Source organism: Rummeliibacillus sp. TYF005 (assembly GCF_003844195.1).
Classification (GTDB): Bacteria; Bacillota; Bacilli; order Bacillales_A; family Planococcaceae; genus Rummeliibacillus.
The window spans coordinates 230,686-288,356 of record NZ_ML122542.1 but is presented as its reverse complement, the minus strand read 5'-3'; the positions used below and the strand labels follow the sequence as shown (position 1 = coordinate 288,356).

The 57,671-nt window shown below is 34.4% G+C and carries 52 protein-coding genes and 1 pseudogene (2 of these 53 only partly in view); 17 read left to right on the top strand and 36 right to left on the bottom strand.

Annotation, left to right across the window (positions count from 1 at the left end):
- From CW357_RS03295 to CW357_RS03205, 19 genes and pseudogenes are all read right to left on the bottom strand, one after another.
- Window positions 1–552 carry the 5' portion of an NAD-dependent 4,6-dehydratase LegB gene (locus CW357_RS03295; RefSeq protein WP_124217325.1) on the bottom strand. The gene continues 447 nt to the left of window position 1, outside the view, so 552 of the gene's 999 nt are visible here — the first part of the coding sequence; it begins with the start codon at window positions 550–552; the stop codon falls past the left edge of the window.
- 43 nt (window positions 553–595) lie between these two features.
- Window positions 596–2,428, bottom strand: coding sequence for a motility associated factor glycosyltransferase family protein (locus CW357_RS03290; RefSeq protein ID WP_124217324.1), 1,833 nt, complete (start codon window positions 2,426–2,428; stop codon window positions 596–598).
- A gap of 119 nt (window positions 2,429–2,547) precedes the next feature.
- Window positions 2,548–3,804: a flagellin N-terminal helical domain-containing protein gene (locus CW357_RS03285; RefSeq protein ID WP_124217323.1), complete on the bottom strand. Its 1,257-nt coding sequence runs from the start codon at window positions 3,802–3,804 to the stop codon at window positions 2,548–2,550.
- Between the two features lie 142 nt (window positions 3,805–3,946).
- On the bottom strand, window positions 3,947–5,404 hold the full coding sequence (locus tag CW357_RS18155; protein ID WP_241155042.1) for a flagellinolysin: 1,458 nt from the start codon (window positions 5,402–5,404) through the stop codon (window positions 3,947–3,949).
- Window positions 5,390–5,743: pseudogene (locus CW357_RS18840) on the bottom strand (flagellin); the annotation flags it as partial. The gene CW357_RS18155 and the pseudogene CW357_RS18840, both read right to left, overlap by 15 nt.
- A 292-nt stretch (window positions 5,744–6,035) precedes the next feature.
- Window positions 6,036–6,254 carry a carbon storage regulator CsrA gene (gene csrA / locus CW357_RS03270; RefSeq protein ID WP_119415620.1) on the bottom strand — a complete coding sequence of 73 codons (219 nt, stop codon included), beginning with the start codon at window positions 6,252–6,254 and terminating at the stop codon, window positions 6,036–6,038.
- Window positions 6,254–6,697: a flagellar assembly protein FliW gene (fliW, locus tag CW357_RS03265; RefSeq protein ID WP_124217322.1), complete on the bottom strand. Its 444-nt coding sequence runs from the start codon at window positions 6,695–6,697 to the stop codon at window positions 6,254–6,256. The genes csrA and fliW overlap by 1 nt, the downstream gene beginning before the upstream one ends.
- A gap of 126 nt (window positions 6,698–6,823) precedes the next feature.
- The gene (locus CW357_RS03260; protein WP_124217321.1) at window positions 6,824–7,387 is read right to left on the bottom strand and encodes a DUF6470 family protein; all 564 of its coding nucleotides are present in this window, start codon (window positions 7,385–7,387) and stop codon (window positions 6,824–6,826) included.
- 60 nt (window positions 7,388–7,447) lie between these two features.
- Window positions 7,448–8,599 carry a flagellar hook-associated protein FlgL gene (gene flgL, locus CW357_RS03255; protein ID WP_124217320.1) on the bottom strand — a complete coding sequence of 384 codons (1,152 nt, stop codon included), beginning with the start codon at window positions 8,597–8,599 and terminating at the stop codon, window positions 7,448–7,450.
- A gap of 13 nt (window positions 8,600–8,612) precedes the next feature.
- Window positions 8,613–10,283, bottom strand: a complete 1,671-nt coding sequence (flgK, locus tag CW357_RS03250; RefSeq protein ID WP_124217319.1) for a flagellar hook-associated protein FlgK — start codon at window positions 10,281–10,283, stop codon at window positions 8,613–8,615.
- Window positions 10,284–10,438: 155 nt separating this feature from the next.
- The gene (locus CW357_RS03245) at window positions 10,439–10,933 is read right to left on the bottom strand and encodes a flagellar protein FlgN (RefSeq protein WP_124217318.1); all 495 of its coding nucleotides are present in this window, start codon (window positions 10,931–10,933) and stop codon (window positions 10,439–10,441) included.
- 16 nt (window positions 10,934–10,949) lie between these two features.
- On the bottom strand, window positions 10,950–11,213 hold the full coding sequence (gene flgM / locus CW357_RS03240; RefSeq protein ID WP_124217317.1) for a flagellar biosynthesis anti-sigma factor FlgM: 264 nt from the start codon (window positions 11,211–11,213) through the stop codon (window positions 10,950–10,952).
- Window positions 11,214–11,500: 287 nt separating this feature from the next.
- Window positions 11,501–11,917, bottom strand: coding sequence for a TIGR03826 family flagellar region protein (locus CW357_RS03235; RefSeq protein ID WP_124217316.1), 417 nt, complete (start codon window positions 11,915–11,917; stop codon window positions 11,501–11,503).
- 164 nt (window positions 11,918–12,081) lie between these two features.
- Window positions 12,082–12,708, bottom strand: coding sequence for a ComF family protein (locus CW357_RS03230; protein ID WP_124217315.1), 627 nt, complete (start codon window positions 12,706–12,708; stop codon window positions 12,082–12,084).
- On the bottom strand, window positions 12,708–14,111 hold the full coding sequence (locus CW357_RS03225; protein WP_241155041.1) for an ATP-dependent helicase ComFA: 1,404 nt from the start codon (window positions 14,109–14,111) through the stop codon (window positions 12,708–12,710). The genes CW357_RS03230 and CW357_RS03225 overlap by 1 nt, the downstream gene beginning before the upstream one ends.
- A 541-nt stretch (window positions 14,112–14,652) precedes the next feature.
- On the bottom strand, window positions 14,653–15,495 hold the full coding sequence (locus CW357_RS03220) for a DegV family protein (protein WP_124217314.1): 843 nt from the start codon (window positions 15,493–15,495) through the stop codon (window positions 14,653–14,655).
- Between the two features lie 202 nt (window positions 15,496–15,697).
- Window positions 15,698–16,378, bottom strand: a complete 681-nt coding sequence (locus CW357_RS03215) for a nuclear transport factor 2 family protein (RefSeq protein WP_124217313.1) — start codon at window positions 16,376–16,378, stop codon at window positions 15,698–15,700.
- A 335-nt stretch (window positions 16,379–16,713) separates the two neighbouring features.
- The gene (locus CW357_RS03210; RefSeq protein ID WP_119415609.1) at window positions 16,714–17,388 is read right to left on the bottom strand and encodes a response regulator transcription factor; all 675 of its coding nucleotides are present in this window, start codon (window positions 17,386–17,388) and stop codon (window positions 16,714–16,716) included.
- Window positions 17,389–17,405: 17 nt separating this feature from the next.
- Window positions 17,406–18,572, bottom strand: coding sequence for a sensor histidine kinase (locus CW357_RS03205; RefSeq protein WP_119415608.1), 1,167 nt, complete (start codon window positions 18,570–18,572; stop codon window positions 17,406–17,408).
- A gap of 191 nt (window positions 18,573–18,763) precedes the next feature.
- On the opposite strand from CW357_RS03205, the gene CW357_RS03200 reads away from it, so the two are divergent.
- Entirely contained in the window at window positions 18,764–19,399 is a 636-nt protein-coding gene (locus tag CW357_RS03200; RefSeq protein ID WP_124217312.1) for a YigZ family protein, read from the top strand.
- 148 nt (window positions 19,400–19,547) lie between these two features.
- Window positions 19,548–20,732: an LCP family protein gene (locus CW357_RS03195; RefSeq protein WP_124217311.1), complete on the top strand. Its 1,185-nt coding sequence runs from the start codon at window positions 19,548–19,550 to the stop codon at window positions 20,730–20,732.
- Between the two features lie 581 nt (window positions 20,733–21,313).
- Here the strand turns inward: CW357_RS03195 and CW357_RS03190 are convergent.
- Window positions 21,314–22,351, bottom strand: coding sequence for a glycosyltransferase family 4 protein (locus CW357_RS03190; protein WP_119415605.1), 1,038 nt, complete (start codon window positions 22,349–22,351; stop codon window positions 21,314–21,316).
- A gap of 901 nt (window positions 22,352–23,252) precedes the next feature.
- Between CW357_RS03190 and brnQ the strand changes: the two genes are divergently transcribed.
- From brnQ to CW357_RS03155, 7 genes are all read left to right on the top strand, one after another.
- Window positions 23,253–24,572 (top strand): branched-chain amino acid transport system II carrier protein, encoded by a 1,320-nt coding sequence (gene brnQ / locus CW357_RS03185; protein WP_124217310.1) that lies wholly within the window; start codon window positions 23,253–23,255, stop codon window positions 24,570–24,572.
- Window positions 24,573–24,963: 391 nt separating this feature from the next.
- On the top strand, window positions 24,964–26,532 hold the full coding sequence (locus CW357_RS03180) for an FMN-binding glutamate synthase family protein (RefSeq protein WP_119415602.1): 1,569 nt from the start codon (window positions 24,964–24,966) through the stop codon (window positions 26,530–26,532).
- Between the two features lie 744 nt (window positions 26,533–27,276).
- Window positions 27,277–27,984, top strand: a complete 708-nt coding sequence (locus tag CW357_RS03175) for a DUF2225 domain-containing protein (RefSeq protein ID WP_119415601.1) — start codon at window positions 27,277–27,279, stop codon at window positions 27,982–27,984.
- Window positions 27,977–28,333 carry a hypothetical protein gene (locus CW357_RS03170; protein WP_124217309.1) on the top strand — a complete coding sequence of 119 codons (357 nt, stop codon included), beginning with the start codon at window positions 27,977–27,979 and terminating at the stop codon, window positions 28,331–28,333. Before CW357_RS03175 ends, CW357_RS03170 begins: the two co-directional genes overlap by 8 nt.
- A 30-nt stretch (window positions 28,334–28,363) precedes the next feature.
- On the top strand, window positions 28,364–30,055 hold the full coding sequence (locus CW357_RS03165) for a methyl-accepting chemotaxis protein (protein ID WP_124217308.1): 1,692 nt from the start codon (window positions 28,364–28,366) through the stop codon (window positions 30,053–30,055).
- Window positions 30,056–30,328: 273 nt separating this feature from the next.
- A complete protein-coding gene (locus tag CW357_RS03160; protein WP_164489531.1) occupies window positions 30,329–31,609 on the top strand; it encodes a C40 family peptidase in 1,281 nt (426 codons plus the stop codon).
- A 474-nt stretch (window positions 31,610–32,083) separates the two neighbouring features.
- Window positions 32,084–32,845: a C40 family peptidase gene (locus tag CW357_RS03155; protein ID WP_124217306.1), complete on the top strand. Its 762-nt coding sequence runs from the start codon at window positions 32,084–32,086 to the stop codon at window positions 32,843–32,845.
- 335 nt (window positions 32,846–33,180) lie between these two features.
- Here CW357_RS03155 and CW357_RS03150 read toward each other — a convergent pair whose 3' ends face one another.
- Together CW357_RS03150 and CW357_RS03145 are read right to left on the bottom strand one after the other, a co-directional pair.
- Window positions 33,181–33,831 (bottom strand): methyl-accepting chemotaxis protein, encoded by a 651-nt coding sequence (locus tag CW357_RS03150; RefSeq protein ID WP_158582343.1) that lies wholly within the window; start codon window positions 33,829–33,831, stop codon window positions 33,181–33,183.
- Window positions 33,832–34,017: 186 nt separating this feature from the next.
- On the bottom strand, window positions 34,018–35,562 hold the full coding sequence (locus CW357_RS03145) for a S1C family serine protease (protein WP_164489530.1): 1,545 nt from the start codon (window positions 35,560–35,562) through the stop codon (window positions 34,018–34,020).
- Window positions 35,563–35,948: 386 nt separating this feature from the next.
- Between CW357_RS03145 and CW357_RS03140 the strand changes: the two genes are divergently transcribed.
- Entirely contained in the window at window positions 35,949–36,677 is a 729-nt protein-coding gene (locus CW357_RS03140) for a WecB/TagA/CpsF family glycosyltransferase (protein ID WP_124217304.1), read from the top strand.
- 208 nt (window positions 36,678–36,885) lie between these two features.
- Here CW357_RS03140 and CW357_RS03135 read toward each other — a convergent pair whose 3' ends face one another.
- The 7 genes from CW357_RS03135 to CW357_RS03110 form a co-directional block, all read right to left on the bottom strand.
- Complete coding sequence (locus CW357_RS03135) at window positions 36,886–37,809, bottom strand: nuclease-related domain-containing protein (RefSeq protein ID WP_124217303.1); 924 nt, start codon at window positions 37,807–37,809, stop codon at window positions 36,886–36,888.
- An 89-nt stretch (window positions 37,810–37,898) separates the two neighbouring features.
- On the bottom strand, window positions 37,899–38,123 hold the full coding sequence (locus CW357_RS03130; protein WP_124217302.1) for a hypothetical protein: 225 nt from the start codon (window positions 38,121–38,123) through the stop codon (window positions 37,899–37,901).
- A 317-nt stretch (window positions 38,124–38,440) separates the two neighbouring features.
- On the bottom strand, window positions 38,441–38,650 hold the full coding sequence (locus CW357_RS03125) for a hypothetical protein (RefSeq protein WP_124217301.1): 210 nt from the start codon (window positions 38,648–38,650) through the stop codon (window positions 38,441–38,443).
- The gene (locus CW357_RS03120; RefSeq protein ID WP_124217300.1) at window positions 38,631–39,002 is read right to left on the bottom strand and encodes a hypothetical protein; all 372 of its coding nucleotides are present in this window, start codon (window positions 39,000–39,002) and stop codon (window positions 38,631–38,633) included. The genes CW357_RS03125 and CW357_RS03120 overlap by 20 nt, the downstream gene beginning before the upstream one ends.
- 15 nt (window positions 39,003–39,017) lie before the next feature.
- Entirely contained in the window at window positions 39,018–39,272 is a 255-nt protein-coding gene (locus CW357_RS03115) for a hypothetical protein (protein WP_241155035.1), read from the bottom strand.
- Window positions 39,250–39,507, bottom strand: a complete 258-nt coding sequence (locus CW357_RS18525; protein ID WP_241155034.1) for a hypothetical protein — start codon at window positions 39,505–39,507, stop codon at window positions 39,250–39,252. The genes CW357_RS03115 and CW357_RS18525 overlap by 23 nt, the downstream gene beginning before the upstream one ends.
- Window positions 39,508–39,745: 238 nt before the next feature.
- Window positions 39,746–42,403: an immunoglobulin-like domain-containing protein gene (locus tag CW357_RS03110; protein ID WP_124217299.1), complete on the bottom strand. Its 2,658-nt coding sequence runs from the start codon at window positions 42,401–42,403 to the stop codon at window positions 39,746–39,748.
- Between the two features lie 622 nt (window positions 42,404–43,025).
- Here CW357_RS03110 and CW357_RS03105 point away from each other — a divergent pair.
- Complete coding sequence (locus CW357_RS03105; protein ID WP_119417435.1) at window positions 43,026–44,264, top strand: IS110 family RNA-guided transposase; 1,239 nt, start codon at window positions 43,026–43,028, stop codon at window positions 44,262–44,264.
- 251 nt (window positions 44,265–44,515) lie between these two features.
- Here CW357_RS03105 and prsW read toward each other — a convergent pair whose 3' ends face one another.
- Window positions 44,516–45,190 (bottom strand): glutamic-type intramembrane protease PrsW, encoded by a 675-nt coding sequence (gene prsW / locus CW357_RS03100; protein ID WP_119417237.1) that lies wholly within the window; start codon window positions 45,188–45,190, stop codon window positions 44,516–44,518.
- 78 nt (window positions 45,191–45,268) lie between these two features.
- On the opposite strand from prsW, the gene CW357_RS03095 reads away from it, so the two are divergent.
- Window positions 45,269–46,240 carry an asparaginase gene (locus CW357_RS03095; protein WP_119417238.1) on the top strand — a complete coding sequence of 324 codons (972 nt, stop codon included), beginning with the start codon at window positions 45,269–45,271 and terminating at the stop codon, window positions 46,238–46,240.
- 111 nt (window positions 46,241–46,351) lie between these two features.
- Here CW357_RS03095 and CW357_RS03090 read toward each other — a convergent pair whose 3' ends face one another.
- From CW357_RS03090 to CW357_RS03075, 4 genes are all read right to left on the bottom strand, one after another.
- A complete protein-coding gene (locus CW357_RS03090) occupies window positions 46,352–47,320 on the bottom strand; it encodes a YpdA family putative bacillithiol disulfide reductase (protein ID WP_124217298.1) in 969 nt (322 codons plus the stop codon).
- A 131-nt stretch (window positions 47,321–47,451) separates the two neighbouring features.
- A complete protein-coding gene (locus tag CW357_RS03085) occupies window positions 47,452–48,105 on the bottom strand; it encodes a LysM peptidoglycan-binding domain-containing protein (RefSeq protein ID WP_164489529.1) in 654 nt (217 codons plus the stop codon).
- A gap of 76 nt (window positions 48,106–48,181) precedes the next feature.
- Window positions 48,182–49,627, bottom strand: coding sequence for a RecQ family ATP-dependent DNA helicase (locus CW357_RS03080; RefSeq protein ID WP_124217296.1), 1,446 nt, complete (start codon window positions 49,625–49,627; stop codon window positions 48,182–48,184).
- Window positions 49,620–50,666, bottom strand: coding sequence for a YpbB family protein (locus tag CW357_RS03075; RefSeq protein ID WP_124217295.1), 1,047 nt, complete (start codon window positions 50,664–50,666; stop codon window positions 49,620–49,622). The genes CW357_RS03080 and CW357_RS03075 overlap by 8 nt, the downstream gene beginning before the upstream one ends.
- 103 nt (window positions 50,667–50,769) lie before the next feature.
- Between CW357_RS03075 and CW357_RS03070 the strand changes: the two genes are divergently transcribed.
- Window positions 50,770–51,018 (top strand): ferredoxin, encoded by a 249-nt coding sequence (locus CW357_RS03070; RefSeq protein WP_119417243.1) that lies wholly within the window; start codon window positions 50,770–50,772, stop codon window positions 51,016–51,018.
- Between the two features lie 187 nt (window positions 51,019–51,205).
- Entirely contained in the window at window positions 51,206–51,988 is a 783-nt protein-coding gene (locus tag CW357_RS03065; protein ID WP_119417244.1) for an enoyl-ACP reductase FabI, read from the top strand.
- Window positions 51,989–52,064: 76 nt separating this feature from the next.
- Here the strand turns inward: CW357_RS03065 and CW357_RS03060 are convergent, their stop codons facing one another.
- Entirely contained in the window at window positions 52,065–53,075 is a 1,011-nt protein-coding gene (locus tag CW357_RS03060) for an NAD(P)H-dependent flavin oxidoreductase (RefSeq protein ID WP_124217294.1), read from the bottom strand.
- A 532-nt stretch (window positions 53,076–53,607) separates the two neighbouring features.
- Between CW357_RS03060 and CW357_RS03055 the strand changes: the two genes are divergently transcribed.
- The 3 genes from CW357_RS03055 to CW357_RS03045 are packed head-to-tail and all read left to right on the top strand — an operon-like array spanning window position 53,608 to window position 56,902.
- Window positions 53,608–55,062 (top strand): circularly permuted type 2 ATP-grasp protein, encoded by a 1,455-nt coding sequence (locus CW357_RS03055; protein ID WP_124217293.1) that lies wholly within the window; start codon window positions 53,608–53,610, stop codon window positions 55,060–55,062.
- Entirely contained in the window at window positions 55,052–56,020 is a 969-nt protein-coding gene (locus tag CW357_RS03050; protein WP_119417247.1) for an alpha-E domain-containing protein, read from the top strand. The genes CW357_RS03055 and CW357_RS03050 overlap by 11 nt, the downstream gene beginning before the upstream one ends.
- Window positions 56,021–56,047: 27 nt before the next feature.
- The gene (locus tag CW357_RS03045) at window positions 56,048–56,902 is read left to right on the top strand and encodes a transglutaminase family protein (RefSeq protein ID WP_119417457.1); all 855 of its coding nucleotides are present in this window, start codon (window positions 56,048–56,050) and stop codon (window positions 56,900–56,902) included.
- A gap of 165 nt (window positions 56,903–57,067) precedes the next feature.
- On the opposite strand, the gene CW357_RS03040 is transcribed toward CW357_RS03045, so the two are convergent.
- Window positions 57,068–57,671, bottom strand: the end of a protein-coding gene (locus tag CW357_RS03040; protein ID WP_119416450.1) for a C40 family peptidase. 617 nt of this gene lie beyond the right edge of the window; 604 of the gene's 1,221 nt are visible here — the last part of the coding sequence; its start codon lies beyond the right edge, outside the window — the gene reads right to left on this strand; it ends in the stop codon at window positions 57,068–57,070.

Genomic DNA, 57,671 nt, shown 5'->3' with positions numbered 1-57,671 from the left:
TGATTGGCGGGGACCATACGTATTAAATGGTCGAATAATTGATACTGGTGTATCAAATGAGCGGTAGAAAGACATCGCTATTTGATCCGCTCCTATTTTAGATGCTGAATATGGCGATTGACCCTGTAATGGATGATCTTCATCAATCGGCACATATAAAGCTGTACCATAAACTTCACTTGTTGACGTTTGGACCACTTTTTCCACACCTAATTCACGAGCAGCTTGCACAACATTTAATGCACCATTAATATTCGTACCAATGTAAGTCGCTGGTGAATGATATGAATAAGGAATTGCAATCAGTGCCGCTAAATTCAGCACATGTGTACATCCTTTCATTGCTTCTTTCACACCAAATGGATCACGAATGTCACCAGAAAAGACTTCTAAACTTGATTTGATCTCTTTTGGTGAAGAATCTAGCCATCCCCATGAGTTAAAAGAGTTATATTCTACAAATGCACGTACGTCATAACCTTGACGTACAAGCTCTTCTGTTAAATGGGAACCGATGAAACCATTGGCTCCGGTTACTAGGATTTTTTTCATTCTTTTCATTCCTTATATAAGTCTAAATAATTATACATTATCCCTAATCCAGCTCAAGTTCTTCTAAATTCAAATTAAACTCTTTTTCTAAAACTTGTCCTAAATACTCTTCAAGTTTAGTAACAGTAACAATTACTGATCCTATAAAGCGGATGCGAATATCACGTTGACGGCGATAATTTCCCACACTTAAAATATCTTCAATTGAACTGTAATTTGCTAAAAATCTTAATAATATTGCCTGTATATTATGGTATAAGAGTTGATTCATTTGAATTTCTCTTGTTAATTCAAAAACCTTATCCAATTCAACTTTTAAACTACCTTGTTTTTTCATAAAGGACAGATTATCTATCTCCATATTGTCTAAATTATTATAGTAGTATAAACATTTTTCACGGAATATCCCCATATACTTATACTGATCAATAAAATTCTCTTTCATTACATTATCATTAATTTCATAATAAGGTATTCTCGTAATACGTTCATATATATTATCAATATCATTTTGACAATATTGATTGATAGTTTCTTGCAAACTCAATTGTTCAGTATGATAAATTTTTGCTCCCCCTTCTGTGGCATTAATTACCTTTAAGTCATACTCAATAATTTGACTTTCAAACCAATTTTTAAAAGTAGTCCAAATATGTGTAGTCTTTACTTTCCCACCATAATACCCCTCTACAAAATCATCCTGTGTTTCATCCTTCTTACTTTCCTTGTTATCATATGTAGTACCAGAAGCATGTGTCTCAGTATCACTTTGACCATACGCTAAATCTTGTCCAGTCATAATAATAGGAGAACAGCCTAAATGCATTGCCAAACCGAATGCCACATTCGCACAAGATAACCCCATTTGCATTCCTATGTCTCCCGGAATTGCCAGTGCTCTTTGTAACCAACGATATTCGTTAACTTCTGTACGGAAAGGTAACATAAGTGGGCCTTTGTAGTCTCTGAAAATACGGGGATCCAACAGAGGTGGTCCTACAAGAGTTACAGTATCCGGAATATTTTTATCCTTATAAAAATATTCATATACTAAATCAACACGCTCTATAGAACATACAAAATCTGGGGTTATCCCTTCATCAATTAATCTTGTTAGGATTGTATCTACAGCAATAATTACAGCTTTTCCTTGCGCTCTTTTTATTTCTTGAATATTTTTATTTAAAGAAGGACCTGCAGCTACTAATATAGCAGGAATACTCTCATATGCGTTTTTTACAAATTCAGGATTTTTAGATTTTCTAATATAAGGTATATTAATTAAATTTTGTTCAAGTCCTTGTAAACTATCTAGAGTATCGTTCCCCAATGTTATAACGATACTTCTAGTTGTTTGTTTAATAATTTGTACACATTCTTTTGCTTTTTGAATACCATATTTTCTATAATAATCTGTCACATAAAATGATATATTTTTAATTAAGGCTAAAATATCAATATCATGTAAAAGTGGTTGTAAAAACTCTGCTAAATTCACACTATCATCGGCAAAAAGAATTACATCTTTATTCTTAAACAAATTTAAATTTTTTGTTACAAATACATGTTCAAAAAAAGATAAATTTGGTTCTACTACTATTAATATACTATGTTTATTCTTTTTTTTATATAATTCTCTTAGTTCATGTACTGAATTCAAGCCAATTGCAAAAATCAATTCTCGTTTATGACGATTTAACTCATAATGTTCATCAAATTGATCCTCTAATAAAAAAATTTTGCCATCATAATCTTCAAAGTATTCTTGCCTTGCATTTTCTTTTGCTCTATATTGAGGAAACAAATCAGCTTGGTGTTCTCCAATCCAATGTAACTCACTTTGTGAAAGAGCTTCTATGTTCATATCAATTAACATTATTAAAACGCTCACTTTCTTACTTTCTAGTAATTTTATCGACTGTTTTAATAATTTTTACATACTAAAAAAGCATGTTCTTTAAAAGAACATGCTTTTTTATTTAAATAATTATAAAATTATTGTAATAATTGAAGAACGCCTTGTGGTTGTTGGTTAGCTTGAGCTAACATAGATTGTGCTGCTTGAGTTAAGATATTATTTTTAGTGAATGCCATCATTTCAGCAGCCATATCTGTATCACGGATACGAGATTCTGCAGCTGTTAAGTTTTCAGATGTTGCACCTAAGTTATTAATTGTGTGTTCTAAACGGTTTTGTACAGCACCTAAGTTAGAACGTGTATTTGATACTGATTTGATTGCTTCATCAATTTTTGTAATAGCAGAATCTGCACCTTTTTGTGTTAATAAGCTAATACCTTTAACATCAGCTTTAGCACCGTTATCTAATGCTTCATCAGCTGCAAAGGTTAATGTGCCTGATGAAGTATAGTAACCTGCATCTTTAGTAACTTTACCATTTGCATCTTTAACTGCATCTTTGAATGTAGAAGTTACAGAGTTATTTGCACCTGTTTTCATTTCTGAATATTTTCCTTCTTTGCTTGATGCACCTGTTGCTACTGAAAGACCTGTACCTGTTGACAAACCTGTACCTGCACTATGTTTAACTGTAATTGCAGCACCTACAGTTAAACGACCGTCTGCTGATGAACCTTTAGCAACTACTAATTTACCATTTGCATAATAACCTGAATCTGCAATTCCTGCAGCTGTATTTTTCTCTGTAAATTTAGCAGTAACTGAACCAATTTTAATTTCATCTACTACTTTTGTATTTGTTACAGAACCTACTTCATCGCCTTGAATACCAAGAGCTTTTGAACTTACATCACCAATTGAAATTTGGATTGCTTGTTTAGAGTTAGCACCAATGTGGAATGTACGATCTTGGAAGTCAGAGTTTAATAATTTTTGAGTATTGAACTCTGTGTCAGTAGAAATACGAGTGATTTCTGCTTTTAATTGAGTGATTTCTTTGTCCAATGCTGAACGGTCTTCTGCAACGTTTGTATCATTTGCAGATTGTACTGCTAATTCACGCATACGTTGTAGAATAGAGTGTGTTTCGTTAAGAGCACCTTCAGCAGTTTGGATTAAAGAGATAGAATCATTAGCGTTTTTAGAAGCCATGTCTAAACCAGAGATTTGGCCACGCATTTTTTCTGAAATTGCTAAACCTGCAGCATCATCGCCAGCACGGTTAATTTTGAAACCTGAAGATAATTTTTCTAAGTTTTTAGAAGCTGCTGTAGTGTTAGCTGCTAAGTTGCGGTGTGTGTTTAAAGCCGCGATGTTGTGTTGAATTCTCATTGTGAGATTCCTCCTTGAATTTGTTTTAGTCTTCCACGTCCCTGTGGAGTTGTTCGGCTATTGCCTTACACTACATATATCGTAAGTAGCTCATTTTTGTTTAGTCTATTTCGAAAAAATTTCAAATGTTTTTTCAGGCTTGCTATTGTAATAATTGAAGTACGCCTTGTGGTTGTTGGTTAGCTTGTGCCAACATAGATTGTGCAGCTTGAGTTAAGATGTTATTTTTCGTGAACGCCATCATTTCTGCTGCCATATCTGTATCACGGATACGTGATTCTGCTGCTGTTAAGTTTTCAGATGTTGTTCCTAGGCTATTAATGGTATGTTCAAGTCTATTTTGGATTGCCCCTAGATTTGATCGCTCACTTGAAACGATTTTAATGGCATTATCAAATTTAGAGATTGCCTTATCAGAACTATCTTGTGAGCCTATCGTTACCCCTTCTAGTCCTAAGTTTGTTGTAGATATATCTGGGAGTTTAATATCCAATGCTTGCCCCTGATTTGCTCCTATGTGGAAATAGAAGTGTTCTGGTTTTGTCGCTGTTGTCAGATCTATACCTTCACCTGTAGATTCATCCCAAGTATAGTTAAACAAGCTGCTAGATGATGGGGTATCCTTAATAATACCAGTATCAGTATCACTATAGCCTTTTGAAGTTAAAATACTTCCTGTACCACTCAAAGAGAGTCCTGCTAAGAATGAAGTTCCATCTGTTCCTTTAAATTTTGCTTCGAATGCAGCTCCATCTGCTAATCCTGTAAATGTGTTAATAGCTGCATCAAAACTAGTACCGCCTTGTAGTGTTTGCATAAAAGTAGATATATCATTACTTGCATTGTTATCTTTAATCAATTTATCTAGATATTTTGTAGCAAGATAACCGGCTGAATAAGCATCACTTGTATAGGATTCATCTAACGTTAACTCTGATGATGGAATAACATATGAACCACTATCAATTTCTCCTAATTTGCTGACTAAAGCTGAATAGATATCATTTTTATCTGCTCCAGATAAGTTTGAGAAATTTGCATTTTTGGTTTTCACTGCTAGATTTTGAAGCGAAGTAGAGACTCGTTCGTTGGCTCCTGCTACATATTCAGCAGCCCCTTCTGTAAACCATCCTGGAAGAGATGAGAAGTCTTTGATTGCTCCCCCCATAACTGCATGTGTCATTTCATGAGCAATAATACGGTCTGGTTCTATCCATGGGGCATTATCCCCAAAAAAGTCCAATTTGTCCAATGTCAATGATGTAGGAAAAGACTTTCTGGAACCAGCAATTTCCGAGCCATCAGGATTTGTATTCCAAGTACTAACCACACTTACCCAAGCAACACGTCCACCTTCTTTTTCACTTATGTAGTTTACTTCAATATCATATTTATCTGTAGTTAAACCATAGGCGTCTGTTACAGCTTTCTCTGCATTTCCAAGTGTAGAATTAATCAATTGCTCCGTTAATTGCTTGGCTTGTGGTGATATTTTGTCAGCTGCTGGATTAGAGTTCAAAGAACCGCCTTTTAAAACTTTCAATGTGTTAAATTCAGTGCGATGAGCAGTATCATTAATCTCGTCGAATATTTGACTCACTTCTTTTTGTAGCGCTGCCCGATCGTCATCTGTGTTTGTATCATTTGCAGATTGTACAGCAAGTTCCCGACCACGTTGTAACATTAAGTGTACTTCGTTTAATGCTCCTTCTGCTGTTTGAATAAGAGAAATACCATCCTGTGCATTTTTTGCAGCCATATTAAGTCCACTAATTTGCCCACGCATTTTCTCTGAAATTGCAAGGCCTGCTGCATCATCCCCTGCACGATTGATCTTAAAGCCTGATGATAACTTTTCTAAGCTTTTTGATGCTTTATCATTATTAATCCCTAGCTGACGCTTTGTATTTAAAGCAGCTATATTATGTTGTATCCTCAAAAATTATTCCTCCTTAAAGATTCACTACATCCTTGTAGATTTATAACTCAAATCAAATTCAAATAGGTCCTTTAGAACTGATACTATTTTATCGGTATTAAGTCCATAAAAATAACATGGTTTTTACTTTTATGGTTAGTGTGGCCATAAGATACATGGAATTGTCCAACAACCGATTTGATTTTTCTCAATCTTGATGTAAACATCTTACTGCCCATTAATAAGAGAAAGATAAATCCACTTCAAAAATTGAACAATAAAAAAGGACTATCCACCTAAGATAGCCTCTTTCTTAATCTATTCCCCACTCTTTTAACAAATCAATAGAAGAATCCAAAGCAGCTTTATTCTCCTCTTGAATCGATTTATAGATTTCTGAACGATACACTTTCACTGAACGAGGTGCATCGATTCCTATCTTAACTTGATCACCTTCAACAGAAATGATCTTCAGTTCAATCTCATCACCAATCATGATTGATTCGCCCGTTTTTCGTGTTAGAACAAGCATTATTTCACACCTTCCTTAACTGGTTTCAAAGGATAGTGCAATAGTTCTTGCTTATTTTCATTTAACACGATTTGTCGTCCTTGTCGAGTTTTTGTGTTGATAATGATTGGAGCTAGTAAATTGACTGTTGAGTTTGGTAATGTGTCTTTTAAGGTAACAATTGCGTATGTAATAATATCTTCTTGTTTTTCAATATTTAGTGCTTCTACATCTTGTTTTGATATTTCGAATGTATAATCTGCTTTAAATGTATATGGGAATGCTAGAACAAAGCCAATTTGTACATTTGATGTTGATTGTAAAATCATAAATGGTGTGTTTTTACCGAATGGGATTAATGCGAATTGTTTTTCTTCTAGAAAGCCCGGGATGCCTTCTTCAAAAGAATATAGTTGTTCTTGCACCACTTCTATTTGCCCTAAAAATTTTGTATCGATTTTCATGTTTTTCCCTCTTTTCGTTTTTTCTTGCTCAAATTATTTTATCATGTTCATGATTAATAATAGCGATACGTTTTCTTATTTTGTGACATAAAAAAGAAGTGTACGCTTGATTAGCATACACCATTATTATTTCGCTTTGATCACTGTTGTTTCTACTGAAGGTCTTTGTACTAAATCACCAGTAACATCACCTGGCGTATAGTCATGAACAACCTTTCCTAATTGAACATCAATCTTCGGCTTATGTTGTTGAATATTGATATCTAAACTACCTGCTTGATAATGTATTTTAACTGCTCCAACAGAAGGTTTCCATGTAATGGCCATTTGAGGTGGGGAAGGAATTGCTTTACTTGCAGCTATTTGTTGAATAGCATTTCCAGAGTTTTTGGATATGTTCATCATCTGGTCACCTTCGCTTGCACGGCGAGCGATGCCTTCCATCACCTTTTGTTTCCCTTTTTGTGCATATTGCTCTGATGATTCTTTTGGTGTCAGTAGTCCTAAATCACGGTATGCTTGTGAGGAATCGACAAAAAGCTTGGCAGCTTCTGAATGGATTTCAAGTGTTGCCGCTGGTTGTTCGATATGCTGTTGTGCTCTTGGTTGTTCGATATGTTGTACAGGGTCACTGATATGCAAGTCTACTTTTGCATCTGTTGTATGAATTTGAATTTGATCTAGTTTCATAATTGTCACATCCTTATGAAAAAGGCTCCCTATAAATATGAGAGCCCTCCAAACTATTCATTAATTGATGAAATCTACTAATGTTGGTTGAATAATTCGTCCGCCTACTGAAAGAGCTGCACGGTGGATGGATTCTTCAGTAATTAGGTTTGTGATAGATTCTTCATAATCGACATCTTCGTTATCAGACATTTGTTTTGTGACACTGATTTTTTGAGAACTTAATCGATCTGCCATCATTTCAGCTCGGTTTTGTTTTGCCCCGACTGTTGCACGAGCTTCTAGAACAAGATCGATTGCCCCTTGAATCGTTGTGCCTGATTTATCTTTAGTAGATCCTGTACCACCTAGCAAATCACCGACTAATTCTTTCACATCATCACCAGATTGCAATTTACTTTCTACTTTTGCCATCATGTTGTCAATTTTTTGGAATAACTCATATCCTTCTGAATTGACATCTAATGTAATGCCACTATAAAGTTCAATCGAAACATTAGAGCTAAAACCAGATTGAGCTTGGATTACTGGATAACCATTGTCATCTATTGTAAATTGACTTGCACCAGTATTAGCGTTAGCCAATAGTATTTTATTCCCCGTTGCATCTGTTCCAGTAGCAAACTGTACATCGTTTCCATTAGCATCTGTTGCTTTTCCGGTATTGATATCTAAATTAGTAACAGGAAATGCAATTGCACCAGTTGTTGTTGTACCTGGTGGAGTAGCAATTGTTGTTGTACCTTCTACTGTTCCACCGATAAATCCACTTTTATCATAAAGGGGTGAAGTCGTCTTCGTTCCACTAAAAATATAGTTATCGCCGATTTTAGAGTTTGCAATATCTTTGATTTGTTCGCGGATTTGTTCAATTTCCTTTTTCATTTTTTCGCGATCATCTGTTGTGTTAGTACTGTTTGCTGCTTGTGTTACAAGTTCTTGTACACGTTGCAATGCACTTCCTACTTGACCGAGTGATTCATCTGATGCATCTAACCAGCTATTTACTTCATTCATATTACGAGTATATTGAGCATTTTTCACAAGGGTTGTTCGATACCCCATGCCTTTTACAGAAGCAACTGGATCATCAGATGGACGAGTTAGTTTTGAGCCTGATGAGAGTTGTTCTTGTAATTTGCCCATTTTACTATTACTTGTATTTAGATTGCGAAGCATATTATTAGAAAGCATTGATTGTGTTACACGCATTGAAATTTACCTCCTATAACCCTACACGGCCCATGCCGTTGATGATTTTATCGAGCGTTTCATCTACTACAGTGATCATTCGAGCTGAAGCGTTATATGCTTGTTGGAATGTGATCATATTCGTCATTTCTTCATCCAATGATACAGAGCTAACGGATGCACGATTGTTACTAATGGTTAACTGAATGGTTGTTGAGTTGTATTCCATTGTTGTTGCTTGTTGACCTTGTACACCTAAATCACCGATTAATCCTTCATAATACGTTTGTGCTGATGCATTATTTAAACCAGCAATGGTTGTTGTTTTTAAGTTTGAAAGTAATATAGCTTGTTTACCATTACCTTCTTCGCCTTGACCTGTTGAGGCAGCGATTAAGTTGTTATCAGATATGATTTTATTATTTACTTTGATGTTTGCAGCAGTGATTCTGTTATTACCGGCCGTACCATTTCCGTCACTATCAACAAAGAAATTGACTATTTTAGCTGCACCCGTTGTCCCTTCAGCTAATGGAAACCCGGCTGTATGTAGCTTATTAAATTCCTCAGCAAATTTTTGTGCTAATTGATTTAACTCTCCCAATTTATCTGGATATAAGCCGTCTGATAGTACTTTTCCTCCTGCAACTGAAGCTTTCCATCCATTTGTATCCCATGTATCCGTCGTTTGCGTCGCATAACCATAAGAATTGATCAAAGAAGCCATTTTACCTGATCCAACATTATCAAATTGGTCATATGAAATAGTAGAAGTAGCGCCACCCATATTAATAGTGAAATCCGTAAACGCTGAATAATTATCAGAACCGTCAAATGCACTGTGTTTATAAGACTTAACTTCTTTCGTTGTAGCATCTACTACATCTGGATTATATCCATTTGCAGTTAGTGTAGCACCTTTATCTTTGTTTACTACTTGAACTTTTGAACCATCATCAAGTTTGATATATACATTCATAGACCCTTCTGCAATATCTAGTGAGTTACCGCCTGATTTTGTGTAGTCTACTGTTACGTTAAAGTATTCAGAAAGTTGGTCTAATAGTGAATCACGTGCATCGTACAAATCATTTGGTAAATAACCATTGGGTTCGACGTTACCGATTTGTTGGTTTAATGCAGCTATTTGTTCGATGATTGAGTTTACTTTACCAGACTCCGCACTAATTTCATTTTTTAGATTCGTTTGGATTTGTGTTAGTTGTGTGCTTATGTAGTTGAAGGAATCTGCTAAGTGTTCGCCTCGTTGTGCTACTACTGCACGAGTGGCTGCACTATCTGGTTTTGCACTTAAATCTTGTAAAGATGCATAGAAATTGTCGAATGCTTTATTTAGACCATATTCGGAAGGTTCTGATAGGACGTCTTCCATTTGGGATACAGCATCTGATTTTGATGACCAGTAGCCTAGTTTTGTTGTTTCTTGACGATATTGGTTATCGATAAATTGATCACGAATACGTGTAATAGAGCCGGCTTGAACACCTGTACCAAGATAGCCAGGTACTTTCGGTGCGTTCATACCAACACCTGGGAAGCCCATGGTTGCTTCCATATTAACGCGTTGACGAGAATAGCCGTCTGTATTTGCATTTGCTATATTGTGACCAACTGTATACAATGCCGTTTGTTGCGTAGTAAGACCACGCTTGCTCGTTTCTAGTCCCATAAATGTGGAGCTCATTCTTTTACCTCCTATATTTAGCTGCTGAGAGCGGTTTTATTTCGTTTTTCATATATACTTTTAATCGGATGTAATTGTTTTTTTTGAAGGAACTATCGACAAATGTTAACAATTCCATATTTGTTTCAGAAAAAAACACCTCTAAACTGGAGGTGTTAAGCTTGTGAATCAAAATGCACTTTTGCCATGTTACTGCCACGCACCTCTGTTTTAGAGTAATTAATCTGTTCAGGTTGTGGTCTAAGCAAATCCAATGTCATGTTCACGAATTGAAGCGATTGGAAAATTAGTTTTTGATTTAAATCGTTTTGTTTTTTTAAAGTTTTAATCGTCAGTAATAGCCTTTTTCTTACTTCGTCCAGTTTGTCTTTTTCTTGGGGCGTATCAGCTGCTCCCATTACATCAGCAACAGTAGCTTGACCAGAGAGAGCAATCCCCTTTGCTCCTAGGTAGTCCGTTACCACTTTCTGGCGTTGTTGCTCGAGTTGTGAAATGGCAGCTACGTGCGATTGCTCACTTTTCAACATCTGATCGAGTCCTTCCATATCCCCAACTTTAATCAATTCGGTTTTGTGATAAGCCAGTTTGAGAAGACTCTTATGCATTTTTTCAAGTTTATCCAAAATAATTAATAATGGGTCAATGGACATTCCTCAAAACTCCTTTTTATTTGCGATAATATTTCAGCATATCAGATGCAAGTTGTTTTGCATCTACTTGATAATTACCAGTTTGCATCTTCTCTTTTAGTTGTTGAACGCGTTCTGCTCGCTCATCAGCGTAACTTTTAATACCTTGCAAATCCTTAGCAGCTGAAGAAATTTCTAATTGATCTGTCACATTAAATGTACTTTTCTTAACATGCTCTGCTTTTACAGATTGATTTTGGTAAGGGTTAACCTTATTCACACCGTAATTATAGATTTTCATTTTAAAGAGCCCCCTCTCAATTTTCATTGTCTACATGTTATTTCGGTTAAGTTTACTTGAAATTAAGTACTTTTACATAAATAGCGAAAGACAACCTATCATTTTAAAATAGTTATAGTTCTATTTTCCTCCATTATTTAAAGAGTGATTATAAAGCATTAGGATTTACTTGTGAAGGTAGACATATTTTTATGAAGGAGCATAGATTTTTGTAAGTGGAATAATTTTACTCTAATATAAAAGAGCCAACAAAATAATTTCCTTTCGTTAGCTCTTACTTTTTAATTTTACTTTTTTTTCCGCTCCGCTAAATATGTAGCACGCGCATTTTCTTCAATACTTCTTCGGAATTCTCGCCCTGCTTCGAATTTATTTAAATCTGATTTTAACTCATTAGCGCAATTATCACAAAGCTTTCCTTTTGATGTTAAGCGCCCACAGTTATCACATGGATATCCTAAATTCGGGAACAATGCTGGTTGCAAACGATTTTTCTTAACCCATTTATACAAAAGTTCTCTTTCTACACCAGTAGCCTCTACAATTCGATCGACTGTAGCAGCACGATTTTCTCTTTTACGTAAAAAACGATATACTTCTTCATACAATTTTTCCTCTGACATCGCACACTTAGGACAAATCTCTCTAACTCCAGTGTAATTAAAAAAATCTCCACATTTTGGACAATCTCGTAATTCCCCCATAGCTGTTCCTCCTATTGTAGATCTAACTGTATCTATTTATATTGTCGACATTGTTTTTGAATATTTTATTCTGAAGATTGATTACGAATACATCATAACAAATTATTAGAGTTTTGGGTACTTGAGTAAATGATGCTAGATTCGTTTGATAAAAAGCCATTTGCTTATCCTTGAATTAGTGTAAGTGCTGTGACTTTTTCTGCGCCTGCTTCTATTAATAATGATTTTGCATGCTGTAGCGTAGTGCCAGTTGTGACAATATCATCCACAAGGATATAGTGTGTAGGTTTGATTGCTTCATGGACTTTTAGTCTGAATAGCTGATCTGATTGTTCTCTTTCTATTTTTGTTTTACTCGATTGGGTGATAGGTGATATTTTTTCAAGTAAATGTGTAAATGGAATACCGGCTGCATTTAATAGTTCATCAATATGCGCAAACGTTCTTTCTTTTTGTTTTTCTGGATGCATTGGTATTGGGACTATAATAGTTTGTTCATCTTTTAGATGTTGATGAATTTCTTCACGGAACACTTCAGATAGTACGACATCTTTTAGAAACTTATATTGATGTAGGAAATCTTTCATTGGCTCATTATAGTGATATAACGCAGTGACATCTTTGTATTTTTGCTGTTCGGGCGTGACGCGTTCAAATCTTTGGTGACATTTATCGCAAATAACTGGTTCTTTTGTGGGTGTTAGTAGTTTACGCCAGGTGACTTTGTGATGTAATGGCGCAGCACATAAATAGCAATGGTTTACCGTTTTTGGAGGGAGTTTAACGGACATTACGATAACACCTCCATTTTGTTAAGACTTATAATTTCCTTCCGCGCACCATCCATTTCGAGTGTAATTCCATGGTGGAAAAATACCAAGTCACCAGTAGGATCATCAGCAGACCTCCCAACTCGCCCACCAATCTGGATCAGGGCACTCGAGGTAAAAATACCACTTTCCGCTCCTACAACAGCAACCTGTACCTTCGGAATGGTAATCCCTCTTTCTAAAATGGTTGTTGTAAGCAATCCCGGCACGCTTTTCTTGCGCAATGCAAGTACCTTTTCTTTACGATTAGAATCTTCTGCATGTACAGCTTCAATTTTCAGATGTAATTTTTGAAAAAGTGGTACGGCCTTTTCCATTAATTCAATCGTTGGAAAAAATATGAGAAAAGGTTCATCATTCTTCAATCTAGTGGTTGTCCATTCTAGCAGTTTCCTCGGTATTTTCCCTTTCGCAATTTGCTTTTGATAGTTAAAGAGTGTGTCAAAGCGCGGTACTGGGAGTGGATGCGTATGATATCTTCTTGGTATAAAGGAATAACCACCTTTCAACTTTTTCACCTTATCTTTAAGTTCATCTGAAGGCGTCGCTGTAACAAATAAAATAGGCGAATCGGGTTTCTTTGCTTTTTGGACCGCTTGCTGTAATGTTTCATCGAATGTATAAGGGAAAGCATCAGCTTCATCGACTATAACCACATCAAATGCCTCTTCAAAACGGTATAGTTGATGTGTTGTTGCAATTATTAGGGGAGAATAACGATGTTCAACTGTTGCTCCTCCGTAAAGTGCTTGTACAAAAGTATTCGGAAATACTTTTTGAATTCGTGGTGCCAATTCAAGTACTACGTCAGTTCTCGGTGTTGCAACACAAACACGCTTGTTTTGCATCAGGCATTCTGCAATAGCAGGAAACAGAATCTCCGTTTTACCTGCTCCACAAACTGCATGTACCAAATGGGATTGGTTCTTCTTAACACTATCAACAAGTTCTTCTGAAGCCCTTTTTTGTTGAGGTGTGAAAGTTCCACTCCATTGAAATAGATGTGAAAGATTTGTTCTTGCTTCATAAGGTAATTGAATTTTCCGTGGTGGCCCGATCCATTTTATTAATTCTGTACAACTACTTACTCGTCCCATATTAATACAATGTCGACAGTAAACACAGACTTGTTGGCATTTAGCACAATTAAAAGATGCGAAAAACTCAGGATCTTCGTTTCTGCATCGATTACATCTCCAATTATTTTTTGAGAATAGTTTATTTGTCGTTGAGATTGGTTGTACTCCGGGGATTGTCTGTATATGTCCCATTTGAATATGTTGTTCTATTGTTTTTTGTTGAAAAGGCGTATGCTCTCGAATCCATAGTCGGCCTATTAAAAAATCACGTAGATGAGCATTTATAAGGTTGTTTGGGGAACATAGTTTTTGGGCTGGTTTTGCTTTGTTGATTTTAAAACGCAATAGTTTCCTCCAATTCTGGGGTTGGATTGGGTATATTTTATAAGGATTTTTTGGGGATTTCAAGAGGGAGAGGGTTATTTATTTTTACATTATGGATGGGGGTAGAATTTGTAGATTGTTTGCCATAATTTGTGGAATTGTTTATTTTGGCGCTGGAGCTTTAGCGCAACTCGGGACTCCTTTTTGCACAACTCACAACTCCTTTTGCACAACTCAGCTCCTTTTGCACAACTCATGACTCCTTTTGCACAACTCAGGCTTCCTTTTGCACAACCCATGACTCCTTTTGCACAACTCACAACTCCTTTTGCACAACTCAGCTCCTTTTGCACAACTCAAGCTTCCTTTTGCACAACTCATCAGCTTCAACCTCTTCTAGTACTAAAATGCTTTATAAAGATGAAAGTATTTAGACTTGTAATCCCCCCTCTAAAAACAAAAAGCCGAAATTGCGTCATGCAATTTCGACTTTTTGTGTACTTTATTTTCTATACCATCCAAGTCCAAGTGAGCCTTCACCTAAGTGGGTGCCGATTACTGGACCAAAGTAACTTTGTTTGAAATGGACGGATGGGTATTTTGCTTGTAGTGTGTCAAACCATGCTTGTCCTTCTGCTTCGCAATTGGCGTGGATCACGACTGCTTCGATGTCGGGATGAACGGCAACATCTTCGCCAAGTAGATCTTCTACTCGACGTAATGCTTTTTTGCGTGTACGAATTTTTTCAAAAGGAACAATCACTTTGTCTTTGAAATGCAGGATTGGTTTAACTTGTAGTAATCCTCCGATTAATGCAGATGCGGCTGAAAGTCTTCCTCCGCGTTGCAAATGTGATAGATCATCCACCATAAAGTACCCGCGCATAGATTGTTTCATCTCTTTTAACTTTGCCATGATGTCTTTAGCTGAAGCACCTTGTTGTGCCATTTTTGCTGCTTCAATAGCGTAAAAGCCTTGTGGGCCACAAGCAATTTCACTATCAAATCCGTATACATCAAGGCCTTCAACCAATTCTCCTGCTCGAATAGCTCCTTGATATGTACCACTAATACCACTAGATAAGTGAATTGTTACTACTTCGTCATAGTCATTTGCTAGTTTTTCAAACAAAGAGACAAATTCGCCTATAGGTGGTTGCGAAGTCTTTGGAAGTTCTTTTACTTCTCGAACTTTATCATAAAAAGTAGCAACGTCTATATCAACGCCTTCTGCAAATGTTTCTTGATCAAAAATCACACTAAGCGGTACTACGTGAATATTATATTTTTCTTGTTCAGCTTGGGACAAATAGGCTGTGCTATCTGTTACAATTGCTGTTGTCATTAGTCATCCACTCTCCTACCTAGTTTTACATTTTATAATATATCGCTATGAATGTTAAATGAAAAATATCCCTAGATTCTAAGTGTTACTGATTTTGTTCTATAAGTCAAATATGTAAAACATATTTTCATTGTATAAATATATATTATAGATACAAAAATGGAATGCAAAGGAGAAACCTCTACATTCCATGAGTAATCACTTATTCTTTTGTGCCCATTACATACACTGCCGAAATACCCCATTTTCCATTTTCCTTAGCCATCACTGTTACTTGGTTTAAAGGTTGAGTAAATGTTTGATCGTCCTGCTTCACTGTTGTTTTTATATTCGCAAAAACTTCAGCATAATTTTCTTTATATTTTTTCAATGTTACATTTTTGGCAGTTCGTTTTACATCGTAATCCTTAAATGCTTGTTTAGTATAATCAATTTCTTCATCATAGTTAAAGCCTTTTGGATTTTCTGATAATGTTTTCGCATAACGATTAATGTCCTTATCATTAAAGGACTCAATATATTCGTCAAAAACTGCTAAGATTGCTTTCTTTTCATCAGCTGGGACTGATTTTGCTTCGTCTACTTTACCATCCGAGTTTAATTCGAAACCAACTTTTTCATCATCGGTTGTAGTAGTCCCAGTTGTTGCTTGATCATTTTTTTCAGTGCTAGATGAATCAGAATTCGTTTGTTCTTCGCTTTTATTTGTTGTTGAATCTTCTTTTGTATCTGTGATTCCATGATTGATGGAATTATTTTGTGATGAATAATCAGTATCTTTTGTAGAGCCAGAGTTGTTATCTTTAGCACTATCGTCGTTGTTTCCACAAGCTGCAAGCATAAAGGCACATACTCCAATTAGTGCTATTTTTTTGAAAATCATTCAATACCCTCCTACATTCTCTTTGGAACTAGAATACCCATAATTATTATAATTCATAATATCTATTCATTTTTTAGACGTTATAGAAAGAAATAAGTTTCTATGTATATTTTGGGATACTTTTTTCTGAGCGTTCTCAATTAGTATAATCCAGAATGTATTAGAATGTCATTCAAAGTGGAAAAACGACAGAGATATGACAAAAAATGTTGAGTTTTTGAATTTGATGAACAAACTTAAACATTCACAGTAGTTACCCACTGTATAAAAAGTAAAAAAGCTAGAGCAACGGTTATAATTCCAGTTACTCTAGCCTTATCAAGATATAAATAAAATTATCGAACTTCTACCCAACCATTTTTAATAGCTGTTACAACTGCTTGTGTACGGTCGTTTACATTCATTTTTTGAAGAATGCTTGATACATGGTTTTTAACGGTTTTTTCGGAAATGAATAGCGTTTCACCGATAGCTCGGTTACTTTGACCATCTGTTAGTAGTTGAAGTACTTCACATTCACGCTTTGTAAGTAAGTGGAATGGACGACGAATTTCTGTTTGGTGGAATGAGCCTTTATTTTCACGTTCACTTAGGCGACGGTATTCAGCAACTAAATTTTTTGTTACTTTCGGATGTAGGTATGAACCACCAGCAGCCACGATTTTAATAGCTTCTACGATTTCATCTGCATCCATTTCTTTTAGCATATAGCCTAGTGCGCCAGATTTCAATGCATGTGAAACATAAGATTCATCATCATGGATTGAAAGGATAATTACTTTTGCATCAGGGTATTTTTCTAAAAGTTCAGCAGTAGCTTCCACACCATTTTTTTGTGGCATATTAATATCCATTAATACTACATCTGGTTGATATTCATTATAAAGACGGATAACATCTTGACCGTCATCACCTTCTGCTACCACATCAAAAGAATCTTCGAAATCTAAAATTCTTTTGACTCCTTCACGGAATAGTTGGTGATCATCTACAATAACAATTTTCGTCATGAAAATTTCCTCCTAAATTAGTTCGTTTTTTTATAGTTTTTTTGTTGTCCAATAGGGATTATAAAAGTAATGTGGGTGCCTTCGTTTTTAACTGAAGATAGCTTCATCTCTCCGTTAAGCAGTTCGACTCTTTCACGCATTCCTATAATACCAAACGAATTTCTTTTGACAATATCAGTATCGAATCCTGAACCATTATCCTTAATAGTAATATTGACGTGTTCTTTAAGCCACTCAAATTTCACCCATACATCATGGGATTTACCGTGTTTAATAGCGTTGTTAACACATTCTTGAACCAATCTAAAGATTGCTACTTCGTAATTTGTACCTATGCGAATAGGCTCACCAATCGAATTAAAATGTACATTGCTATTTTGTTTATATTCTTCAACAGTTTTTAAATATTTCTTTAAAGTCGGTACAATACCTAGGTCGTCTAAAGCCATAGGCCTCAAATCATAGATAATTCTTCTGACCTCATGTAAAGCATCGCGAACCATATCTTTTAACTCTAATATTCCCTGAAGCGCTTCTTCAATGCCTCTTTCTTTATAAGTACGATTGATTAAATCAGTTCTCAATAATACATTGGCTAACATTTGTGCTGGGCCATCATGTATTTCTCTTGAGATTCGCTTTCTTTCCTCTTCTGTTGCTTCGATAATTTTGATTGTGTAATCTTCTTTCATCTTAGCATTCTCAAGTGCTGGGCCAATATGCTTAAGGTCAAAAGTTAGATAATTTAGAACTACATTCACTTGATTGACTAAATGATCAGCTCTTTCAATTGTATCAAGTAAGCTTTTCATGCGTCTTTCTAAATCGTCTCTTTTTTCTCTCAGTTGCTTTTCTTCAGCTTGGAGAATAGAGTAGCGAATTTGTATTTGGTTTGCTTGGTCATAAACTTTGTGAATTTCTTCTTCTGAAAATATCTTGAAATTCTTGGATACTTCAGCTAGTCGTCGTCTCGAAAGTCTAGATTTAGCTTCTAATACATCGTTTTCAGATATTAAATTCTCTATTTTATAACGAACTTCCTCTAATTCTAATTTCATTTCATCAAAAGTTCGTCGACTTTGCTCACTAATCGTAAAGATGTCATTTTTTGATTCATCTATCGTTTTTACCATACGATTGAAGATCAGATCTAATGATTTCAAATCAATTTTATCATTTATCATTCACATCACCCTTACACTTTGTGCTACATTTAGAATAAATAATACTTATTAAAATTATACACAAAAATATATCTTTACTACTGTGACCCTAAATTTATTATATCATTTATCCGACCTGAGACTATTAAATTATGATGTCAATACGATGTCAAAGGTTTCATTATATAATACCTAGTAAGAAGGAGTTTACCATGAGAAAAAATTATTTAACACTAAAAACCCTTGGAAACAGTGAAATTATTATCTCAAAATCAAGATTTATCGCAAATTGTAAACGAGTCGAAACTGAACAAGAGGCACTTGATTTTATACAATTTATAAAAAAAGAGCACTATTCAGCTACGCACAATTGCTCAGCTTATTTAATCGGAGAACATGACCAAATTCAAAAAGCAAACGATGATGGTGAGCCAAGTGGCACAGCTGGCGTTCCCATTTTAGAAGTATTAAAGAAGCAACACTTAAAAGATACAGTAGTTGTTATTACACGCTACTTTGGTGGCATTAAATTAGGAGCAGGAGGATTAGTCCGTGCCTACGGAAAAGCAACTACTGCTGGAATTGATGCTAGCGGTGTTGTAGAAAGACGTCTTCACCATCTTATGAAGGTCACTGTAGAGTATATTTGGTTAGGAAAACTTGAAAATGAAATTAGAAATTCTACATATATATTAAAGGATATAAATTATGCAGAATGCGTGGAATTTTATGTCTTTGTTCCAAAGGAAGAGGAATCTCTATTTACTGAGTGGCTTACAAATATGACAAATGGACAAGCTATTATAACAAATGAAGACATGTTATTTTTAGAATTTGACAAAAAATAACTAAAAATTAATTTTACTGATTCAATTCTCCATAGTATAATTAAATTCGCTACACGAAATGTAGCAACTTTATTTTAAAAAGAGCGTCAAATACACTGTGTCAATACAATTCTGTAGATTAGTATTCCTAAATTAGAGGAGATTATATATGACAAATTCAAGAGTACAAGCGAAAAAGGAGAAAAAGTCCCTTAAAAAGAAAAAAAAGAAACATCCCGTCTTAAAAACCTTTTTAGTTCTTTTAATATTAGCAGTTATAGCGACCGGGTCATATGCCTTTTATCTTTTCAAACAAGGTGAAAAAGCAGCAAACAAAGCTTACGATACAAGTAATACCCGAGAGAAATCTGCTTTGAGAGAAGAAAAAGTTGAACCATTAAAAGATAATATCTCAATACTTTTTGTTGGTATTGATGATAGCGAAGCTCGTGAACAAGGTTCTGATCATTCTCGTTCAGATGCCTTAATGCTTGCCACTTTAAACAACAAAGATAAATCAGTTAAATTACTAAGTATTCCACGTGACTCCTATGTTTACATTCCTTATGTAGGTCATGAAGATAAAATCACTCATGCACATGCATACGGTGGGACACAAGCAACAATTGATACAGTAGAAAATTTATTAAACGTTCCTGTAGATTACTACTATCGTTTAAACTTTGATGCATTTATCGAAATTGTCGATGCACTTGGTGGTATTAAAGTTAACGTACCTTATGCATTACATGAACTTGATGAAAACGACAAACGAACAGTCAACTTAAAACCTGGTAAGCAATTACTCAATGGTCGTGAAGCATTAGCACTTGCACGTACGCGACATCAAGATAGCGATATCAAACGCGGAGAACGCCAACAGATGATTTTAGAAGCTATTATTAAAAAGGCATCATCCGTAACATCATTAACAAAATATGATGATATATTAGCTGCAGTCGGCAACAATATGAAAACGAACATGACTTTCGATGAGATGAAATCACTTGCCGCTTATATTAAAGGTGGTATGCCAAAAGTTGACTCACTATCTTTAAAAGGTTACGACGATATGTCAACTGGCGTTTACTACTACAAATTAGATACAAATAATCTTGCTGAAATCAAACAAACGCTTCAAAAACATTTAGGTTTAACTGAAAATGACTTAAACACACAAGATAATTCGACAGACGATACTGAGACAGATACGAATACGAATACGAATACGAACAACAGCAGCAGCAATTATAATTCCAGTCAACAATCTAGTTCTTATAGCGGTTCTGGTAGTACTTATAGTGGATCTGGTTCTAGTAGCAGTTACAGCTCAGACTACAATTCGAATAATTAATCTAATGATAACGAATAATAAGCATCTAATAGTTTTTCTATTGGATGCTTTTTTATTTATGGTTCGGTTCTCTTTTTGAACTGAGGTTTTTGAAGACGTAAATTGCTGTAAGGGCGAATACAATTTAAAATGGAGCGAATAAACGAAGCGAGAGAGCGAATAAAATCACAGAAGGAGCGAATAAAACTACCGAGAGAGCGAATAACGTTAGAAAATGAAGTTACTCGGTGAAAGCAACATAGATGAAGGGATTTATTTCTTTTTAGAGGAGGTTTATTTCTTTTTTAAAGGGTTTTATTACCTTTTCAGAGGCTTTTATTTCTTTTTCAGCAGTGTTTATTTCCTTTTCTGATGCTTTTATTTCCCTTCAAAGTCACTCCCCTTTCAGAGGTATATTTAATTCTATTAAGATATTAATATTTAAAATATTTTGAAATTATCCACAATCCCACAGCTTTATCCACATTATCCTCTACCATCACTGATGAATTGGTCAATCTCCATCCAATACTTATCCACAAAATAAAAAAGAGTGTAACTAAAAGGTCAAAACTTTTAGCACACTCTAGTATATTTTAAGATTATTTTTTTCGAACAAGGTTTAACAATGGGCGATAATTTTGTCCAGCTAGTCCAATCACTTCGACAAATAACTCAATTACTACAAGAATTACAGTGATGAGAAGAATTGCTCCCCAAACTTTTGCCATTGAGAATGTAATTGCTGCTAACCCGAACATTGCAGCGATCCCATAAATAAGTAATACTGTTTGGCGATGAGTAAAACCAATACTCATCAAGCGGTGATGCAAGTGAGATTTATCTGGGCTAAATGGTGGTTGTTTGTTTAACAAACGACGCACAATAGCGAAGAAAGTATCTGAAATTGGAACACCTAACATAACAATAGGAACAACTAATGAAACAAAAGTTACGTTTTTAAATCCAAGTAAAGCTAAAACAGAAATCATAAATCCAAGGAACAAAGCCCCGGTATCACCCATGAAAATTTTCGCAGGGTGGAAATTATAAAATAAGAAACCACATGTACTTGCTGCAAGAATCAAAGCCATCACTAATACAAAAACATTACCCATTATGAATGCCATAGCTGCAAGTGTGATTAATGCAATTGTGGAAACACCGGCTGCAAGGCCATCTAATCCATCTATTAAGTTAATCGCATTCGTAATACCAATAATCCAAATTAAAGTTAATGGAATGCTTAAATAACCAAAGTCTAATTTTCCGTCGAAAGGTAAATTGATAAAGTCAATTTGAACACCACCAAAGAAAATAACGATTGCAGCGGCAACAGTTTGCCCAATCAATTTAGCTTTTGGAGAAATTTCAAGCATGTCATCAAGGACGCCTGTCACGATAATAACAAAGCCTCCGATTAAAATGGCAATCATTGATTTATCCATAGGTTGTGCTACAACTATACCAATTAGAAAAGCTAAGAAAATAGCTAATCCACCAAGTCGTGGCATAACATGATCGTGCACTTTACGATAGTTTGGTTTATCTACTGCACCAATTCGAAATGCGAGTCGTTTAACAAGCGGAGTCAAAAGAATTGAAGCGACAAAGGCTACAACTAATGCTAGGTAATTCATATATTACCCATCCTCCTTATAAACTCTACGTATATTAATAAATGCGCAATAAAAAACGCATTCAAATGCTAGTTATCATTGAATACAAAAAGTATTATAGCATGATTTCTAGAAAATAACACTCTCTTTCAAGTAATTTGTTTGTCCATCACTATAATCATACTATTTAAATCTTACTCTAATAAAACACAAGAAATGCTTAAAAGGTTGCATCAAATTTTAAGTTTTATGCAATTCTATGTGTTTAACAACTTTACATATATGATTATAGAGCCAAATTACGAATATGACACAACCAATTTTTACTATGAATCTGACTATTTTAATCATTACTTTTTATCGAATTCACACCTGGCTGAATTATTGCAATAAAAATCTCCTAACACATCTGTTAGGAGATGAAATTATGTAAATTTAATAACATTCTATTAACTGGATTATTAACGAAGAGCAGTTTATTCGCTCTTTCCTATGGTTTATTCGCTAATTTGGGGATTTTATTCGCTCCTACCTTCGTTTTATTCGCTCTTTTTTGAATTGTATTCGCCCTTACAGCAATTTAAGTCGCGAATCTCCAAACATTTCTCGATTTCGGTCCACTTCTCTTCAGAACAATCAATTATTAAAATAATCTTTACACCTCTTCATAATTTACTTATTCTAAATTTTCTTTTATTTTATAATATTTAACTTAATTAATATAAATTTTCACTTTTTAAATAAAATTTAAGGTTCCATTATCGACATATTCATGTTAATCTATTCAAGTACCTTTTTAAAACTGTTGTAATTAGAATTTTCAGATAACAACGAATATTTAATCACCTTATTCCAAATAGCGTAATAATTTCATATAAATTACTAGAGATTACACGCAGAACATTATAAAAGGAGTCTTATTATGCAAAATCAACATCTTTCTCTTTGGGAAAAAATATCGGTTGGGTTCATGCTTTTCGCATTATTCCTAGGTGCCGGTAACATTATCTTCCCTCCTCTATTAGGACAACAATCAGGCGAACATTTTGTTTTAGCTATAATTGGTTTTTTAGTAACTGGTGTAGGTCTTCCATTATTAGGGGTTATTACAGTTGCCAAATCAGGCGGTGAATTACAAGATATGGCGGGCCGTATTAGTCCACTATTCGGTGTAATCTTCACAGCAATTGTATATCTTGCGATTGGACCATTCTTCGCAATGCCTCGTACGGGTACAGTTTCTTATGAGTTAGGTGTTAAACCTTATTTGTCAGAAGCATCTGCAGCATCATTTTGGCCATTATTAATCTTTTCAATCATTTTCTTTGCAATTACTATGTTCTTCGCATTGAACCCAAGTAAGTTAATTGACCGAGTAGGTAAAATTCTTACTCCTGCACTTTTAGTTGTTATCGCTGCACTTGCTATAAAAGCAATCGTGACACCGATGGACGGAGCTGGAAAAGCAGTCGGTAAATACGTATCAAATCCATTTGGTGAAGGTTTCGTTCAAGGTTACTTAACAATGGATTTCCTAGCAGCATTAATCTTTGGAATTGTCATTGTAGAAGCATTAAAAGGTAAAAATATTACGCACAAACCAACAGTTGTGAAAACAACAATTTTCGCTGCATTTATCGCTGCAGCTGGACTAGCTCTTGTTTATCTTTCTCTTGGTTATATTGGTTCATCAAGTTTCCAAACAATTGGTGCATTCGACAACGGTGCTGATATCATTACAAAATCTGCAAACATCCTATATGGTCAATTCGGTAATATCTTATTAACAGCTGTCATTCTACTAGCTTGTTTAACAACATCAATCGGCTTAATGACTGCATCATCTGAGTTCTTCCATAAAATCTTCCCTTCTATTTCTTATAAAGGATGGGTATGGGTTTTCACGATTTTCTCAACTTTCGTAGCAAATATCGGGCTTGAACAATTGATCACCATCTCTTTACCTGTACTACTTGCTATTTATCCACTAGCAATTGTTCTAATGATCTTAACTCTTGCTGCAAAATGGTTCAATGATGCACGTGCTGTTTATATTACAGCAATGATTTTCACAGCTTTAGTAAGTATTTACGATGGTCTTAAACAAGCTAAAATCACTTTTACTGGTTATGAAAACTTCTTAAACCAAATCCCACTATACTCTACAGGGATTGGCTGGCTAATACCTGCTATTATCGGTGCAATCGTAGGTTATGTCATTTCTTTGATGCAAAAAAAATAAATTACACAACCAATACATTTTAAATAGAAAAAAGACTGTAAACACACTCCAATTTAGAGTAGTTTACAGTCTTTTTCTTTTATAAATTAAGATTAGACACCAATCCGCTTAAGTCACATATATCTAATTATAGAGGTACATCCCATATTCAATCTCTACACTTACACTCTAAGGTTGAATTTGTACCAGATTTAGGGTAATCACACTATTCTTTAATGGGTATAAATCTTCTGTTTAAAGTAAGCGTTTTCAAGTGTTTTCTTTAATAAATACACTTTTTAATCTAAACACTTGAATCTATCTCGAATTGTGATATATTTAATACGCAATTGAGATAGATTCATAAATTTGACACAAAGTTTGATTAATGAGGCTTTTCGGAGGTTTAAAAATGATTTCAACTATTTTATTAATTTTAATTACTATTTTTGTTATTATTCCTGCAATATTAGTATTTACTCTATATGTATTAGACCGTAAGCAAAAACAACATGCTATTTTACGGAATTTCCCGGTTCTTGGTAGAATGCGTTACATGACTGAAAAAGTCGGTCCAGAACTTCGACAATATTTGTTCGATGATGACCATAAAGGTAAGCCTTTTAGTCGAGAAGACTTTTTACATGTCGTATTACCTGGGAAATACTTAGGTTCTGTCATAGGATATGGTTCAAAACGTAATTTTGAAGAAGCAGGTTTCTATATTCGTAACGCTATGTTCACAAAACAAGTAGAAGAAATGCGTGTCGATCAAAGTCAAACTGTAGATACTCAAAAATATGTGATTGATTCTGATGGATTGTTTAATCGTAAAGAACATACAGAAAAAGTTACAGTTAAACCATGGTTGCTTCCTGAAGAAGATGCCATTGTAATTGGACCAAATTGTCGTGAACCTTTCCACGTACGTAGTTTAGTCGGTCAATCTGCGATGAGTTATGGTGCACTAGGAAAAAATGCTATTACCGCTTTATCAAAAGGTATTAGTATGGCAAAAGGATCTTGGATGAATACTGGTGAAGGTGGTATCTCAGATTATCATTTAGCTGGTGGTGCAGATATAATCGCCCAAATTGGTTCAGGATTATTTGGTTATCGTACAAAAGACGGAGAATTTAGCTTTGAATTACTAAAGGAAAAAGCGGCGATTCCTCAAGTTAAAGCATTCGAGTTAAAACTAGCGCAAGGTGCAAAAACTCGTGGTGGTCACGTAGAAGCAGATAAAGTTACGGAAGAAATTGCGAAAATCCGTAATGTCGAACCACACAAAACTATCAATAGTCCAAACCGTTTCCATCAATTCAATGACTTCCCATCACTATTTAAATTTATCGACCAAGTTCGAGAAGTCGGCGGTCTTCCAGTTGGTATTAAAATTGTTATTGGTAGTCCTGATGATGCAGAAGCTCTTGCTTCTTATATGAAAGAAACAGGTAAAGGTCCAGACTTTATCACAATCGATGGTGCTGAAGGCGGTACAGGTGCAACATTCCAAGACTTAGCAGATAGCGTTGGTCTTCCTATTCACTCAAGCCTTGTTCTTTTACATGATGCCCTTATTAAATACGGTGTACGTGACCGTGTGAAAATTATCGCTTCTGGTAAAATTATTACTGCAGACCGTGCTGCAGTCATTCTTGGCTTAGGTGCAGATCTTATAAACGTAGCTCGTGGATTTATGATTTCAGTTGGATGTATCATGGCACAACGTTGTCATACGAACGAATGTCCAGCTGGCGTTGCAACAACTGATCCTAAATTACAAAATGGTCTTATTGTTGAAGAGAAAAAATTCCGTGTAACTAACTACATTATTACTATGCGTGAAGGTCTATTTAGAGTAGCTGCAGCAGCTGGTTTAGACTCACCAACCAAATTTAATAGCGAACATATTGTTTACAAGGACGATTATGGTCGCGTGTATAAAGTTGAAAATTTGAAAGAAAAACAAATAAGTTAAGATTACTAGATTAATATATAAATATTATATAGAAGAAACGCCTTTGCATGATGATATTGTAGAGGTGTTTTCTATATTCATACTTCTATTGATTTCATACGGAAATATACCTAATAGAATTGTTTTACTTTTTTACAACTTGCACATTGTTACATTCAAAAAAATATTGTCCTAGATGTTTCGAATTTTATTATTTTGGCTATGCTTGTACTATAGTGATTTTGCTTATTTGATTTCACTATCCAATTGTTATTGCTTATTTCTAACTTTGAAATAAAAACTCTATAAACACGGAACAATTAACCTCCTCAGCTCTGCAAAGTACCGCCAATCCCCTTGTTTGCGGTACTTTGCGATTTCTTATAAAGTCTCCTCTTATTTCTCATTAATCAATAGATAAAAAGTATATTTTTAAATAGTTATAATTTCCCCTTTTAATCATAACTTCATAAACTAACAACAACCAAAGATTTACAAATTAATTCTTTTGTTTTATAATACACATTACCTTTATACTACAAATTGTAATATATTATCATTGATATTTGACTAAATAAATATGATAATATAGTAAAAAATAATCATTACATACTCAATGAATTTGTTTATGTAATTTATATTATTCTCGGATTTCACTATAGATATAATTACAATTTAAGGATGTCTGAACTCACTAGGCTGCTAGGAACAGTTGGTGGGTAATACTGCCCTGTCCGTTATTGTAGGATAAAGGAGATGTTTCAAGTGGGATTTAATATATATTATTACGAAAGTAAAATTGAATGCTGTTGTTGCAAAAAAAAGTTCACGACTTACAAAGTACGACCAAATCGTTATAAAGTAGTCGATCAAGATACTGATTTTATGCCTATTTATGAGGGATTAAATCCGATACTATATGAAGTCTCTGTTTGCCCTCATTGCGGGTATGCTTATCACAAATCAATGACACGTACTTTTGGACCTTTCATGCAACTTATTAAAGAAATATATATTAAAGAATTGCAAAAACCGATGAATATTTGCGAAGTGCGGTCACTTGAGGATGCTATTGCTAGCTTTAAGTTAGCTTATTTAGTGTCAAGAGCTTCTATGGAGGAGCCTCTTATTATGGCCAATTTTGCGATAAAAATTGCATGGCTATACAGATTAAAAAAAGATTCACAATCTGAAATGCGATATCTTCAAGCAGCTAGAGAATTTTACAGTAAATCTTTTGCGTCCAATAAAGAAGGCGAAGAAAAGCTTCAATATTTGTATGCCGAACTAAGCCTTCGTATAGGGGATATTGAGGAAGCGAAAAAAGGATTTTCTCAACTGATTTCTGGAAGAGACGTTTCTGCCAAATATCAAAAAATAGCGCGTAATCGTTGGGAAGATTATAAATACAATAATGCGATTGATCATAGCAAACTCATATTACGAGCTAAGGGAGAGATTGAAGATGTTTAATATGAAAATTCGACCGGATGCAAATGAGGATGTTATTTTCTCTGAAGTTGTTCATTTTTTGCTGAGAAAAAATAATCGTATTCTATCTAATGATGAAGTTATTGAACGAACAGGGATTCCGCCAGAATTAATCTACAAATGGGTAAAAACAGGTAGATTAAAAAATAGTCTTTTCCCTAATCTTGGCGCACCATGTGAAAGATGTGGAAGAATAACGAATCACGCTAAAATCTGTAGACACTGCGCAAACTCTATAACTAGTACACTTGCACAAGAAGAAAAAGATAAAATCTGGTTTAATAAAATCCAAAAGCCAACCCACAGAGCAAATGCTTATCGTTATAAATAATAGATTAATATATAAACTAGGAGTGACTACATGAAAATCCGTAGTATGATTAAATACTCAATCATCATCGCAGTTATATTACTTATCTTAACTACTTTAAGCATTGGGCATTTAGGAAAAAGTTTATCTGAACAAACGAATGCATTTAATATTAACCAACAGGATGGACAAATTGCTATAAAATTAATGCAAAACATTGAAGCAAAGTCATCTAATATCCGTACATACACAGAAACAGGGTCGAATCGCTCTTTACGAGCTTATCAACGAGAAGAAAAAGAAACGCTCGATACTAATAAGACGCTCAAACAACTAAAAAATCACCACCTACCAAAAGAAACATTAGCCTTAGCCGAATATGCACTTCAACAATCAGCTCATCTAAAAATGATTGAAGAACAAGCTTCTTTACTAATGCAAAAAGGAGAAACAGATAGAGCCAAGGATTTACTTTATGGAAATGAATATAGTCTTTTAAAAGATAATGTCAATAATTCTGTTTCAAATTTTGATAAAGCTCTTTCTTCATGGACATTAAAAAAAGTAGAACAAGCGAATAATAATGTCCAAAATAGTGTAATTGTAACTTCGATTATAGTAGCTCTTGTACTGATCTACTTAGCTATGCTCCTTTTATTATTAGCGAAGAAGATTCGACCTTTAAAAAATATGACAACCTTAGCATCTGAGATTGCCAACGGAAATCTAACCTTAGATTCTTTAAATAACCATTCAAAAGATGAGATTGGTCAGCTTGCAGAAGCATTCAATAACATGTATAGCAATTTAAAACAAATCATTAAAACAGTAAAACTAACGAGTGAGCAATTAGCTGCCTCTTCCGAAGAGCTTTATGCTAGTACAGAACAAACAAGCTCTGCCACTAAACAAGTGAGCGAAAAAATTGACCAACTCGCATTGGATGCTAATACTCAAATGGAGTATGTACTAAACGGCACTAATTCTATGAATCTTGTTGCAGACCAAGTTGCTTCCGTTGCTGAAACAGCAACGATGGTCTCGAATTCTGCCACAGTAGCTACAGATAAGACCGTCTACGGAGGAAAAAATCTCGAATCAACTGTAAAGTTAGTGAAGGAAATTCAAAGTTCCATTGAAGCAACTCAAAACTCACTGATTGAATTAGCAGGTAGCTCTCAAAAGATTAATACTATGGTAACAACTATTACGGGTATCTCAGATCAGACTAACTTATTGGCACTAAATGCAGCAATCGAAGCTTCACGTGCTGGCGAACACGGAAAAGGGTTTGCAGTTGTTGCTGATGAAGTACGAAAATTAGCAGAAGAGTCCACTCGTTCAGCAAATGAAATTCGCGAAACAACTCTAGGTATCCACCAAAGTATGAACAAAACAGTCGAGCAGATGCAAACAGTAAATGATCATGCAGAACTTGTCTATAAAAGTATTCAAACTACAGGAGCAGCATTCCGGGATATCTACGAAACTTCTTTGACTCTATCAAAAGATATCCAAGAAGTATCTAACGTAACAGTAGAAATCACTGCAGCTTCCCAAGAAACCGCAGCGTCACTGGAACATGTTAATACGATTTCACAAGATACAAATGACAAAACACAGCATATTGCAGGTTTATCTGAAGAACAACATGCAATCATTGAGGAAATTACTGCTTCTATTGAAGAATTAAGTAATATGGCTGATTCTTTAAGTAAGAGTGTTCAATTATTTAAATTATAGTAAACGATTAAAAGAGTGCTAAATCCAACCAAAATAGCACTCTTTTTTCTATATTTAGACAGTAAAATCATTAATAATGCAAATTACGACAAAAAAACAGTAATTTTGATAGTGATTTTAACCTATAAAAGATTCAAATATACAGTATTTTTTTAATTATATTTCTATCAAATTTACCCTTTTTTATATGAATATTGTTTTATTTTCTGTTTTTATCTACAATGTAGATAACAAAAGCCTGTACGTTCAAATCCAACTAAAGGAGTGATTTTTGTGAAAAAGGCTGTATGTTCTGTTCTAGCAGTAGGAGCTGCTGCATTTGTCCTTAACTCTCAAGACGCACAAGCAAGTACCTATACATATAAAGTGAAAAGCGGAGACTCTTTGTCTTTAATCGCTCAAAAAACAAATACAACAGTATCTAACATTAAGAAATTAAACCATCTCTCTTCCGATGTTATTTACGTTGGACAAAGTATTAAAACGAGTAGCAAAGCCATTACAAAAGTTAGCACTACTACTTCCAATAAAAATAAGACAACACTTGCAACTACATATAAAGTAAAGGCCGGCGACTATTTAGCTAAAATTGCTGCTCAACATAATATTACTTTGTCTTCTCTTATGAAAGCTAATGGACTAAAGAACGACAAAATATATGTGGGGCAAACTCTAAAGATTCCTGGTTCGTCAACCGTAAAAGTAGCAAGTACTAAAACAGTCAAAGAATCATCTAGCTCTACGAAAAACATAAAAACAACTACATACAAAGTAAAGGCTGGCGACTATTTAGCTAAAATTGCTACGAAATATAAAGTGACTATTGAAGCTATTGAAAAAACAAATAAAATAAAAAATAAGATTATTTATGTTGGCCAAACATTGACAATACCTGTCAAAGGAACTTCAAGCACCACTTCTAATAGTACACAGAAAAAAGCAACCGCTTCTACATCAACTTCAAAACATACGGTTGTCGCAGGGGATACGTTATCTACCATCGCAAACAAATATGGAGTCACAGTTACTCAACTAAAATCATGGAACGGCTTAACATCCAATCTAATTCGTGTAGGACAAGTATTAGCAGTTAAAAATACAGGTACAACGAGTCAACAAAAAAAAGAAAATACAACTGCTGTTTCCAATCCTACTGTTGGTCAACAATCATCATCAAAGGTTGTCAATACAGCTATGAATCTAGCACTTTCTTTCCAAGGTGTTCCTTATGTATGGGGAGGTTCTTCTCCAAGTGGTTTTGATTGTAGCGGTTTTATCTACTACGTTTATAGTAAAGCGGGATATAGTAATATCATCCGAACAAGCGCTGCTGATTACGAAGTGAGATCTTATTATGTTTCGACACCTAAAGCAGGCGACTTAGTATTCTTTAAAAACACGTACAAACAAGGAATCTCACATTTGGGAATATATATCGGTAATGGTCAATTTGTTCATGCCGGTGGAGACCAAGTACAAGTTTCTTCTGTCAACAATTCATATTGGAAAAGCCATTTTGATAGTTATAAACGATTCTATGATTTAAAATATTAATTTATTAAGTGTCAAACTAGGATAAAAGAAGCTTAGCTAATGGAAAATCCGAACTATAATGAGGAATTTTATCTAAATTTTCCCATTCGTTTGAATTTTCCTTTTTTAATTATTCCAACGAGTCTATTTCGTAAACACGTACTTTTACCCTTTGTAACAATATGTAATATTATAGTTATTTGCTAGTAAGATACCTTTATAAACGACATAAAGGTATCTTTTTCTTATGTAAAATTACGTCATAGACCCATTTTATTTTATCAATTACTGCTATTTTTAGGACAAATAATAATGAAATATCCTAGTAAAATCGGAATCTATGATGCTTGTTACATAACTGTAATATAACTGTAAATGAAATTGCATTGTCTTCTATTCATATTTTCTATAAAGTTATATTTGTAAATATAAAAAATTCGAAAACAATCGTTTAAATAGTTATATAAAAAATCGTTGAATAGTTGGAGGAATTATATGAATAAGAAATCATTATTAACAGCAATCGCTGCAAGTACTTTAGCATTAACAATTAGCTTTGGACATGTAAAAGCTGCAGAAAACGAAGAAACAGCTTCTACTAAAGTAGAAAATGTCAAAACTACTAATGAAGTAGAAAAAGATATTACGAAGGTATCTGATTCTACTGCTATTAAAATTAGTGGAAAATATCATGTAACTGCTAGTTCATTGACATTACGTGCTAGCTCTTCTACAAGTTCAAAAGCTTTAGCGTATATTGGTAAAAATAAAACTGTAACAGCTAAATATAAAAAAGTTGTAAACGGAAAAACTTGGTTCAAGGTGACAGTACAAGGTAAAACAGGCTGGATGTCAGCTGCATATCTTAAAAAAGGTGCTGGTGTTAAGAAAACATCATCAGAAGTTGGTTTAAGCAATATCGTAAGTACAGGTAAAAAATATCTTGGTACTCCTTACGTATATGGCGGTACTACTCCTTCTGGCTTTGACTGCAGTGGTTTTACTCGTTATGTTTATGCTAAAAATGGTATCTCTTTACCACGTACAAGCCGTGCACAACGCGCTGCTGTAAAATATACGAACAATCCTCAACCTGGTGATTTAGTATTCTTCAACGTTGGTGGCGGTGCTATTACACACGTTGCTATTTATGCTGGAAACGGTATGCTAGTACATGCTGCTGGTACACATGTTCAATATCAAACAATGAGCACTTACTGGAAATACTACGTACACAGCTACGGTACAGTTCGTTAATCTAATCTTAAAAATCAAACTTCCAACTATTTAAACATCTAATATGAACCCCTAAATAAAAGACTTTATAAAGTCTCTTATTTAGGGGTTTTATTTATAGATTCATATTTCTTATCGTTTTTATCGATTTAGTTATTGTTCTTTTTCATTATTTGCATGACGTATTTTTACTTTGCAAATCACTTAGTAGTAACTCTCCTACTGATATTATTCAACCTTTTTATAGCTATTGTACTTTTTCACTTTAAGCTATTTTCGCTGCACAATTATGTTCTGAAGCTTATTAGGGTTAGATATATTGATATTCAATAGAGAGTTCTCAACCTCTTATAAAATTAAAGTTTAAACAATCTTACTTGTTGATGTAGTTTTGTAGCTAAATTAGCTAATTCTTCTGAATCACTAGTTAGGTCATGCATCGAACTTGCGGTTTGTTCCAATGTAGCAGTTGTTTCTTCTATACCTGCAGATGACTCTTGAGAAATAGCAGCAATATCGTCAATTGCTGTATTGATCTTAATCGATGAATCGGTCAAGTCATTTAAAGTATTTGCCACATCTTTGATATTATCATTCATACTAATAACCGCTGTGTTTATTTTATGGAATGTTTCTTCTGTTTGAGTTATTTGATTTGTCCCTTTATTTACTTCTTCATAACCAGATTGTAATGATCGTGTTACTTGTTGTGTCTCATCTTGAATTTTCTCCATAATTTCAGAGATATCTTTGACCGAGTATGATACTTGTTCAGCAAGTTTCTTTACTTCATTAGCAACTACGGCAAAACCTTTTCCATTTTCTCCAGCTCGTGCTGCTTCAATCGCTGCATTCAAGGCTAATAGATTGGTTTGATCGGCAATTTCGTTAATCACTTTAACTAATTTTGATATTTCTTTTGACTGTCCACTTAGTTTTTCAACCTTTCCAACTGCTCCTAATACAATTCGATCAATTGCCTTCATTTGGGTTGTCGAAGCGTTCATTAATTGGCTACCTTCTCTAGTAAGAATTTGAACCTGGTTGGAATAAGTGCTCATTCTTTTACCTTTTTCGTTCATAGGTATAGAGGGATTTTGAACATTGCAGTTATAAAAAGAGGGGGTGACCTGTAAGTTTTCTACTTACGGGTCACCCCCTTTACTCCTTTACCCACAAAGAATGATGTTTTCTTATTGTGGGGTCATTTCATTATTAGTTGATATATCTACATCTGTGTTGCTGGTACTTCTATCTTGTTTATTTTTTTCTTCATCAACACTTTGCTTTTTAATAGGTTCTTTTTTCTCCTGAGTTGTTGTATTAGTATTGTCGTTGTTTACATTAACAGGTTTTTTCTCAGGCTCAGTTACACCCGTATCAGGGCTTTCAGGGCTTGTTTGTTGTTGTCCATCATCAGATGAAGCAGTAACTTTGATATTCGTAAATTGATAATCACCATAATCATCAATGACGATTGTGTAGATAATTGTTTCATTTAATTTATGTTCTTGTTTTGTTGCTTTATCTGTATAAACAAATGTTGAGTTCACTTCTACTGTTGCATATTCATCGGTAATATTTATATTACCAATAGTATGTTGTAAATTTTTATATTTCTTTTCGCTAGTAGAGTAACTTTCAATCATTTTTTGTGCAGTGTTAATCGCACTACTTCCTGGCATTATATAGGTTTCATAATAATTTTGGGATTTGTTTTTAATCGCATATGGGAACAGTTCGTAATAACCGTCAACATACTGTTCAATCAAATCTTTTCCTAAATAAGCTTCTTCTTTATGATTATCTTCAAAATCAGCATCATCTTCAATATCGATTTTGACATCTTTGTTTGACCAATTGGTTATGAGTGACATAACTTTACTAATCGGAATAGCATAACCAATTTCAGGTTGGTCTGTTAGAATAATGGAGTTAATTCCTATTACATTACCTGTTTGGGCGTTAATTAATGGGCCGCCACTTGAACCAGAGTGTAATCGTGCAGTCATTTCATAAAGACCACTGTACGTATATTCATCTGTAAATTCAGCACCAATACTTGTGATTTTACCTTCTGTTGCAGTACCGCCTTTGTTATTAGGGCTACCAATTGCAATAACAGGTGTGTTTACCCTTGCCATTGCTGTATCTAAAACAAGTGGGTCCTTTCCGGCTAATTCTGGCACTCTAATCAAGGCAACATCTGTTTTATTAGAAATACCAATTACTTGTCCTCGAAATTCTTGACCATGTTCATTTGTGACAAATACATAAGAGGCATCTTTTGCTACGTGGGCATTTGTAATAATGTCCCCTTCTTTATTGAACAAAAATCCTGAACCTTGTTGTAAATCTGTGTAAACTGTATATACTTGCGTTTTGGCATTTGCAATAATAGCAGATGTATCATTTTTAGGCATGCTTACATCTGTAGAATCTTTTGTTGTTGTATCGCCATCGCTATTAGATGGAACGTCATTGGTTACAGTTCCTTCTGAACGTGATGAAGAACCGGTGTCCTCACCTGACTTCTCTGAATCTTTTTCTTTATCCGGATCTTTCTTCGTTGTTTTATGGACATTTTGAACTTTAATATGATCATTATCATTTGCTGCTTTGTCATTCTTTGTAAGGAGCATATATGCACCCGTAATAACTGCAATTAACAAAATAATGGAAACAGCTATTCTTTTGATGGATGCTTTCTTAGGTTGATATCTTCGATTATTCGTCACTTCACATCCACTTCCATTCGTAAAAATTTTTATACTATTATATATAGACGGATAAAGCATACCTAAAGTTTCAAAAATGGATTTAATAATTAAATTCCAATCAATTTTCACAACGTTTATCATAGCATAAATTCATTAGAATAGAATGAGAAATTGTGAATTTTGTTTAGAAAAATGAACTTTTTTTACGAAACGCCCTTATGTATATTTTTCTTCTAACTTTAGGGTTTTCAACCTGTTATTTTCCAGCTAATTCTTCGCGGTATAATGAATGAATATTTGTTATACTTGAAGATTTTATCCCTCAATGGTACTTCATTTGAAGAAAAAATTTAATAGTATATAATAGGTAGAAATATAACTTATGGACGCAGAAAGGTTCGATTATGAAGAAGATAGATGTTTTAGGGATTCCTGTAGTAGATACTACAAAAAGTGAGTTTGTAGATCATATTGAAGATGAGTTGTTAAACGGAAAGACCCCTATTTGTATTGTAACTGCAAATCCCGAAATTATTATGCTCGCAAAAGAAAATAAAGTATATGAAGAATACTTATTGAAATCTAATTATGTTGTTGCAGATGGAATCGGTGTAGTCATTGGTTCAAAAATTCTTGGAACACCTTTAAAAGAACGAGTTCCTGGATATGAATTGGTACATGACTTTTTAAGAACATCTAAAGAAGGACACAATCGCTTCTTCTTTTATGGCGGGAAACCAGGAATCGCGGCTCAGGCTGCTGAAAAAGCAAAGGTTTTATATCCTCATATTAATATTGTTGGAGTTGCAGATGGCTATGGGGGCGATGGCAATGGAGATGAAGTTGCTGAAAAAGCCGCAGCATTAGATCCAGATTTTATCTTTGTAGCGCTTGGTGCTCCAAAACAAGAAGAGTGGATTGCAGATCACCGCCATCAATTCTCAAATACCGTTATGATGGGGGTCGGTGGAAGCTTTGATATATTATCAGGCAATATCAACCGTGCCCCAGAGATTTTCCTTAAACTTAATCTCGAATGGTTCCATCGCTTGATCACCCAACCAACTAGATTCAAACGGATGTTGAAGATTCCAAAGTTTTTGATAGAGGTAATGAAAACTAAGAAAAAATAAAATTTCATAGTACAAAAGGGACTCCTTTATATGGGGAGACCCTTTTTTAATTGTTCTTTATTTCATATGGAGGACTATTTGATAAAATGGGAAGCTTATATTTTTTAGTGCAGTCCCCTCTCCTTGGGCATTCTGTTCTGTAAAAAGAATGTTGTTCTATAAAATATTTCATTTTCATGGGAGGCTTTTCTTTTTCGGATTTTCCCGATTATATAAGTATAATCTCTTTATTTTTAAATAGAGGCTTTTCATAATCATAGTAATATTGCCTGTTTTTTGTGTGCCCTGTAGCTTCTAGATTCATATTGGAGAATAGTTTTGATATATACACATTATTATTAATACCTAAGTATTTTCTACATTGTTCATTTGTAATTGTATTCTGAAATAGAGTAAACCAATCATACATTGCTTGCTCGATAAACTTACTTCTGTGACAGCCGCACATTGGACACTGCTTAATAGGATTCGTCGATAAATCGATGGAATTTCCACATAAACAAATAATCCCTCCAATTACTTGATCATTAAATTCTAAACTTTTTGCTAATGGGAAAGGATTGTATGGCTTTATAAAAGCTTCTATATGCTTCACTAATTGCTCAAACTCTTTCTTTGCTAAGACAGCAGGCTTTTTATCCAATTGCTCAAGATAGGAAGATATTTGTTTAGGAAAAATAATATCAATGAGTTTAGGTGGTTGTACTATATGTGTCTTACTATTTGAAAATATGATTTTAGAATATATGGGGAGTTTGATATTGTTTTGATCAAACATATATCGAATACTGTTTGATGCGCGAATGATTTGACTTTGGGGGCATTCAAATATTCGTTCTTCACCTTCTACACTTTGGGATAGTTGGAAGGGGTTCTCGAGAAATTTTATAGATCCTCTCATATTTTTCACTTCGAATATACACGAAAAATTTGGCGAGACGATAAATGCATCCAGTTGTACATGTCGATGTTGAGTAATTTGGAGCTCGGCATTTGGCCAATAAGCAAAAGGTTCTTTTATGTTCGATTCTCGTACAAAGTGATCAACAATCTGTTCGCCATGGTATCCTGCTCGAATAGCTTTATACTGTCGCTGCAGCTTTAATGCAAAATCAGAATTTTGATTTGGCATTCTCAATAATAATCTCTCAATTGCCACTAACTTCGGAGGGACTTTTCGTTCAAATATAATAGGATATCCACCTCTTTCTACTAATTTACCTATAATTTACTATATTTTAATTTGAATTTCAATTTATTTGTGAGGATTTTTGGTGGAGGAGGTGGGTTTATTTTTTTTTGAGGAGTGTTTATTTCTTTTTTGAGGTTGTTTATTTCTTTCGAGGTGTTTATTTCTAAAAATGGGATCTTTATTTCTTTTTTGGATGGGTTTATTTCCTTTTGAGGAGTGTTTATTTCTTTTTTGGGGTTGTTTATTTCTCCCAAGAGGTCTTTTTTATGGGGACGTTTATTTCTCTTAATATGTTATCTATAAATTTCTACTATAATATAAAAATCCTAACCTCCGAAGAGATTAGGATTACTAGATTGTTGATAATTAGTCCCTAGATATTGTTACAGTATCAGCAGATACCACGTTACAAACTGCCGCTCCAGATTCAAGAGGATCAACTAATTTTGTTGCGCTTTATTGGATTGATTTAGACAATTCTAAAATAGAAACTGTGTAGGTATACTTCTTTATATGATTAGCAGCTACTCCAAAGATTTATTCCTTGCATCTGTAGATACTATTTAAGTCCTTATTTATTTATAGTATATTCTACTTTTTGATCATCCGTTCCCAAATCATAGGTTTCAGAATCCATAGAATGGCCTATTACTAATCTTACTTTATCCACTTTACTAGGGTCTGTCTTAATAACAAGTCCAACCTCACCTTGTTTTTTCACCTTACCGTAGTATTCACCATCATTATCATTATCTTCATCATTATCGATTGAAAACTCCACCCATAGAATTATCTATTGTTTCTTGCTTTCCATCTGAGAATAGGATTACTTTGTTAATACCGCTAAAAATGAAATCTTTATCTGATGTATTTTCAGCATTATATTTAATATATATATAGTTGAATTCACTATCCACATCTTTTCCAGTTGTGCTACTAATGCTATCTTGTTCATCTTGTGGAACATTTGTAGCTTTCTTGAATGATACTTCTTCTACATTCAGTTTAATGGGATTTACATCAAATGATTTGTCTTTAGTAATCGTAAATAAAACTTGCACGTCTTCTTTTGGCTGATCTGCAGCATTATCTGAGTTTGTATCATCACCAAATGCATCTTGTACGTTGTTCAAATTTGCGAAAATGGCTTATTCTAGATTATCATCCGCAACAATTTTATATTCGCCATCTTTATTCTTTTTTAAATTTAATGTTACTGTTCGTGTAGCCATATCAGCTTTTTTAGATGATATGTTTTTTACTACTTTTTTCTCCATCATTTTTTGAATGGCCTTTTGTGATTTATCACTTTCTTCAAAAGCTGTAGCAAACGCCATAGGCATTACTTTTGTAAGACTATTTGTAAAAGCAGTACCAACGTCAACGGAAGTAATTTTTAACATCTACTTTTGCATTGTCTCCTTTAACAGACTTTTCTTTAGGTTTTTCAAATTCATAACTTTCACCAATTGGTTTAAAGATTTTTTCAGAGAATCCATCATCCTCTTTGCTTAAATTTGCTTCATCCATTCCACCCGCAATATAGGTTCCAGCTTTCTCAAGATCCCCTTTTTGGGGTTTAATTTTTTCAACTGTGAGAGGAATGTTGAATTCTTTCAACATCATTTGATCTTCCACAATATCCTCCTGCAATTAACGATACTAATTCATGTTACCTATGGTTTTCCTCTTAGGCGTTAACTTCTAAAAACAGTGTCTTTACTTCTTTTAATGAGATTATTTCCTTTTCTGATGCTTCTATTTCTTTTTTACATCAAGATCATCTTTCATTAAATAAAGAACTCCATAGGTTAGACTTTTGGAGTCCAACTTATGGAGTTTAAATTGTAATTATTATTTAGGTGTTTATAAAATATTATTTTACAGTAACGTCTGTAAGAGTTGTAGTGTTAAGATTTGAATCTTGAACAGTACCATTAACAACTAGGTTAGATAATAAGTTTGCATCTAATGCTTTAGTTAATTCAATAGTTACTGTATTTTCAGTAGCAGTTACACTCTTTGTTGCAATTGAAGTAGTACCGCTAGTTAATTTGATGTTTGTTGGTTTTTGGACTTTTTCATCGAATGTAAGAACAATTTTATTATTTTCAACTAGTTTTGCAGAAGTAAGTGCTGCTGCAATATTTTCTTTCAATGAAACTGAGTTGAAAGATACAGCGCTCATCACTTTAGTAGAGCCTTTTACTATTACATTTGAAACTGTGATGTTACGAACACCAGTGAAAGTGTTAGACCCATCAACTAATTTTAATGTAACTACTTGATTCTTAGAAGTATTATTATATGGGTTTACAACTACTGATTCAACAGTTGTTCCATCGATACTATAGTTTGCTTTGTTTGCTGCTGAAGCACCATCAACTTCATTTCCAGAAAAAGTAACATTCACATAACTTGGAGTAGTACCTTGTGCTACTTTAATATCTTTTGCTGCGAATACAGATTCGTTAACTGGAGTTTCTTCAACATCGCCAGCTGGTGTGAATGAAGCATTTACTGCGTCAGTCATTGCTATGCCTGATTCACTACTTACTGCATTTTTGATTGGAGTAAGTGTTACATCGTAAGCTGCACCTTTAGTTTCTTTTACAGCAAAGTCAGATACTTTTACAAGTACTACTTTGTTATCAGTTACTTGACCATCTTTTGTTGGTTGAATTGCATCAACGTCTGTTGCTGCTAAAGTAGTTGTTACATAATCCTTCACATATTTACCTGTTACAGTGAATTCTGCATTGTCTTTATTTACAGCTACTGCTTTATCAAAAGTTAATTGTAAATATTCAATATTGTCTAGAGTAACAATTTTAGAATCTGTTACTTTAGGAGCTACAGCATCTTCAGTAAAGTTTACAATTTTAGTGATTGCTTTTAATGTTTGACCATCATTATCAGCGAAACCGCTAAGAGCTACATTACTTAAGCCTGATAGATTTGCTTCAGTAGTTACTGTATAAACTGTATCAGTAGTTGCACCTTCAGTAGCTGGAGTTACATTTGCTTTAGTATCGTTTACTAAAACCGCACCTTTAGCAACTGCTTTAGAGAATGTTACTTTGAATGTTTTAACACCAGTTTGTTCAATAGAAGAAACTGTTGGTAGTACGCCATCTAATTTTTGTTTAGTTGCTGTGAATGTTGATGGGTTTGGAGTTAATAAGTTACCAGCCATATCTTGAGCACCAACAACAGTTGCAGTTATTTTTTGATCATCAGCAAGTTTTGAAAGATCTAGAGTGATTGAATCATCCCCTGCATTAAATTGATCGTATTTAACATCAGCAGTTTTACCTTCTGCATCTTTGAAAGTAACATTACCAAGTGATTTTAATGGTTCAGAGAATGTAACTTTCACTTTTGTTGCAGATAGTTGCTCAGTTCCTTTAATTTCTGGAGCTACAGTATCTTTAAATGATAATAAAGAAGTGTATTTTGGTGTTAAAACTTTTGCATCAGCTTTTGTTGGTATTGGATTTACAACAACTGTTGCATTTGTAACGTCCATGCTAGCTGAAGTTGTAAATGTTAATGTTTTTCCATCAACTGATAAAACTGGAGCAGTTAAAGTAACGCCTTGAACTGTTACATTACCAACTTTTACTGCTTCAGTTGCATCTACTGCTTGAGTGAAAGTTACTTGTAATTTAGTTGCGCTAAGAGCTTTTACAGATTTTACAGCTGGAGCTGCATCTTCAACTTCTACAGATACTTGAACAGCAGTTGCCTTATTTGCAGCTAAATCTTGAGCTGTGTATGTAATTGTGTAAATACCAGCTACTGTTGTGTCGATCTTTTCTACGGCTTTGCCTTCTGCATCAGTGATTGAAGATTTAACTTCAACTTTTTTGTCTAAGTTATCTTTTGCTGTTGCTTTTGGAGCAGTGAATTCTTCTCCGTTTTTAACTGTGTAAGAAGTTTTTGCGCCATCTTCAAGAGTGATAACTGGAGCAGTTTTATCTTCCACTACTTTACCATTCTTGTATTCTACGTTCACGCCATTAAATTCATAGATACCATTTGCACGTAAACCATTTACATAATAGTTACCGTATGAAGTAGTGCCAGTGAATTTTTTACCGTTCTTGTAGTAAACATTACCTTTTTTACCAGTGAATTTAACACCATTTTCGTAATAGTTACCATATGAAGTGATACCAGTGAAAGCCTTACCTTTTTTGTAGTAAACACCTTTGTAAACAGCTGTAGCTTTTACACCTTTTTTGTAATAAGTTTTATTTACAACGCCAGTAAATAATTTACCTGCTTTGTAGTATTTAGCTTTGTAAGTACCTGTGAATTTTTTACCGTCTTTGTAAAGTACTGATTTGTAAACTTTGTAACCTTTGATGGCTTTTTTAGTTTTAGCATTTACAAGTTTACCATTTGATACCTTGTATGTAGTTTTAGCAGATGCTGATAGATCACCAGCAACAACTGCAGATGTGATAACAGAAGTACCTAGAGCTAATGCAGCTGCAGATTTAACAAATTTCATTTTGTAGTTTGTCATTTCTATTCTCCTCGTATATTAGTAGTAAGAGCTCTTTCCGATAGAATTTCCAGTTGATCCGGACAACTGGTGATTCAATTGGATTTCCTATAGGAAGTGTCGCCTTTTGGCTCCCTCACTCTTTTTATGTTTTACCTGTTTGACCCTGGTTTTACCGAGGAAGTCAAAAGGCAATAACCTAAATTTTAGTTTCACTTCATTTCATAAAAATAACGCTGGCAGGTGCTTACCTGTTTATTTGATTTACCTATTTTTAACAATCAATTTCATATTGTAAGGGCGAAGGATGGAGGAGGCTCCATTTCAGTACTTCGTCCTTTTTTATACAAAAAATAGTTCACTCCAGACCAGTACCCATGCGACAATGGAACAGACAAGGTATTCGCAGGATATAGCTTTCTCTCCTTGCAGACACACTTGTGTACTGCTTAATAAGCCTGCTACCCATCGTTCATTATTGAAGGTCTAACCACTGGCTGCGACGCAATGTGAGAAAAGAGTGTAGCGCTCATTTATGGTTTTCCCATTGTGATTGCTTATCACGAGGCAGACATCGATGATTCGAATGGGCACCCAGGTCTGAGTGTATCTTGATTAATTACCCCATTAGGAGGTGATTAGCATGTCACAAATGCTAGTCGGTATTGACGTGAGTTTGCGCTCCCATCATGTCCATTTCATGCATGGAGAGGGACACACACTCGCTGATTTTTCTGTTCGAAATGATGTAGAAGGTGCGGACACCTTGATTCAAAAAATTGTACGAACAGCGGAAAAAAATCAAACAAATCAATTAAAAATTGGGATGGAAGCCACGGATCAATATAGTTGGCACCTTGCCCACTATTTAAAAGCACAATGTAAAAAAGTATTACCTCATCTTCAAACAGCGATTTATATGCTCAACGCACGTAAAGTAGCTCGTTTTAAAAAGGGCTATGATACATTACCGAAAAACGACAAAATGGATGCCTGGGTTATTGCGGATCATCTACGCTTTGGACGATTGCCACATGAAATGCAAGAAACCTTAATTTACGACGCATTACGTCGTTTAACACGCACACGATTTCATTTAGTTCATGAAATTGCGCGTAATAAAACTTACATGTTAAATCAACTGTACTTAAAATTTAGTGGTTTACGCCAAGATAATCCGTTCTCTGATACATTTGGTACGACAAGTATCGCTGTCATCGAAGAGCTAGATCCCGGCAAGATTGCCGATATGCCTTTAGAAGAACTCGTAGAGTTTCTACAAGAGAAAGGCAAGAACCGTTTTGTAGAGCCAGAAGAGATTGCGAAATATCTCAAACAGCTCGCACGTAATTCGTACCGTTTAGATAAAATGATGGCTGATCCGGTCAATCTTTCGTTATCTGTGATTTTGAGTACGATTCAACATATGGAAAGCCAAGTAAAGCGATTAGATAAGGAAATCGAACGCATGATGAAAGGCATTCCACAAACATTAACTTCGATAAAAGGTATCGGTCCCGTGTACGCAGCGGGCTTAATCGCTGAAATTGGGGATATTCATCGTTTTGATGATCATCATGCTTTAGCGAAATATGCAGGTTTAGTATGGACACAGTATCAGTCAGGCGAGTTTGAAGCCGAGAATACCAGTCGCATGCGAACCGGAAATAAGTATTTACGCTATTATCTTGTACAGGCATCAGACGCCATACGAAAGCATGACACCGAATATAAAACCTTTTATCAAAAGAAATACCATGAAGTACCAAAGCATCAACACAAACGCGCTCTCGTCTTAACCGCTAGAAAACTTGTACGGCTCGTGCATTCGCTACTACGCACGAAACAGCTGTACATCCCTAAAGAAGAAAGGAGAGAATAACGAAATGTTACTCACTTTTCTTTAGTTAATTTTTAACTTCCATTTTTTAACTAATTATAGTTAAAAAACGTGAGGTTTATTTAAGTGCGCTTAAAAATTGAGCTTCAGGTGTTGAATGGCTTAATAATTTCCAATTTCAATAATTTTTATGATTGACATTTCACCCCTGGGCTTTTTTCTTAGGATGGTTCAAGAAAAAATTTTTATACAAAAAAAACTGAGAGTAAATTTCTACTCTCAGTTAAAACTATTTATATCTTCTTTTGAACGAACAACATTTGGACTAAATGCTGATGTGCCCTTTTTACTTTTCTTAAGGCAAACCACCATAAGAAGAGCATGAATGGAACCATTATATATGTCCATCTGCCTTCAATTGTAAATATAAAATTATAAATCACATGCAATACAATTGGCGCGAAAAGAGCTAATAGTCGATGTTGCATTGATAAATCTTTTTTAGCAAACTTAGCTCTGCCCAAATAATACCCCATCACAACTCCGAATAATGCATGACTAGAAACTGGCATTAACGCTCTCATAAAGGCTGTATCAACGCCAAATGATAACATATACAAGATATTTTCAACTGTTGCAAACCCTAACGAAATACTAACTCCGTATAAAATACCATCATATGGGTCATCAAATTCAATATGGTGATAAATCGCGATCATTAAAATAAACCATTTAAAAAATTCTTCCACTACTCCCGAAAAGAATACATCTTGAATCATTAAATTTGAAAAAATTTGTTCCTCTGTCATTATATATTGCAAAAATAGAATAGGAAAAGTTAAAATTGCGCCATATATAAAAGTATGGAACAATGTTCTTCTAGGCTCCGTTGCCATCTGATTACGTAGATAGAAAAAGCTAAAGAGAGCTAGAGCAGGAGCAATGGATACTGATAAGAGTACGAACATTTAGTAGCTCCTTTCAATCCATCTCATTTTATTATACCATTCTATTAGTATGGTAATGAAAATTCAGGGGGATTTGTTATGAAAAAAACAATATTACTAATTCACACTGGCGGTACAATCTCTATGCATGTCAGTCAAGAATCAGGCGCTGTTGTACCTGATACCATTAATCCATTAAAGAAAGAAAGTAAAAAACTAGAGTCAATTGCTCATATTATTGAAATTGAAGCTTTTAATTTACCTTCTCCACATATTACTCCTCAAAAAATGCTAGAATTGAGAGATTTAATCTTACATACGATCAAAGAAAATCGTATCGATGGCATAGTTATTACCCATGGGACAGATACACTAGAAGAAACTGCTTATTTTCTTGAGCTAACGACAAAATTGGAAATTCCGATTGTTTTAACAGGTGCTATGCGTTCTTCAAATGAATTAGGAGCAGATGGTGTCTATAACTTAGTAGAAGCAGTGAGAGTAGCTTCTTCGGAGGATGCCAAAAACAAGGGCGTTTTGGTCGTGATGAATGATGAAGTTCATTCGGCAGTGAATGTCACGAAAACTTCAACAAGTTCAGTCTCCACATTTCAATCACCACAATATGGTCCTCTTGGTTTAGTGACAAAAACGATGATTCATTTCCATCAGTCTCCGATGAAAAGAGAGTATGTAGAAGTTTCTAAACTTGATAAAAAGGTTGCGCTATTTAAAGTATTTGCAGGTATGGATGCAGATTTAATCCATGCAGCTATTGATTATCATTACGATGGTGTTGTATTAGAAGGGCTTGGTCAGGGCAATATCCCACCCGCAGTTTTACCAGTTATTGAAGAATTACTTCAACTACATATCCCGGTAGTTTTAGTCTCTCGTTGCTTTAACGGTATAGCACAAGGTGTTTATGGCTATCAAGGTGGAGGTAAAATGTTAGAAGATATGGGTGTTATTTTTGCATTGGGATTGAATGGTCAAAAAGCTCGATTGAAATTATTAATTGGACTTAATCAGGTCGATGAGCCAATAGATGTAAAGAAATTTTTCGTATAAAATTTACACATCTTATAAAACAGTTTGAGTTTTACTTATATTCTTAAAAGAAAAGCAAGTAAGTTCGTTCTCTTTCCTTCCGAGCATCGAACTTGCTTGCTTTTCTTTTAGTTAATCATTAATGTTTTCCTGTATACATTTAGCAATTAGCTCTCCATGGAAACGTCCATTTTCAATAAAGATTTCATTGGCATTGTTTCCAGCAGCAATCACACCTGCGATAAATAATCCTGGTACATTTGTTTCCATTGTTTCTGGATCAAATGTTGGACGACCTGTTTCTACATCTTCTGTAACACCCATCTCTTGAATAAAAGTATGATCTGGATGATAGCCTGTCATGGCAAAGACATAATCATTTTTTATAGTAAGTTCTTGCCCGTCTTTCGTTATTATAACTTCATCTTCTTTAATCTCTTTAACATTCGTATTGAACATCATATTAATTTCACCATCTCGAGCAAGTGCTGCGAAATCAGGTAGAACCCAAGGTTTAATACTTGATGAATATTCTGAGCCTCTGTAAACAACTGTTACACGAGCTCCAGCTTTATATAGTGCTAACCCAGCATCAATAGCTGAATTCTTCCCACCTATTATTAATACATCTGTATCAAAGTATGGATGGCCTTCCTTAAAGTAATGATGAACTTTAGGCAGCTCCTCACCTGGAATATTCATATAATTTGGATGATCATAATAACCCGTAGCAATAACAACATAAGGTGTTTCATAAGTTTCTTTATCTGTTTGAACGATAAATTTATTATTTTCGGGTGTTACTTTTTTAACTGTTTCAAAACGATTTATTTTAATATTTTTTCTTTTTACCACTTCACGATAATAGACTAGTGCTTGGTTTCTCTTTGGTTTTTGTTGTTCAATGATAAACGGAACATCACCAATTGCTAATTTCTCACTTGAACTAAAAAATGTTTGGTGGGTAGGATAATTATAAATCGCGTTCACGATATTACCCTTTTCAATTACGATTGGGTTTAATCCAATCTCTTGTAGTGAAATAGCAGCTGCTAATCCACAAGGGCCTCCTCCAACAATAATCGCATCTTGTTGTTGCATAAAACCGGTCACTCCTTAAAAATACATTTCGAATTACAAGAAATGTTGTCGAATAATTATAATTGTTTATTATACGCTTGCAGACAATAAAAAAACAGGCATGTGTGCTAATTCACATACCCGTCAAATTATTATTGAGCTGGAATTGCAATCGTTGTTCCTGGTGAAACAGTATCGCCTGTTATTCCATTTGCTTCTTTTATAATAGCGACCCCAGCGTCACTACCATAAAATTTTATCGCGATACTTTCAATTGTTTCTCCCTGTTTTACATTATAAAGTCTTCCTGCTGCCTTTGCCTCATTATAAATTTGTTGTTGTTTTTCTTTGGCTGCAGCATCTTCTTTTTCCTTTTGTTGAGCCTTTTCCTTTTCAGCTTTTTCTTTAGCTGCTGCTTTTTTTGCAGCAAGTTTCTCTGCCCTTTCCTTTTCCGCTTGTTCTTTTTTGGTTAGTTTTTCATCATCATTCGATACTTTAGTAGCATCTTTAGACTGACCATTGTCGTTCGTTTCTATTTGAATTCCGCCATTATCAATCTCTGCTTTTTTACTATTTTCATCTTGCATAAAATAGCCATAGTAAATAAGTGTTGACACCGGAAGTAAGATAAAAATAATCGCTAATAACGTAACTAATCTATTTTTATGATTATTTTTCTTATTCTTATTCTTTTTGCCGTGAAGCTCACTTCTAGTCATTCTTGAAGGGTTGGTCTCTTGTTCAGACTCAATATTGATGGCTTGGCGATGTTCCTCAATTTTTTCACGATAATCTTCTTGAGACATCTTATTATATCCCTCCATTTATTCAGTAATAATACTATTATGACGAAATAATAGTTAAATGTAAATGTATGTTCAGTTACAAGTTGGGAAGTATCAAGTGCAACCTTTCCACCCATGTGTTTAGTTCTTTTTTCTCTGTCATACCATTTCTCTTTTTAATAATATCATTATAATTTATTCCACAATTATGACAGCAATTCGATGGTTTTTGTTCCAACTTTTGATCAAAATATGCAACTAGATGCTCTCGTAAACAATGATCTTCTTTTACAAAAGTTGCCACTTGTGAAATTTGCTCTACTTTTTGTTGTTTTAAACTATTCAATTTTTGGATAGCTTTTTCTGGAGGTAATTGTTCCATCCAGTATGATAGTACTCGATATCCTGTCTCACTAATTTGGTTTAGATCGAGCATTTTTTTAGGATTCTCTCCTCGTTTCACATATTCTTCGTAAAGGCCTACATGAAATGATTCTGGTAACTCTTCAGTTGCAATATATTGTGTGTATTCTTCATCTTTAGGACTATAAACTAAAATGGCTAATGCATCATCACCATTACGTCCAGCTCTACCAACTTCTTGCATATAGTTTGCCATTGTTGCAGGTATATGATCATGAATGACTTGACATACATTATCTTTATGCACTCCCATTCCAAAAGCAGTTGTTGCACAAATCCATTCCAATTCATCAGCTAAAAATTGTTGTTGAATAAATTGACGATCTAAAGCCCCCATTCCAGCGTGATATGCTGCTGCCTGAATATGATGAGCTGATAAAGCTTCCGCATAGGCAACAGTCTTTTTCCTCGATTGTGTATAGATAATTCCAGGACCTTCAGTCTTAACGATATGTTCAATAATCCAATTGAATTTTTCGTCAACTGATTGCGTTGTTACTACATCATAGTGTAGATTTGCTCTTTCTACAGAATGAATATATTCAAACGGCTGAACGATATGTAAATAATTTTTAATATCATTGACTACCTTTTTCGTGGCAGTCGCACTTAATGCTAAAATTGGTGGGCGATGTTGTTCCGGAATCCATTCTGTAATTTTTAAATAATCTGGTCGGAAGTCAAATCCCCACTGAGATATACAATGTGCCTCATCAACTACGATTAATGAAAATTGTATTTTTCGAAACTCTTTTTGAATGATTGGTAGAGCAAGCATTTCAGGTGAAGTAAATATAAAACGATAGCTTGTAAGATGTTGTAATACTTTTTGTTTTTCACTTGCTTTCAAAAATGAATTTAACGCTACAACTCTTTTTTCACCAAAGCGTTTTAGTTGCTCAACTTGGTCTTGCATCAATGAAAGTAAAGGAGAAATGATTAACACAGGACCATTCAATATATAACCTGGAAGTTGATAACAAAGCGATTTCCCCATCCCTGTTGGAAGAAGAGCAATTACATCTTGACCTTGTAACACAGCTTCTATGACTTCTTTTTGGCCTGGTCGGAACGTTGTATACCCGAAATGTTGCTGTAATAATTGTTCAAGCTCATACATTGTATTCTCCTCCTTTTGCTGCAATGACTAATCGAATTTGGAAGTAAGAAAATTGTGGGATTTGTTCCCGGATAATTTTTAATCTTTTACTTTCAGTTCTACTTAAAACATGCATAACTTTTTCAACATCTTCTTCATCTATAAATTGGTGTAGAGGAAAACCCTTTATAATCATTGCCATTTCAACAAAATGATCTTCTATTGTACTTGTTTTCAAGTGTCTCATTGTCGCAATTTGTTCAAGTGAATATCCTCTTTTAAACAAGTCTGCTGTTTTTTTAGTGGAATCTGTCAATAAATTTTCAATCCGAATATTTTCCGTTAATTGATATAATAATGGATAGTGCGCTGATTCTAGAGTAAGTAGATCAAGCCATATATGTAATAACTCCACAAACATAAATTGTACATCAAGTTCTCCACAATCGAACTGACTAGCAAGCTGTTGCCAAGTCCATCCTGTAAGATGAAAACCCGTTAAACGAAACATAACAATTTGCTTTGCTTGTTCTGATATGTGTAAATTTTTAATAGAATTTTCTATCTCGTTTCTAAATTGCAAATGGAAACTAGGGTCCTTATATGGGTGACGCATCAAGAAATATTTCACCCAAGCTTGAATTTCTTCATCCTTTTGAATCGGATTAAACCGAAAATCCTTTACTTTTACATATGAGAAGGTTTGTACGATTAGCGATAAACGTTTAAAAAACACATGTTCATTGCCTCTATAAAACCAACCATTAAAGTGAAATGCATTTGACTTTTCTAGAACATCCTTTCCTCTTGTTGTAAGTTGTAGAGCCTTTTGTTCATCGTAAAAAACCCAACCATTTTCAATTAATTGTTCAAAAGCTTCAAGGTATTGTTGTTTCGAAAGTTTCGGCATAATACTAAAATAAGCTTCTAATCCAAATGTTCCTACGTCTTGAATTGTCTGCCCTGACCGCTTCCCGCAAATTAGATGAAATGCAGCAGTTTCAGAGCGTTGTCCATCAAATTTTTGAAATATATCTAACATTAATTGCTGTAAATACATCGATATTCCTCCGATAAAAAGTAATTTAGGTTGAAATGTGAGGAAAAGCGTTTTAGAATAAATAAGTAGCTATTGGGATTGATAGTAAAAGGAGAGATTTAAAATGGCTAAATTTACCATTGTTGATCAAGATACATGTATCGCATGTGGTGCATGTGGGGCAGCAGCACCAGATATTTACGATTACGATGATGAAGGTATTGCCTTCGTTATTTTAGATAATAACACGGGGACTACTGAAGTTCCAGAAGATTTAATGGAAGATATGGAAGACGCATTTGAAGGATGCCCAACTGACTCTATTAAAGTTGCAGACGAATCATTTGAAGGGGACCCTCTTAAATACGAATAATCATTTAATAGATTGTATTTATGGTCATAAAGTGCAAGGGAAAAGATTCTTTTCTCTTGCACTTTTTTATTTGAGTTTGTCAACTATTTTGTTAAACAAGGTAGCGTAATTTCTTATTGCATTCTTTCTTCTGATAAGGTAGTATCTTAGTATCAGGTACTAATAGTAACTAATACAGGAGGCTATTATGGATAATTTATTACAATTAAAAGATAAAAATATCGTGGTCATGGGTGTTGCTAACGATCGAAGCATTGCTTGGGGAATAGCAAAAGCTCTATTTTCAGTTGGCGCAAACGTTATTTTCACATATCGTAAAGAACGTTCTTTAATGAAATTAGAAAAACAACTTGCTAAATACGAAGATTTGCAACCACTTGTCGTACAATGTGATGTAAATAGTGATGAAAGTATACAACAAGCATTCCAAGAAATTGGTGAAAAAGTCGGAACGATTCATGGGATTGTCCACTCAGTTGCTTTTGCACATGCAGATGATTTAAAAAATCGTTTTATCGAAACTTCACGTGATGGTTATGCATTTGCTCAAGATACGAGCGCTTACTCGTTAATCTCCGTTGCGAATGCTGCTAAACCATACATGACAGAAGGTGGCTCTATTGTAACGATGTCTTACTTAGGAGCTGAACGTGTACTTGAAGGTTATAATGTAATGGGTGTAGCAAAAGCCGCACTAGAAGCTTCTGTTAGATATTTGGCTGCTGATGTTGGTAAGGAAGGTATTCGTGTCAATGCTATTTCTGCAGGTGCTATTAAAACTTTAGCTGCAAAAGGTGTTCCATCTTTCAATAAAATATTAAATAAGATGGAAGAAACTGCACCACTTAAACGAAATGTTACACCAGAAGAAGTGGCGAATATGACCGTTGTTATGTTAAGTCAACTTTCAAGCGGTGTAACTGGAGAAGTCATCTATGTAGATGGTGGCTATAATATTATGGGAGTTTAATATTATCTCCTACTACTTTTCTTCAAATAAAAAAGAGGCATCTACTAATCAGATGTCCTCTTTTTTTATTACGATTTTATTTTGTTAATCGATTTACAATATCTTTTACTGATCCTTTTTCTACTAAATGCAAGTTTTTCCCTGCCCACATTGCTAGTAGACTGTAAAATCCTAATTCTTCTGCTCTTAGACGAATAGTTTTTGTTAAATCATTTTGATAAGGGTATGGCGCAATTTTGTTACCTTCCATGAACACCATAAAATCATTTTCAATACCACGTGCAGGTTTTCCTGAAAAAGCACTTGTCAATGCGGTTACATCTTCTTCAGCTAGTAATATTTGATTTTTATAAACTTCTGAAGCACCACTTTCTTCGCTTACTACAAAGGCTGTACCAATCTGTACTGCTTCTGCGCCTGCTTCAATAGCTTGTTGTATATGTTCTTTTGTTGCAATTCCTCCGGCAGCAATAATAGGAATCGTTATTTTACCTTTTGCTCCTTCAAGAAGCTTTTGTAATGATACGAATTGGTACGGTTCGATAAATGATCCTCGATGTCCCCCTGCTTCTTCACCTTGCAAAACAACTGCATCTAAGCCACAGTCTTGTACTAATAATGCTTCTTCAATAGTAGTAGCCGTTCCAATTGTAAAAATTTCATGTTCATGTAGTTTTTTTATAACTTCACCTGAAGGTAACCCAAAAGTAAACGAACATACTTTAACGTCTTCTTCAATAATGACATCCACTTGCGCATCGAAATCTGTAGTTGAAAGGAGTGCCCCTTCATCAGCAATCATTAATTTTTTTCGATAGGGTTTTAGTACATTGTAAGCTTCTTCAAGTTCTTGTTTGCTAGTGTTGACCTCTTTCGGTACAAATAGATTAACTGCAAACGGTTTTGTTGTTTCACTTTTTACTGCTTTGATAAACTCTCTTGTAACATCAGCATTTAAATAACCTGCTCCAATAGAACCTAAAATTCCTGCTTCTGCACTTGCAATGACCATTTCTGGTGTTGTTACACCAGCCATTGGTGCTTGAATTATAGGCCATTTCATTTTTAATTTTTCTAATAATGACATCTATAATACCTCTCATAACTTTTTAAGATTTTTGACCTATTCAAATATTTAGTAAAACTAATGATTTATATAAATAAGTTGTCATTTAATACTGTAACATAAACAAGAAATATTCTTGACTAATATCTCTTATATTCGATAAATTTAAGACTATTATTTTTCATATAGCTTTCATCAGGTTATTTTCACGATAAGTGATCAGTTAAACTTGACTTTTAAATTAATTTTTTCAAACTCCCCCTCCCTTTCTGTGTCTATTTGTGAACTAACATGAAATAGTAAACTGTTACTAAATTTTCTACATTTAATGTGAAATGATGTTAGATTATCTTATTTTTAGAAATTGGCGAGAAATAGGGAAAAATAGCGTTTTCATATGAAATAAAAATCTCACATAAGATTGTAATTGTTTTCTAAAACCTATAATTTTTTTTATTTTTTCTTACTAAATAAAGGGTTTTACTTTTTTAGGTAGTATTTTTATAGTGTAAGTGAGTATTTTACATCATGTATTCCTAGGAGGATTTATACTATGTTCAAACCTTATGAATCGAAACAATTTTTTGATGAAATGCTTGAAAATAATGTACCAAAAGACCATTACAAAGCATTTTACGAAAAATTATCTGAATTCTCAGAATATGAATTGCAACAAAAAAACGATGCAGCTCAATCAAGTTTTCTAAAACAAGGAATTACCTTTACAGTGTATGGTGCAGAAGGTGGGACTGAACGTACAATGCCTTTTGATTTTGTACCAATCATTATTACTCATAAAGATTGGAGAATAATAGAAAAAGGTATGACACAACGTGTTGAAGCGCTCAATCACTTTTTACATGATATATATCATGATCAAAAGATATTAAAGGCAGGAATTATACCTGCTGCACTTGTTCTTAATAACCCTTATTACTATAAAGAAGTAATAGGAACTAATATACCTCTAAATAACCATATTTTCTTAGCAGGCATCGATTTAATCCGCGATGAAAACGGAACATATCGTGTACTAGAAGATAATTTGAGAAATCCTTCAGGGATGTCTTATGTCTTTAAAAATCGCGCAATTATGAAACAGGTATATCCGGAATTCTTTTCTAAATACTCTTTACATACATTTGAACATCAACTTGCAACAATGAGAGAAGCTCTTCTTTCACACCGTCCTAAAAACTTGGCAGCAGATCAAGATCCTCATGCCGTGTTGTTAACTGCAGGTATTTATAATTCTGCTTATTACGATCACGTTTTCCTAGCAAAACAACTTAATATAGCCCTTGTTGAAGGTAAGGATATTATTGTTAAAGACAACATAGTTTATATGAAAACAATTCGGGGGTTAGAGCGAGTAGATATCATTTACCGTCGTATCGACGACGATTTTTTAGATCCTACTGTATTCCGTGAAGATTCTTTACTTGGCGTACCTAATATTTTGGAAGCTTATAAAAAAGGTAATGTAGCTATCTTAAATGCAGTAGGCAATGGTGTTGCTGATGATAAGGCCATATATTCTTATGTACCTGATATGATCCGTTATTATCTAAACGAGGAGCCTATTATAGAAAACGTAGAAACATATATGCTGACGAATCCGGAACAGCGTGAATGGGTACTTGAACACCTTCATGAATTAGTCGTAAAAAACGTAGGTGCTTCTGGTGGCTATGATATGTTAATCGGTCCACATGCCTCACCTGAAGAAATCGATCAATTCCGTGAAAAAATATTGGAAAATCCATCTCAATACATTGCACAACCTACTATCAAGCTTTCTCGAGCACCTGTCTATCAAAATAAACGTTTCTATCCTTGTCATGTGGATTTACGAGTTTTTGTGATGAAAGGCAAAGAAACAAATGTTTTACTTGGAGGATTATCGCGAGTCGCCTTAAAAGAAGGTTCACTTGTCGTGAACTCTTCGCAAGGAGGAGGAGCAAAAGATACTTGGGTATTAAAGGAGGAAGCTCATTATGTTAAGTAGAGTTGCAGGATCATTATTTTGGATGGCACGTTATAGTGAACGAACAGCAGCTAATGCAAATATCATCCGTATCCAGCTTACAAATATGTTGGAGGAATCCGGATATGATATACCATATTTAGAAGATTGGAAAGTAATTTTGAATATTTGTGGTTCTTCAAACGAATTTCTTCACAAATATAACAGACTATCAGTTCGAAATTTAAGTGATTACTTGCTCTATTCAAAAGAAAATTTAAACTCGATCATAAACACAACGTCTAATGTACGTGAAAATGCAAGAATTACGCGTGATATAATTCCACATGCACTATGGGAAGAGTGGAATGAGCTATATCTTTCTATAAAAGATTATCAACATACAAACAAGTTTTCATTATTAGAAGCAAATAAAGTTCTTGAAAAGGTAAATCATACTTTCCTTACATCAGCAGGTATTATTAATACCCTCATGTCTCGTGATGAAAGCTATCATTTCTTTAAAATTGGTCGTTGGATTGAACGCGCAGAGAAAACAACGATTATTTTAAACGAATTACTTCAAAAACAAAAACATGAAGTAAGAAATTGTTCTGCAACTTTTAGTTTACAATTGACACAGACTATAGAGGATTATTCAAAAAAACATAGAATTTGTAATACTGAACATGTTTTGAAATACTTATTAAGTGATGTCACATGTACACATTCCATTACCTATTGCATACAACATATAAAACAAAGTTTATCGATTATTGAGCAAAATAATGTCAATGGTCGCATCTATCCCCTACTGCAAGAAATACAAGCCTTACAACAAGCAACAGAAGTTGACCATGCACACTTGACGAATGAGCAACAGAAAAGTCTATTACAGGATTTACTAAAAAGATGCATTGCAATAGGAAGTGTTTTTTCAAATGTATATTATTTAGACGTAGCCTATGCAAATTTGGAAGTTAGTAGTGAATTCCGGTAACTCTATACAGTCAAAGGAGAATTCTCAATGAAATATAAAATAACTCATTTAAATACCTTTGATTATGATAGTCCTGTTGAGCAAAGTTTAAATACTATACATCTAAAACCGCGCACAAATGAGTGCCAAAGGTTACTGTTTTATGATATTGAAATTTGGCCAAACTCAGTTACCCGCGAGTATATAGATATTTGGCATAATGCAGCTGCCGATTTTTATATTCCACAAAAACATAATAGACTTGAAATTCAAACAACATCTATAGTGAGTATACAGAAGGCTCCCCTCATGGATCAGTTAAGCTTTTCGAACAAAATGAAAGATATTTTCCAATCACAACTATTTAAGGATCATTATTTACACTACTTACAAGCAACGAAATATACCTATTTAACAGAAGAACAAATACATCATATAAATAATATTATTGGCTATCGTAATAATCCAATAGAATTTTCTCTTGCACTTATGACTTATTTACACACAAATATTCGATATGATACAACTGCCACAAATGTAAAAACTACCGCACAAGAAGCTTATAACTTAAAAGCCGGCGTTTGCCAAGATTACGCACATATAATGATTGGTGTTTTACGTGCTAATGGCATTCCTGCCCGTTATATGAGCGGTTATTTATATGTTGGTAAAGAAGATGATTTAATCGGAAATTCAGCAACACATGCTTGGGTAGAAATAATGGTACCTGGAGTTGGATGGTTAGGCCTAGATCCTACAAATGATGTTGAAGCACTTGAGAATCACATTATTTTATGTGCCGGAAGAGACTATACCGATGTTAGTCCAGTTGAAGGTGTATACACTGGAGGAGATCACACATTAACTGTTAAAGTCACTGTAAAGAAGATTGACCATTTGTAAGATGGGGTTATTCATCAAATGAAGACCATTGTGATGCAAACAGTGTAAAAAAGAATAGAAAAAAGGCAACTTTCCGTTCAAAAGCGAACAGAAAGTTGCCTTTTATATAAAACAAATATTTTTCAGTACACCGTAAAATGCAGGTTTAAATCATATGAAACGTATTTAGTTAACGCCAGAAATACGTCCATATCCTACTAAGTATTTGTTCCACCAATCAAGACTTTCATTGACTACACCATTATTTTGAGCATCTAGCATTCTTCCGCCACCAAGATAGATTCCTACGTGTGCTATACCTGAACCATAACTAAAGAATACTAAATCTCCAGCTTTAGCTTCACTTGCACTAACCTTCTTCGTAGCTAAATATTGTTGTGCTGCTGTACGAGGAAGTGATATACCAGCTTGTTTAAAGGACCATTGCGTTAAACCTGAACAGTCAAAACCAGTAGATGGGTTACTTCCACCCCATACATAAGAACGACCAAGATATTTACTAGCTTCTGCAATAGCTGCCTTTGCAGAGCCTGAGCCAGAAACGGTTGGAGCTTGTTGATCACTATCAGTAACTTTTGCTCCATTTGTTCCATTTCCTGCATCGCCTACACTATTTGTATGTACAGGATTGCTTGTAGCACTTACAGATGCTTTTTTTGCTTTATTAGCTTCCTTAACTTTTTTAGCATCTAAGAATTGTTTTTCTTGTAATTTTTTCAATCGCTTAGCTTCTGCTTCACGTTTTTTACGTTCTCTTTCTAGCTTTTCT

Excerpts from the sequence above, each read along its gene's own strand:
- CW357_RS03290 (WP_124217324.1), bottom strand. The coding sequence starts at position 2,428 with ATGTTAATTGATATGAACATAGAAGCTCTTTCACAAAGTGAGTTACAT.
- CW357_RS03285 (WP_124217323.1), bottom strand. The coding sequence starts at position 3,804 with ATGAGAATTCAACACAACATCGCGGCTTTAAACACACACCGCAACTTA.
- csrA (WP_119415620.1), bottom strand. The coding sequence starts at position 6,254 with ATGCTTGTTCTAACACGAAAAACGGGCGAATCAATCATGATTGGTGAT.
- fliW (WP_124217322.1), bottom strand. The coding sequence starts at position 6,697 with ATGAAAATCGATACAAAATTTTTAGGGCAAATAGAAGTGGTGCAAGAA.
- CW357_RS03260 (WP_124217321.1), bottom strand. The coding sequence starts at position 7,387 with ATGAAACTAGATCAAATTCAAATTCATACAACAGATGCAAAAGTAGAC.
- flgL (WP_124217320.1), bottom strand. The coding sequence starts at position 8,599 with ATGCGTGTAACACAATCAATGCTTTCTAATAATATGCTTCGCAATCTA.
- flgK (WP_124217319.1), bottom strand. The coding sequence starts at position 10,283 with ATGAGCTCCACATTTATGGGACTAGAAACGAGCAAGCGTGGTCTTACT.
- CW357_RS03245 (WP_124217318.1), bottom strand. The coding sequence starts at position 10,933 with ATGTCCATTGACCCATTATTAATTATTTTGGATAAACTTGAAAAAATG.
- flgM (WP_124217317.1), bottom strand. The coding sequence starts at position 11,213 with ATGAAAATCTATAATTACGGTGTGAATAAGGTTAACCCTTACCAAAAT.
- CW357_RS03235 (WP_124217316.1), bottom strand. The coding sequence starts at position 11,917 with ATGGGGGAATTACGAGATTGTCCAAAATGTGGAGATTTTTTTAATTAC.
- CW357_RS03230 (WP_124217315.1), bottom strand. The coding sequence starts at position 12,708 with ATGTCCGTTAAACTCCCTCCAAAAACGGTAAACCATTGCTATTTATGT.
- CW357_RS03220 (WP_124217314.1), bottom strand. The coding sequence starts at position 15,495 with ATGACAACAGCAATTGTAACAGATAGCACAGCCTATTTGTCCCAAGCT.
- CW357_RS03215 (WP_124217313.1), bottom strand. The coding sequence starts at position 16,378 with ATGATTTTCAAAAAAATAGCACTAATTGGAGTATGTGCCTTTATGCTT.
- CW357_RS03210 (WP_119415609.1), bottom strand. The coding sequence starts at position 17,388 with ATGACGAAAATTGTTATTGTAGATGATCACCAACTATTCCGTGAAGGA.
- CW357_RS03205 (WP_119415608.1), bottom strand. The coding sequence starts at position 18,572 with ATGATAAATGATAAAATTGATTTGAAATCATTAGATCTGATCTTCAAT.
- CW357_RS03200 (WP_124217312.1), top strand. The coding sequence starts at position 18,764 with ATGAGAAAAAATTATTTAACACTAAAAACCCTTGGAAACAGTGAAATT.
- CW357_RS03195 (WP_124217311.1), top strand. The coding sequence starts at position 19,548 with ATGACAAATTCAAGAGTACAAGCGAAAAAGGAGAAAAAGTCCCTTAAA.
- CW357_RS03190 (WP_119415605.1), bottom strand. The coding sequence starts at position 22,351 with ATGAATTACCTAGCATTAGTTGTAGCCTTTGTCGCTTCAATTCTTTTG.
- brnQ (WP_124217310.1), top strand. The coding sequence starts at position 23,253 with ATGCAAAATCAACATCTTTCTCTTTGGGAAAAAATATCGGTTGGGTTC.
- CW357_RS03180 (WP_119415602.1), top strand. The coding sequence starts at position 24,964 with ATGATTTCAACTATTTTATTAATTTTAATTACTATTTTTGTTATTATT.
- CW357_RS03170 (WP_124217309.1), top strand. The coding sequence starts at position 27,977 with ATGTTTAATATGAAAATTCGACCGGATGCAAATGAGGATGTTATTTTC.
- CW357_RS03165 (WP_124217308.1), top strand. The coding sequence starts at position 28,364 with ATGAAAATCCGTAGTATGATTAAATACTCAATCATCATCGCAGTTATA.
- CW357_RS03155 (WP_124217306.1), top strand. The coding sequence starts at position 32,084 with ATGAATAAGAAATCATTATTAACAGCAATCGCTGCAAGTACTTTAGCA.
- CW357_RS03150 (WP_158582343.1), bottom strand. The coding sequence starts at position 33,831 with ATGAACGCTTCGACAACCCAAATGAAGGCAATTGATCGAATTGTATTA.
- CW357_RS03140 (WP_124217304.1), top strand. The coding sequence starts at position 35,949 with ATGAAGAAGATAGATGTTTTAGGGATTCCTGTAGTAGATACTACAAAA.
- CW357_RS03135 (WP_124217303.1), bottom strand. The coding sequence starts at position 37,809 with ATGCCAAATCAAAATTCTGATTTTGCATTAAAGCTGCAGCGACAGTAT.
- CW357_RS03115 (WP_241155035.1), bottom strand. The coding sequence starts at position 39,272 with ATGTTAAAAATTACTTCCGTTGACGTTGGTACTGCTTTTACAAATAGT.
- CW357_RS03110 (WP_124217299.1), bottom strand. The coding sequence starts at position 42,403 with ATGACAAACTACAAAATGAAATTTGTTAAATCTGCAGCTGCATTAGCT.
- CW357_RS03105 (WP_119417435.1), top strand. The coding sequence starts at position 43,026 with ATGTCACAAATGCTAGTCGGTATTGACGTGAGTTTGCGCTCCCATCAT.
- prsW (WP_119417237.1), bottom strand. The coding sequence starts at position 45,190 with ATGTTCGTACTCTTATCAGTATCCATTGCTCCTGCTCTAGCTCTCTTT.
- CW357_RS03095 (WP_119417238.1), top strand. The coding sequence starts at position 45,269 with ATGAAAAAAACAATATTACTAATTCACACTGGCGGTACAATCTCTATG.
- CW357_RS03090 (WP_124217298.1), bottom strand. The coding sequence starts at position 47,320 with ATGCAACAACAAGATGCGATTATTGTTGGAGGAGGCCCTTGTGGATTA.
- CW357_RS03085 (WP_164489529.1), bottom strand. The coding sequence starts at position 48,105 with ATGTCTCAAGAAGATTATCGTGAAAAAATTGAGGAACATCGCCAAGCC.
- CW357_RS03080 (WP_124217296.1), bottom strand. The coding sequence starts at position 49,627 with ATGTATGAGCTTGAACAATTATTACAGCAACATTTCGGGTATACAACG.
- CW357_RS03075 (WP_124217295.1), bottom strand. The coding sequence starts at position 50,666 with ATGTATTTACAGCAATTAATGTTAGATATATTTCAAAAATTTGATGGA.
- CW357_RS03070 (WP_119417243.1), top strand. The coding sequence starts at position 50,770 with ATGGCTAAATTTACCATTGTTGATCAAGATACATGTATCGCATGTGGT.
- CW357_RS03065 (WP_119417244.1), top strand. The coding sequence starts at position 51,206 with ATGGATAATTTATTACAATTAAAAGATAAAAATATCGTGGTCATGGGT.
- CW357_RS03060 (WP_124217294.1), bottom strand. The coding sequence starts at position 53,075 with ATGTCATTATTAGAAAAATTAAAAATGAAATGGCCTATAATTCAAGCA.
- CW357_RS03055 (WP_124217293.1), top strand. The coding sequence starts at position 53,608 with ATGTTCAAACCTTATGAATCGAAACAATTTTTTGATGAAATGCTTGAA.
- CW357_RS03050 (WP_119417247.1), top strand. The coding sequence starts at position 55,052 with ATGTTAAGTAGAGTTGCAGGATCATTATTTTGGATGGCACGTTATAGT.
- CW357_RS03045 (WP_119417457.1), top strand. The coding sequence starts at position 56,048 with ATGAAATATAAAATAACTCATTTAAATACCTTTGATTATGATAGTCCT.